Below are 50,566 nucleotides of genomic sequence, written 5' to 3' on the forward strand. Positions count from 1 at the left end.
TTGTGCATCCGTCTTTGCCCGTCAAGTAGCGTTCGGCCACATGAATTTTGAAAGCCTTCGTAAATTTGACCATAAAAACACCCCATAAAAGTTGGATTTTTATGTCCAACTTTTATGGGGCAGTTCAGTTAGGGCTTTTTGTGTGTGTTGTAATAGGCGACGATGTCAGGCAAGTAGTCTTGTAAGTCCGGGCAAACGATGCCGGTCCCGTTTAACGCCCGGAGCGTCTGCGTCGTGTCGAAATGGACTTGATGCTTAAAATAGGCGAGCAGTTCTTTTGGAACCCCATATCGTTCCGATAGCTGCAAAGCGGAAAATCCGGTTTCTGCGGCGAAATGGGGAATCGTTCCGCGAGGCGAGCGACCAAACATCGCTTCATGGATCATACGGTACACTTCCCGAGCCCCATGCGGGAACGGGTCGGTCAAATGGAACGTGCGCTTTAGACCGACTGGGGCGTGGGCGAGATAAGCAGTCGCTTCGACCACGTAGTCATACGGCACGAGGTTCACTTCGATGTTTTGCCGTCCGATATACGGGAGCGGCGCCGCTTGACGCAACTGGTCCATCAACTTCAACACGAAGTAGACGCCATCGAACTTTTTCGTCTCTCCGGTCTTGCTATGACCGATGACGATACCGGGACGGATGATCGTCACGGGTATCGAGCCGAGTTCACGGGAGACGATGGCTTCCGCTTCATACTTCGTAGCCTCGTAATGGTTTTTAAACTGGACCCGATGCCATAGCTCGTTCTCATAGACGGTCCCTTGGCGGCGTCCGGAGACGTAGGCGGTACTAAAGTAGACGTATCGCTTTAAATGTTTTGCCCGTTTGGCGAACGCCGTCATATGCTTCGTCCCGAGCAAGTTGACTCGGTAGCCGACGTCATACGGGATGCTCAAGTCATATGCGGCCGCTAAGTGGAAGATATAATTCACTTCCCGTTCGATGACCGACCGCATGATCGGGTCGAGAATGACTTCCGGGAGTGTGATATCGGCTTCAACAAGCACTAACTGCTCGTCTTGAAGCGAAGTCGTGGCCAATAGGTCTTGTTTCAAAGCGAGAGCTTCTGGTCGTTGTGCCGGCAAATGCAGCGCATAGATCGTGCCGATCTGATCCGGCAATGTCGCGAGATGGGTAATCAGCTTTCCTGCTAAAAATCCTGGGAAACCGGTAAAGGCATATTGATTCATGACGTCTCCTCCGCTACATCTAACGTGAACGTGAACGTCGAGCCAACACCTACGCTCGACTCGACTTCGATGCTGCCGCCGTGCGACTCGATGATCTCCTTACAGATTGACAACCCGAGGCCGGTGCCTCCGATTTGACGCGTATCTGAGTTGTCGACACGGTAGAATTTTTTGAACAGTTCTTCGAACGCGTGCTCGGGAATCCCGATTCCAAAATCTTGGACGGACACGTGGGCTTGCTTGTGCTCTTTCCGGACGCGAACTTCAATCTCATGACTGTGAGGTGAGTACTTGATGGCGTTTGAAAGCAAGTTGATGATGACTTGCTCGATCCGGTCTTTGTCGGCGATGAGGACGAGCAACTCGTCGGCATCATCGAAATGAATCGAGTGGTCAGTCGTCTCGCGGAAGCGTTCGACGACTTCACGGACGAGCTCGTTCAGGACGAAGCGGTCTTGTTTATACTCTTGATTGCCATCTTCCATGCGCTGAATATCAAGGAAATCATTCAACAAGTCCGTCAACCGCTTCGCTTCTTTCGCCATCGTCTTTAAATAGCGCTCGCGCTTGTCCTTCGACAAGTCACGTGTCAGCATCAATTCGATGTATCCCGATAGAGAAGATAATGGCGTTCTCAACTCGTGTGAGACGGTGCTGACCAACTCGTTTTTGATTTGGTCCATCCGCTCTTCTTCGGTCCGGTTGCGGAAGACGAACAAAAAGCCACTATCCATCCCAATCTGCCGTTTTGTGTCCATTCCGGTTCCGTACATCTCATAATACTGTTCGTCGCGATCGTTCGGTTGCGGAATCGAAAAACGGAGCGATACTTCACGAGCCGACCCGTCGAGCAAGAGGTCGATTTTCTTTAGCATTTCAGTGCGATCACGGCCCCGGAATGTCGTCAGGAGCGGGATGCGTTCCTGTATCTTGTTCGGAGCGATGCCGGGCAGGTCGAGTAAGCGCCGGGCATGCACGTTCATGAACAGGACACTACCGTTCGATTCGGTCAAGACGAACGCCTCGTTCGATGCTTGCAGAATCGATTGGATGATGTCGCGCTGACGAGCAATCGCATTTTTCTCTCGTTCAAGCATGCGCTCGACTTTTTTACGGTCACTAATATCGCGCATGACGGCGACACGGAGCGTCTGGCCTTGGAACGTCACTTCTTTCGGATAGACTTCCATCTCTAAAAAGGTACCGTCCTCGCGCCGTCCGATGACTTCGTAAGGGGTTTGAATGTGATTACGGACCCGTCTGAGGACATCGGCCCGGTAGCCTTCCGCGATAAATTCGATCGTTTGGCGTCCGACCATGTCCTCGGCCGGGATACGGAAAATCGTTTCGGCTGCCTTGTTCGCGTCAAGAATCGTTCCCCCTTCGTGAAACAGGACAGCTTCAATCACGGACTCAGCAAACATGCGGTAACGCTGCTCTTTATGGAGCAGTTCGCCTTTGAGCGCGATTTCAGGGCTGACATCAAAGACGAAGAAAAAGAAGCCGATGATTTGATTGTGTTCATAGACCGGCTGCATGAACAGTTTGCCGACAAAATGGGTGCGATCTTTACGCTGAAACTTCCATTCTCTGTCTCCACGATCGAGTGCGACGCGCAGCATCTGTTCGAACGACAACAAGCGCTCCGTCTCGTCCTGATAATGCGTCCGCTTCTCACTCAGTTCTCGCGACTCGAACAAGGCGAACGGTGTCATCTCATAGAGCACTTCGTGAGGTTCATAGCCGAACAGCTCGGTCGCTCCTTTATTGAAGCGATTGATGAGCAGATTGGCATCTGTCATGATCATCGCCATGTCGAGTTCGGTATGCATCATCGCCTCAAAGGCGTTATGTTGGACCGTGACCCGCGTGTCGAGCGGGAGCGGCTCGATGGAGAGAATGTATATATGTTCATATGGGATCGCATGGACGCGAATCGTCGGCATCTCGTATATCCAAGGAAGTCCTTGCTCCATCCGGCGCGACAATTCCATGGTGAGAGGTGACTGGTTGACCATGTGAAAAATATTCGTTTTCGTCTGTAAGTCTTCAGGAAACTGCTCCATGAACGGACGATTCGCCTGAACGATCGTACCGTCCTTCGTAATCAGCGCGACGCCGTAAGGTAAAGCGTGCAGCAGTTCGTTTTGGAGATACATCCTTTTCTCCATTAACGTTTGATCCCTCCTTCTTTATATCAAACGGGTACATTTGGAATACATTCGACAGAAGACCCTTTGTTTTCCTGCATTGATTCGGTAAAGTAAATAAAAGAAACGGTAGGGAGGACGATTGACGTGAAAGGAATGGCGCTTAGCCTATTGATCGCCATCGGATTATGGTGGTTTGAAGCACCGATGTGGAGTGTCGTCACGGTGCTCGCACTCGGGATTGCTTGGCTCATCTGGCGGATGCGCCTGTCGACGATTGATCGGATTGATCGAATGGACGGCCGTGAGTTTGAGCTATTTTTAGAAGAAGTATTCACAGCGCTCGGGTACACCGTGACGGTCACGCCGGCGTCACGTGATTTCGGGGCGGATTTGCTCCTTGAAACGTCGGACGGCTGGTCGATCGCGGTCCAGGCAAAACGCTATGAAAAAGTTGTCGGACTCGAAGCGGTCCAGCAAGTAGCCGCGTCCGTTCCATACTATGGGGCGAACGAAGGATGGGTCGTCACGAACTCGTCCTATACGGATAGTGCGTACGAACTCGCCGAACCAAATCAAGTTCGTCTGATTGCAAGAACAGAGCTCGAGCAGCTGCTCAAACAGGCTGGATTTAAGCGCTAAAGTGGCGCCTGTTCACAGCTTTGACAGACTGGCGGATTGTGTCGAAGAAAAAGGGGTTGTCTTTTTCCTCAAACGGTGCAATAATCATCTTCGTCATATGAAATATGTAGTAGTTGAACAGAGAAACACGACTACTAGAAACTAAATTGGGGTTTCACAGAATGACCAACCGAACAAACACAAAAATCGAGGTTGGAACGTAGTAGGAGGAAAAAGCGGTGCGCAAATTAATTTATGTAAAAGGTTGTGTCTTTACGCAAGGCGAGGCGACCATTTATGACGAAACAAATGATGCAATCGGATCTGTTCACCGCGACACGGAGGGCAGTGTTCAAGTGCACAACTTGTCCGGTCGGCAAATCGCTCACGGGAAGTACATCCCGAACTGTCAAAAGTGGGTCGTCATGAACCACGACGGGCAAGCGATTGGTCAATTGAAAGACAAGTTCTCGTTATTCGGGAAAAAGTGTGAATACAACGTCTATGAACGTGGTCTCTACACGATTCAATACGATGTCGAACGCTACAAGTTCAGTGTTCGCGATAAAGCTGGAAAACTTGTGGCGGAACTTCGCAAACAAGATGACGATTCTTTCTGTTTGACGAAAGAGGCGGATCAGCTCTCGATGTTCGAGTTGTTGTCAGTTTTGAAGACGTTGACAGTCAAATCACGGATGCCGGTCGCCATGTCAGTCTAACCAATATGACGAACACCAGTCACTGCGACTGGTGTTTTTTTTGCGTTCTACAAAAAAAGCTTCATTTGATTGGCTCAAATGAAGCGGCTTAAATAGTGTTTGGCCTCAATCTCGAGTGTCGTCACGCGGTGCGCGTACAAACAAAGCTTCAGGACGTGCATGATGTTTGGATGGGTATGTCCCATCTTCTCGATCGAACGCTTCGCACGAGTGTCTAACATCTCGATCGGGCTCGTCGACTTGGCATACTCCGCGTACAAGCGGTAGAAGTCGATCGGGGAGATGAGGTCGTCTTCGTCGCGGTCGGGATTATTGAAGATGAGTGCGAGTAGCGAGCTCGTCTCTTCGAGCGAAAACAGATGCTTCAAGTCGTCGAGCAAATAAATGATCGCAGCCTGTTGCAGTGAATATTTTTTGCCGACCCGAGGGACACCGATGATTTTGCGAACTTCGCGTTTCGTCCAGTTTTGAATCGTCGTCGCGGACAAATGTTCTCCGGTCAGTGTGTTGGCCAGGGCCACGATTTGATTGATCGACAATCCGTTCTTTTCAATATGAAACAAATGGATTTTACGAAGCTCTTTCGGGAAATGCTCACGCACTTCTTCAGGAAAAAGTGAGATGGCCCGATCGACGTCACCAACCCGCATATAGTGAAGGCAATCAGCCAACGTTTGAATCGAAATTGCATCGCGCATACAGGCATCCTTTCTATAGCCGACTTCGTTCGCGGGCTATACAGTCATTTGACCTCATTCTACCAAATGTTTGAAAAGGAAGCTAGGTTCTGGCCTGATTAAGGTATAATGAATACGTATAAAAATCGCACATAAAGGTGGTCCAAGGATGAATGAATGGGTCAGTTCTATTCTGTCCATCGTCATTGTCCTGGTGTTTCTCGTCGGTCTCGAACAGATTGGCAAGCGCCTCGGCTGGACGGATGAGACAATTCGAAAGAGCGTACATATTGCGGTCGGGCATTGGTCATTGCTCGCCGTCTGGTTGATGGACACATGGTACATCGCCGCCATACCGCTCGTTTTCTTTACGTTCGCAAACGCGTGGCTTCTATATAAGAGCCCGTCTCCGGTCCATCAGACCGAGCGGAAGTCGCTCGGGACCGTCTATTACCCGATCGCACTCCTCGTCATCTTGTTCTTCTTTTTCGAGACGGAACCGCTCGCCTTTTTAGCAGGCTCGCTCGTATTGGCATGGGGAGATGGCTTAGCAGCCCTCATTGGACGCAAATACGGGACGGTGATCTATGACCTGTATGGGCAAAAGCGATCGTTCCAAGGCAGCATGGCCATGTTCTTAAGTTCGTACGCGGTACTCTTTTTATTGTTTTTGTGGAAAGATATTCCGATGTGGCAAGTGGTGACTTATGGGTTTATCATTTCCATCATAGCGACGCTGACAGAGGCGATTTCGTATCGAGATTGGGATAATTTCACAATCCCGATTGTCGTAGCCGTCGCGACATCATTATTGTTATAAACTATTCGCTAGATTGTAAAGAAAACGTTGCTTGTCACTCTCGGTAAACATTTGTATACTGTGTTTCGTACTGAAACCATTCAGCAACGTGTCCGAGGCGAACTTTTTCGCTTGCGGCACTAATAAAATAGACCGTAAAGGATTGAGGCAACGCATGAGCTTTTTAGACCAACTACTCACAATCATCCCGGCCGAGCGCTTCAAGCAAGACGAGCCGCTGTCAGCACACACATATACAAAACTGGGCGGGAAAGCGGATTATTTCGTGGCCCCACACACGTATGAAGAAGTTCAAGCCGTCCTTGAGCTCGCCCATCGCGAGAACGTACCATTCATGATTCTCGGTTTCGGTTCCAACTTGATCGTTCGAGACGGCGGCCTGCGTGGCATCGTCTTGAACTTGAACGAGTTGAACACGATTCGCCGCGACGGCAACCGAATCATCGCCCAAGCAGGAGCGGCCATCATCGACGTGTCGCGCAAGGCGCTCACTGAAGAGCTGTCTGGACTGGAGTTCGCATGCGGTATTCCGGGAACGGTCGGAGGCGCCGTCTATATGAACGCGGGTGCCTACGGCGGCGAGACGAAAGATGTGATCGCGAGTGCGGTCGTTTTGACGCCAGACGGCGGACTACTCACGCTCTCGAAAGATGAGCTTGACCTCGATTATCGAACGAGCCGGGTCTCAAAAGAAGGATTGATCGTCTTAGAGGCGACGTTCGAACTCGATCCGCTCGGTTATGAAGCGATCAAAGACGTGATGGACGATTTGACGCATAAGCGTGAATCGAAACAGCCACTTGAATATCCGTCATGCGGCAGTGTGTTCAAGCGCCCGCCCGGTTACTTCGCCGGTAAACTGATTCAAGATTGCGGACTGCAAGGCAAGCGCATCGGCGGGGCGGAAGTATCACTCAAGCACGCGGGCTTCATCGTCAATATCAATCAGGCGACAGCGACTGAATACATCTCGCTCATTCGTCACGTCCAAGCGACGGTCAAACAGAAGTTTGAGATCGAACTTGAACCTGAAGTGAAAATCATCGGTGAGGATATCACTGTCGAAAACGCATAAAAAAACGCTCGAACGAATCAATCGTTCGAGCGTCTTTCTGTCCGCATATTTCGGATGTGTTCGATTACGCGTGGAGCTGCTTCGTGACCGCTTCAGAAGCCGGCACGAATGTATAGCCGAGGTCGCGGGCGACGGCTTCGTACGTGACCGTACCGTCGATGACGTTCAATCCTTTGAGGAGCGCTGCATTTTCGCGAAGCGCCGGGAAGATTCCTTTTTGAGCGCACTCGACGATATAAGGCATCGTCGCGTTCGTCAAACCGAGCGTCGACGTGCGCGGGACTGCCCCTGGCATGTTGGCGACCGCATAATGCTGCACACCGTAACGTTCGTACGTCGGCGCGTCATGCGTCGTAATATGATCGATCGTCTCACAGATCCCGCCTTGGTCGATGGCGACATCAACGATGACGGACCCCGGTGACATTTGTTGCACCATCTCTTTCGTGACGAGTTTAGGTGCTTTCGCGCCCGGGATGAGGACGGCACCGATGACGAGGTCGCTTTCGGCGACTTGCTTCGCGATATTATAGCGGTTCGAGATGAGCGTGTTGATCGTGTTCCCGAACTGGTCGTCGATTTGGCGGAGACGAGCCGGGCTGATGTCCATGATTGTCACGTTGGCTCCGAGACCAATCGCGATGCGGGCCGCGTTCATCCCGACGACACCGCCCCCGATGACGGTGACGTTCGCACGAGGCACTCCAGGAAGACCTGACAAGAGGATCCCTTTGCCGCCATGCGGTTTTTCTAAAATTTGCGCCCCGATTTGAGCAGCCATCCGTCCTGCGACTTCGCTCATCGGTGTGAGCAGCGGAAGCGTGCGGTCGACTTCGACCGTCTCGTAGGCGATGGCGGTCATGCCTGAATCGACGAGCGCTTTCGTGAGTTCAGGTTCGGCCGCTAAATGTAAATACGTGAAGAGCGTAAGGTCTGAACGGAAATATTGATACTCTGACGGCTGTGGCTCTTTTACTTTCAAGGCGAGTTCAACGTCTCCCCAAACGTCCTGTGCTGAATCGACGATGCTTGCCCCAGCGTCGATGTACTCCATATTCGTGAAGCCGCTCCCGATGCCGGCTCCCGTCTCGACGAGCACCTCGTGTCCGAGTTCCGTCAAGACTGATGCACCCATCGGCGTCAACGCGACGCGGTTTTCGTTATTTTTAATCTCTTTCAATACCCCGATTTTCATGTGTAGTTCCCCTTTCTATCTGCTGACACAATTTGTTCACACCTCTAGTATAGACCCAAGTGAAATCGCTGTCTTTAGCATGGATTCTAAAAGCGACAACCCCCACTTTGTGATTTTTCACAAAGTGGGGGTCAGTCGTCTTGACGATATTGTCCGGCCTTGATCGCTAAATAAATAGCGGCCCGTTCCGGGAGCGAGACTTGGGTGATGCTCGTCAGTTCTTCGATCCGTCGAATCCGATACAAGACCGTGTTTGGATGGATATGGAGGTGGGCGGCGACTCGTTTGACGTTCCCTTCAAAATAGAAATACCATTCAAGCGTCGTCACGAGTTCGGTGCGGTGGACTTGGTCATACGCCTGCAACCGTTCGATCGTCGGGTGCGTCTCGAGGCGCAGGCCGATTCGTCGGGACAAATCGGGGACGAGTTGATAGATGCCAATTTGCTCGAACGCCCGGGCACTAGCGAGCTCGAACGGGAACTTCCGGCGTAGCGATGTGACCCGTCTTGCTTCCTCGGTCGCGGCATAGAGCGTATCGCTTTCGAAGAAACGCCCGCTAATCCCGAGGCGAGGTTCGGCGTCAGTGAACTTGTCTTGAAGTTGGGTCTCAAAGCGATCGGTCCACTGGAGGAGGGCGGCCTCTTCTTCAGACAGCTCGGACTTCATATAATGCCAGACGAGCAGTTGTTGGCCGTCGATAGCGTGGAGGACGACCTCGATCGCTTCTTGTGTCGCAAGCGCATAAAATAACCGCTCAGCAAATTGCGGAGTGATCGGCTGCAAGCAGTCGATGATTGTCAGGCGACTCGCAACGGCGATCGGGGCAAGTTCGTTCAAGCGCTCCCGATGTGCGGAAGCAAGGTATGGCGAAGCGAGCACTTCTAAAAAGAAACGCTCGAGTTCGGCATCGATGCGACGTTCGTGCATGGCGATCGTCATGAGCAGTTTCTTGGCGATACTTGCCCCTTCCTTCAAGACGGTGAGCTCCTGCTCGGAGAAAGGGGTCGTCCGGGCCAGACTCCAAATGTAGCCGAGCACATCTTCTTGCTGCTTGATGACGACGGCGGCGCGCTCGCCTAGACCGATGGCCATCCGGGCTGGGATGACGACAGGCTCGTCTCGGTCGATCAGCTCTTGCAGGATACCGCTTTCCCATAAATCCTCGATGACGGCTTCCGGGACGCGACGGCCGATGATGGTCGCGATTCTAGCCGGGTCGGTCGAGTCGGGATGCGTGCTATAGGCGAGTAGCTGATGGTGGCGATTTTCGATCGTGATCGGTGCGCGGATCGCTTGCCCGATCGCTTCGGCGAGCGTGTCGAGTGATTCATATGATTTCTGTAAAAAAGGCATGTCGATTCCTCCTCTTTATCACTATACCGTCTCTGTTGTGAAAGTTCACAAAAAGATGGACAGTTTTTGAGAGGGGACCGACATGCCTGGACATGTGTATCGTTTACATTGGGAAAAATAGTCCGACGACGAGGCCGAGCAATGCGCCGACGATGACTTGGTACGGTGTATGGCCGACGAGTTCGTTCAAGATTGGCGTGTCGTGCTTGATCCCTTTAAAATAGTCGTTCAATAGACGGGCTTGGAAACCAACGGCTTGACGGACGCCGGTCGCGTCGTACATGACGATCGTCGCGAACGTGAGCGCGAGGGCGAACATGCTTGAGTCGAGGCCTTCAGCCCGGCCGATCGCGGTCGCGAGCGCGACGACGGTCGAGGTATGGGAGCTTGGCATTCCGCCTGAGGCGAACATGATTTCAAGTTCAAAGTCACGTGTTCGAATGAGTTCGGTCACAAGTTTGGCCGCCTGGGCGATAAACCAGGCCAGTATTGCGGCGAGTAACGGTTCGTTAAAGAGCAATTCAGTCACTTCCTGTCTGACAATAGTATCTACACTATACCCGATTCCATGCCGCGCTAGACGTAAAGTTTCTGTCAAAAATAGCGTCGCGGGCAAATGCCCGCGACGCTATTCGGTCGATTTTTGTTACCCGACGACGCCTTCAGTCTCTTGAAGTTGTTCCGCAATATTCTCGATGATATAGCGGTTGCGTGGATGCTCCTGACACTCTTTCGAGCATGAACGCATCTGTTTGGGTTCACACTCTTCACAACAGAAGTGTTGGGCATTGCACTCCGGGTTGGCACAATTAACGTAACGGACCGTCTTCGTTCCACAGTGCATGCACGTTGAAACGACTGACGGATTGACCGTGTTGACTGGGACGTTGATGCGCTCGTCAAAGACGTAAAGCTCGCCGTCCCAGTTTTCCCCTTGTGTTGCTTCGTCTTTGCCGTACATGGCGACGCCGCCTTTTAAGTGGAAAATGTTGTCGTGACCTTGGTCACGCATATATGCGGTAAATTTCTCGCAACGGACGCCTCCGGTACAGTACGTGAGAAGTGTTTTCCCTTCGTAGAGGTCTTTGTTCTCCTCAAGCCAATCTGGCATGTAACGAGAAGCCTCTACGTCGATTTTGATCGCATTTTTGAAATGGCCAAGATCGTACTCGTAGTTGTTACGAACGTCGAGGATGACGACATCGTCGCGATTCATCATCTCTTTCCATTCTGCCGGTTCGAGATACGCACCGTGTTGTTTCGGCACGTCGAACTCACCATCAAAGCGCCACGTCACGAGCTCTTGTTTGTGACGGACAAAAATTTTCTTGAAAGCATGCTCTTCGACTTCATCGATTTTGAACTCGATGTCGCTGAAGTATGGATCGGCTTTCAAATCGTTCATGTACTGTTCGGTTTGTTCCCAAGTGCCCGAGCACGTTCCGTTGATTCCTTCGGAAGAAATCAAGATACGCCCTTTGATCCCGAGGTCTTTACAGTACTTGAGGTGTTGTTGTGTTAGTGTTTCTGGGTCTTCGATGTTGACGTACTTATAGTACAGCAAGACCCGCATTGGTTTTGTTTCCATGTTATTGCTCCCCTGTGTTCAGTTTTTTGCAGGAAAACGAACGTTGGGTTGTGTCGTTCGACGAATGAACTTGCCTGCAACCACAAGTCCATTATTATATGATAGATATCACAGTGAAATTTCGCAAATACTTTTTATTTTTTTTTGAGGAGAGCAGGGAGATGCGTCCTCTTGAACGAATTCGGGTAAAAGGTAGTAACGAAAGCCGAAGGTGGAAACTGAAATGCTCACATCACTCCAACAATATATATTGAACATCATTGAATGGCTCCAAGGACTGCCGGGAGGTCCTTGGGCTGGACTCGGGGCCCCGTTCCTGGAAGCGATTTTCCCGTTTCTCCCGCTCGTCTTGATCATCTCGGCGAACGCGGCCACGTATGGCTTCTGGCTCGGTGTGCTCTTATCGTGGATCGGCAGCTTGGCAGGGACACTCCTCGTGTTCGCCGCCGTCCGTTACGTGTTCCGCAAACCGATGACGCGTTGGCTCGAAAAACATAAACAGGGTGTCTATTGGCTCGATCGCATCAACCATATGAGTCCAATCTCGCTCGGATTCTTATATTCGTTGCCGTTCATCCCGGTCAGTTTGATCACGTACTTACTCGCCTTGATTCAAATGCCGCTCCGGACGTTCGTATTGGCGGCCGGATTCGGGAAACTGCTCGTCGTCATCATCTTCTCGGTCATCGGTGATCAGTGGCAAGAGTTCATCCAAAGCCCGTTCCGCTTGTCGATGCTCGGCTTGCTCTTGCTCGTATTGTGGGCGATTAGCCGGGGTCTCGAAGAACTTCTCAAACGGCGCGCCTTCAAAAAACGGAACGAAGAGCTCAAACGTAAACGTGAAGCGAGAACATAAAAATCCTCGAAGGCGGCCGCCTTCGAGGATTTTTGCTCAGTTGGTTTTTTTGAAACGTGGGAAGTTGAAGACGATCGCCAAACCTCCGCAAATGAACAGGAGGAACGGATAGAACATATACGGGACGAGGGCGGGTGACGCCGTGTTCGTCAACTCGGCGGCGATGAGGAGCTGCGCCCCGTAAGGCAGAAGTCCTTGTACCCCGCACGAGAAGATGTCGAGTACGCTCGCTGACTTTTTCCGTTCGATGTCATACGTATCGGCGATATTCGCGGCAAGCGGGCCTGCTACGAGAATCGAGATCGTATTGTTCGCCGTCGCGACGTTCGTCGCACTGACGAGCCCGGCGATGCTCCATTCCGCACCAGCCCGGCGTTCAATCCGTGACGTGAGTGCGTCTCGTAAATAGGTGAGTCCACCGTTATATGAGATGAGCCCGACGAGTCCGCCCATGAATAACGTCAAGAGCGAAATCTCGGCCATCCCCATCATGCCGTCGGCCATCGCCGTGACGTAAGTCGTGACGGCCAAGCTTCCGTCAATCAGCCCGATGATGCCAGCGAGCGCGATGCCGCCGAGCAAAACGAGGATGACGTTCAGTCCGGTCAAGGCGAGGGCGATGACGGCGAGATACGGAATCAATTTGTACCATTCGAACGCGGCCACTTCAATCGTCGATTCTCCGCTTGAGAGAACGGCTAACAGGACAGTCGTGATGATTGCGGCCGGGAGCACGATCCAAAAGTTGGTCCGGAACTTGTCGCGCATGTTCGTCCGTTGTGTCCTTACGGCAGCGATTGTCGTATCCGAGATGAACGACAAGTTGTCTCCGAACATGGCCCCGCCGACAACGGCCGCGGCCGCGATTGCGATATTGACCCCGCTCTCTTGATGGATGCCGAGCGCGATCGGGGCAAGCGCGGCAATCGTACCGGTCGATGTGCCCATCGCCATCGAGATGAAAGCAGCGATGACGAACAGTCCGCTCAGTAAGAGTGACGGTGGCAGGAACGTCAAGGCCGCATTGACCGTCGCGTCAATCGCACCGATTGCACCGGCGACGCTCGAGAACGCGCCGGCGAGCAGGAAGATGAATATCATGATCAAGATGCCTGGATTACCGGCGCCTTGTGCGATACGCTCGACGGTCTGAGTGACGCTTCCTTTCGTCATCATCGCAGCGACAATTAAAGCGATCAACGCCGCGATCAGTACCGGAAACTTGTAAAAGTCGCCATAATAAATACCTGCTCCGATGAAGAAGACGAGGAAGACGAGCAAAGGCAAGAGTGCCCATTTGTTAGCTGTTGGTTGTTCCAATTGATTCACCTCATTTAATAGAATAGAAAAAAAGAGCCTTCCGAAAAAGGCTCTCTCTGTAAGAGACACCCTTTTCATCTTTCGAGCAGAACGCTCGCTGGATTTGGCACAGGTTACCCGCTGCCGAGACATCTAAGGGCCAGTCCCTCCGTCTCTCTTGATAAAAAGTCGTCATGATGTAGTTGTTAGACACGTTTCCTAACGTACCTGTTTCAAATCGGGTTGTCAACAGAAATTCCCCTGCGCCAGTGGACGCGGGGGGAAGTCATGTCGTCAAAAAGTTGTAATGGGCGACGCGGTTACGACCGGCGTACTTACCGCCGACGTAAAGGGCCCGGTCAGCGTTACGGATCGTATCGTCAAGCCGTTTGTCGCCGAACGCTTGAATCGTATCGACACCGATCGAGGCGGTCACGGGAATATCGACCCCATCGACACGGAACGGCTTATCTTCAATCTTCTGCCGAATCCGTTCGGCGATATCGACGGCTTGGTCGACGTCGCAATGATTGAGCAGCAATATGAACTCCTCGCCCCCGTAACGGGCCGCAAAGTCATCGGTCCGGAGCACTTGCCGAATTCGCCGCCCGAACTCTTGGAGCACGCTGTCTCCGACTTGGTGACCGTGCGTGTCATTAATTTTTTTAAAGAAGTCAATGTCGAGCATCGCGACCGAGATCGGGTACATCGAACCGTCCGAGATTTGTTGAATCCCATACTCGTAGAACGCGCGCGCGTTGGCGAGCAGCGTCAAGCTATCGGTGCGGCTTTCCGTGTATAGGCGGTCGCGTTCGTGGCACCGGCTGATCGTTCGGTTGAATGATTTCAACAATTTTACCATCTCGTTTTGAATGATGGGCGGATAGCCATAGACGTGTTCACCGATCATGACGATGCGTGTGCGGATCCCGTCAATCTCTTCTGACTGGACCGAGATGAAGCTGTGGTAGTCGTCATGAAACGCATCTGACAACGCTGCGTCCCATTCGAAACGCATCTCATAATCGACAGACTTGGCGTGTGGATGGCGCGCATCCATCAAGTCGAAGACGAGCGGACGGTCGATTGGCTGTCGCGTCAACAAATCGAAATAGAGCGTTCGGTCGAACAGGACGAACTCGACAAACCCTTTATCATATTGGTTGAGGCGCTCACATTGACTCAAGAACACTTCAATCGCCTGAGCCTCGCTTTGAGACAGGGAGACTGCCTCTTTCGCTTCATCGTACTGTTCGATCAATGACTTGAACGCGTCCTGGCGCCCTTTTTGAATCATCAACCGCTTAATAAAGAACGTGAGGGCGGCCGCGATGCTACTGACGACGAGCAAGTTCGTCTCACGGAAGAACGACGCGGCAAAGATGAAGACGAAACTGACGATATACGTGTAAAAAGCGATACTCAGAAAATCTCGGACCGGAATATCGACGCGGAACCACCAGCCGACTTGATATTTTTGGACAATCGTGTTCAAGATGATGGCGCTGATCAGACCGAGGAGCGGGACGAACGAATCCTGCGAATAGAAGCCAAGACCGGTCTCACCGCCGAGTGCCAAGTAAACACTTGCCGGGATGGCGATTTCTAAAAATGACGTGATCGCGTTCCACGGATAAGTGAACCGGAAGCGGCGGAGCGCGACGCGCGGTTTTAAGTTGGCGAACTGAAAGACGAGGAGTCCAATTTGGTTGACGAGGAGCGCCGTCTCAAAATCAAAGAATAAAAAGATGATGAGGACGATGCTTTCTGAAAACGTGAAATAGACGCCTTTCCGTTCAATCGAGTCCATTTGGAAAATGATGACGAGCAACGCGATCAAGATGAACGGAAGCGGCTCGATCGCCGGAACATCAAGGACACCGGTTGTAAACAAAGTGATGGTCAGTAAAACGATCAAACTCCAAATGCTCCAACCGAGGACGGACATCTTGCGAAAATGATTCATAGTTCCCTCCTGTGTGGGAAAAGTCTTCTCATATGTATGGTAGGAGATTCGGCACGGTTGCGCCCGAGTCCTGCCTATTCATCATAATGGCTGAATTCTAGCATTGAGTCTACATCAAATATCCTCTATAATGAAGTTGCTTTTCAACCACATAGACGAAAGTCGATGAAAAAGAGAGTAACGATCGTTTAGTCAACAAAGCGACCTAGGGATTGGTGAGAGCCTGGGCTGACAAACATCGCGAAACGCACTTTTGAGATGCTATCCGAAGCGAGTAGGCGTAGCCGGGGGCCCCCCGTTATCACCGTTAAAGTGGTCTGTGTAAAACAGGCAAGAAGAGTGGTACCGCGGGCCAACCCGTCTCTTTGCATCTGTGCAAAGGGCGTTTTTTTTATGACTAGATTTGAAGGAGGAAATTTACATGAGTTATGAACGCAAGTATGCGGAGGCTCTGTCACGTGTCATCGGTGACGAACTCACGCTCGACCAGATTGAGGCATTGATTGAAAAACCAAAACATGAGGCGCACGGGGATCTCGCGTTCCCATGCTTCCAACTCGCCAAGGCGTACCGGAAAGCGCCGGTCATGATTGCGACTGACATCGCCGGTGAATTGAACGACGAACTGTTCACAAAAGTTGAAGCGGCCGGTCCATACGTGAACGTCTTCTTGAGCCGTGGCGTCGTCTCGCAGGAAATCATTAACGTGGTTCTCGACGAGCAAGCGGATTACGCGACGCATGCGACACGCAACGAGACGATTGTCACGGACTTCTCATCACCGAACATCGCCAAACCGTTCTCGATGGGACACTTGCGCTCGACGGTCATCGGTAACGCCATCAACCAGATCGCTCGCAAAAACGGCTACAACGTCGTCGGTGTCAACCACCTCGGTGACTGGGGTACACAATTCGGGAAACTCATGGTCGCTTATAAGAAGTGGGGCGATGAGGAAGCGGTCCGGGCAAATCCGATTGCTGAGCTCTTAAAGCTATACGTTCACTTCCATGAAGAAGTGAAAACTCAGCCTGAGCTTGAAGACGAGGGCCGTGCTTGGTTCAAAAAGCTCGAGGACGGTAACGTTGAAGCGACCGAACTGTGGACATGGTTCCGTGACGAGTCGCTCAAAGAGTTCCAAAAAGTATACGATCTCCTCGGTGTCGAGTTTGACAGCTTCCACGGTGAAGCGTTCTACAACGACAAGATGGACCGGATCGTCGCCATGCTCGAAGAGAAGAACCTGCTCGTCGAGAGTGAAGGGGCGATGGTCGTCTCGCTTGAAGACGAGAACTTACCACCTTGCCTGATCACAAAGAAAGACGGCGCGACGCTTTACGCGACACGTGACTTGGCTGCGGCCGTCTATCGTCATGAGACGTACAACTTCGTCCAAGCGAACTACGTCGTCGGTGGCGAGCAGGCGCTCCACTTCAAACAGTTGTTCTCGGTACTACGCAAGCTCGGTTACGACTTCGTCGACGGCATGCACCACGTACCGTTCGGCTTGATCTTGCAAGAAGGGAAGAAGATGTCGACACGTAAAGGCCGCATCGTCCTGCTTGAAGAAGTATTGAAAGAAGCGATCGAGAAAGCGCAAGCTAACATCGAACAGAAGAACCCTGAGCTTCCAAACGCAGAGAACGTGGCTCGTATGGTCGGCGTCGGCGCCGTCATCTTCCACGATTTGAAGAATGAGCGCATCAACAACATCGAGTTCGACCTCGACAGCATGCTCAAGTTCGAAGGGGAGACGGGACCTTACGTGCAGTACACGAACGCACGGGCGAACTCGCTCCTCCGTAAAGGCAACTACGACGGTTCGACGTTCGCAGGTGCGGACGATGACCACACGTGGGGCGTCGTGACGATGCTCAACGCGTTCCCACACGTCATCACGCGTGCCCATGAGCGCCGTGAGCCGTCGATCATCAGCCGTTACGTCCTCGACTTGGCGCAATCGTTCAACAAGTATTACGGCCACGTCCGTGTGCTTGAAGAAGATGCGGGCAAACAATCGCGTCTCGCGCTCGTCAAAGCCGTGACGATCGTCTTGACGGAAGGACTCCGTTTGATCGGTGTCCAAGCTCCAGAAGAAATGTAAACACGACAAAAGGGACCTGCGAAAGGTCCCTTTTGTTGTGTCACGCCTTCATCCGCGTGACTGTTCGCGTCTTCGTATCATACAAACACCATTCCCGGTCGAAGATGACTGCGCCGACGTTGATGACGTAGCGCTTCTTCTTCAACTTGAACGGTGTTCCGATTTCCCATGGAATCGAGCGTCCTTTCCGGTAAATACCGGGAATATGACTATGCCCGATGAAGACGAGCGGATACTTGCCTTTCTCGATGACCGGCTCCCAGTCGGCGCTCCAATCGATTTGGTGACCATGTAAGAACAGCGCCTCATCGAGCGTCGTCTGTTCAGGCAATAATGAGATGCGGGTCTTGACAGGGTGCGACACGATGAGCACTTCGTCAATCCGTTCTTCTTGATTGCCGCGCAGGCTCGGGAACGTCAAGAGCGCCTCATACTGCTCGTCAAACGTCATGACGTCGGAGACGTCATGAAACCGTTCGTTGCGCCGTTTTTTGCCGATATGGCACTCGTACAAGTCGCCGAGGCAGAGGATGTGCTCGGTCTCGCGCCTGACCGCCTTGAGAACGGCTTTCAAATCATCAAACGAACCGTGCGGGTCACTGATGATGGCGAGTTTCATCGGTAGTTCGTGAACTGGGCATCGACCGATAACTCGAGCTCACGGACGAGTTGCATGACCGCTTGTAGGTCATCCCGTGACTTGGCCGTCACACGAATTTGATCGTCTTGAATTTGTGATTTCACTTTCAACTTCGACTCTTTGATGGCGTTGTTGATTTTCTTGGCATCGTCTTTATCGATTCCGCTCTTCAACTTGACACGTTGACGGACGGTACCGCCGAGTGCGCGTTCGATTTTTTGGTAGTCGAGGTTTTTCGTCGGCACGCCGCGCTTGATCAACTTCGAAATCATGACGTCTTTTAACTGTTCGAGTTTGTAATCGTCATCTGAGATGAGGACGAGGTCACCGTTATCGAGTGACATCTCACTCTTCGACCCTTTAAAGTCGTAACGGTTCAAAATTTCTTTTTCGGCGATTTGGATCGCGTTTTTCACTTCTTCTAGATTCATTTCTGACACGATATCAAAAGAATTGTCTTTTGCCATGTTTCATCCATCCTTTGTATGGGTTTTGTTATAATGATAGCAGATTTGAAGCAGTGAAGGAGTGAAACGATGGAACATACAATCGATAGACAGACAAATGTAGACTTGGATCACGTTGCGTATCATGGAAAAGACCTTGGGGTGACGTTTAAAAGTGAACTCATCCGTCTGCGGGTGTGGTCGCCGGTAGCCGAGCAAATGACAGTGAAGCTTTATCGTACGGCGCGGGCGCGTAAGTTTGACCGCATCGAGCTCGAACGGGCTGAAAAAGGGACATGGATGGTCGAGCTTGACCGGGCGCAATTCGAAGGTCAGTTTTATGTGTTCGAGGCAATCGTTGATGGTAAGCGCATCGAATCCCTCGATCCGTATGCGAAAGTCGTCGGCGTCAACGGGAAGCGGGGCTGCCTGCTCGACCCGTCTTCAATCAACCCGGACCATTGGGTCAAAGAACGTCCGCTCTTCCACTCTTCGCAAGAAGCGGTCATTTATGAAGCACATGTGAGAGATTTGACGAGCCATCCGGACAGCGGTGTCATGCACCGAGGTAAATTCCTCGGGATGACCGAGGCCGGCACGAAGACGAAAAACGGATACCCGACAGCGCTCGACTATATCACAGCGCTCGGCGTGACCCACCTTCAACTCATGCCGTTCTTTGACTACGGTTCGGTCAACGAGTCGCGGGAAAGCGAGTCGAACTATAACTGGGGCTATGACCCGGTCCATTATTTCGCGGTCGAAGGTTCGTACGCCTCGACAGCGGATGACCCGGCCGCCCGGATCCTCGAGTTGAAGGCGATGATCCAAGCGCTCCATGACCGCGGCATCCGCGTCATCATGGACGTCGTGTTCAACCATACGTATGACGCCTTGACGACACCGCTCGGCCAGTTTGTGCCGGACTACTATTATCGATTGAACGAGGACGGGACGCTTGCCGACGGCTCGGCGTGCGGCAACGATACAGCGTCGGAGCGGTTGATGATGCGCAAACTGATCGTCGAATGTGTCTCGTATTGGGCCAAAGAGTTCATGATCGACGGCTTCCGCTTTGATTTGATGGGGCTGCATGACGTCAAGACGATGAACCAGGTCCGCAAAGCACTCGATCGGATTGATCCATCGATCCTCATCACCGGAGAAGGCTGGGATCTCGATACACCACTGGCAGTTCGTAAGAAGGCAAACCAACACAACGCCCGTAAAATGCCACGTATCGCTCAGTTCAACGATGCGATCCGGGACGGAATCCGTGGTGACGTATTCATCGAAGACTTGCCGGGCTGGATCAGCGGCAACGCCGAGCTGACGGCTGACGTGAAGCGCGGGATCGCCGGTGCGGTCACGAGTCAAAGTTTCGCCGATGAGCCGAACCAAGTCGTCAACTACGTCGAATGCCATGACAACTTGACGCTTTGGGACAAACTTGCCGCCGCTAGTCCTGACGACGATGAGACGACGCGCCGCCGCCGTCATCGTCTTGCGACGACGATCGTCCTGCTCAGCCAAGGCATTCCGTTCCTTCATAGCGGGCAAGAGTTTTTCCGCACGAAAGACGGGGATGAGAACAGTTTCAAATCGGGCGAGGTCATCAACCGATTGGACTGGACCCGGGCCGAGCAAGAGACGCCGAGCGTCGAATATGTGAAAGGCTTGATCAACTTACGCAAACAGTATCCGTTGTTCCGTCTCGAGAACACCGAACAGATTCGAAAGCACTTACGTTTCTTTGACGAAGAAGAAGGGATAATCGCCTACGAACTTCATCGTCACGTCGAAGGTTATGTCGAGCGTCATCTCGTCTACCATAACGGACTCGAAGTACCGGTCGACGTGAAGCTGCCAGCAGGCAAGTTCGAAGTTCATGTCGAGGACCATACCGTCAACTTGACGGCGCCACGCCTCGTCGAAGACCGGCACCTCACCGTCGCGCCGCTGTCGACGCTCGTCGTGACAGAACGCCGTCCGGATTACAGCAAGTACGCCGTCGCCGGTGGAGCTGCGCTTGCCATCCTTGGACTTTGGTACGTCGCGAAAAAGCGGAAGAATAAACAAGGGTAACAAAAAAAGGAGACGTCATTCCGTCTCCTTTTCTTCATTCGGTTCGGTCTTGGATGCTTCAAGCTCCATCATCTTCCGAACGAGGATATGTTTTGGCATATGCATGAGTTCTTCAAGCGGTACGTTCAACTTTTTGGCAAGCTCGACCGCCGTCTCGGGAGACAGTTGTAGTGGGCGCATGTGGTTTCTCCTTTCTAAATTCAGGTTTGCTACAGCCAGTATACAGCAAAAACGGACCGAGCGAGAATGTGTCGTGTGAACACATTCAAAATCGATAAACCGTTCGGTCGTTGCTAAGCTGAAACTAGGAAGTGATCAAATGTACAAACAAGTAGCAGACTATCAGTTTCATCAGACGGTTGAATGGTTAGAGCGCGTCGGTGGAGGATGGATGTTGTATTTGGCGCAAACTGGATTTGTCTTTTTCGACGAAACGTTCCAAATCAGATGGGAACTCGAGTGGAAATGGGCACCGTGCGCACTATATATTGAACCACATGGAAAAAAAGCCGTCGCGCTGTTCCGAGACATGCAAACGTATGGAGTCATTGATTTAAAGCAAGGCATGATGGAGTGTCACCCAATCCCAAAAACGTTTCATGACGATTGGTTCAGCAATTTATGTCATTGGCGAGGAGACGATTTATTTCTCTACTCGGCGGAATCTGACATCGTGGCGTTAAACATGACCGACCACACGTTCCGCTATAGCCGCTATGAGGAGACGCCGGAGTTTGGCGCCATCATCGAGTTAGCCTATCATCCGATTTATGATTTTGAGCGGTTCACGGCCCCAGGCCTCGTCACGCTTTACGATGAATTGAATCAGCAATTCATGGTCGAGCAGGTCGAAGCGGGTGAACGATGGACGATTCCTTACGGCGGCGACCGTGATACGGTCATCGTCGACCAGATCGGTGCGACGACAGCAATCACGTCGACGACGTCGTTCCAACTGTTCAATCGTGACCGTCAACTGTTTGCTTCTGAAGTATGTGCCGAAAGTGAATTATTGAAAGTGATGTTGCTTGATGAGTCGGGAGACCGCCTCGTCGTATTATCGACGCCTCAACGATTTTGCCATAGTTGGCTACAAGTGTTCGAGCGTTGACGTTCCTGGACCGGACTCACGGTTCAGGATTTTTTTTGCGAAGACTTGATGAAACTCGTGCGAAACGGGAACAGTCTTCTTAGATGGAGAGGGGTGGACTTGGATGGAACGGTTAGGTAAAAATTTGGTGCGGTGGCGCTTTTGGGTGGTCGCCGTGTGGACTGTGTTATTAGCGGTCTCGATTTACTTCGGATTGCAGTTGCCTGGGGAATTGCGAGGAAACGGGTTTGCGGTTCAAGATGGCCGCTTCGCGCAAGTGGAGGACACGTTGAACGATCGGTTCGACCGGGCCGGCGCTTCGATGATCGTCTTGCTTGAAGGCGGTGACTTAGAGACGGTCATGGCCGAACAAAAAACACGACTCGAATCTGTGACGGGCGTCGACGGCGTCATCACGCCAGCAGAGAACCCGGACGCGCGCTCGGGTGACGCCGCGTACTTCGTGCTCGAGTTCGAGGACCAGGAAGCGGCCGAGTCGGCAATCGCCGACGTTCGCGCTGAATTGATTCGAGATACGGACACGGAAGTCCGTTTGACCGGGGAGCCGGTCTTTGCCCAAGATTTGAACGAGGCATCGAAAAATGACTTGATCCGGGCCGAATTGATCGGGATCCCGGTCGCGCTCGTCGTCCTCCTGCTCGTCTTCGGGACACCGCTTGCCGCTTTCATGCCCTTATTCGTTGGACTGATCACGTTCATCGTCGCGGCGGGATCGCTCTTCTTCTTCACGCAGACGATGGAGCTATCGATTTTCGTATTGAACGCCGTCGCGATGATTGCGATTGCGCTCGGAATCGACTTCTCGCTCCTGCTCGTCAACCGTTACCGTGAAGAGCTCGCCAAAGGACTGTCACGAGAAGCGGCCATCGTCCGGACGGTCGCGACGGCTGGTCGCTCGATCCTGTTCTCAGGACTGTGCGTCTTCGTCGGGCTCGCCGGACTGTTGTTCATTCAAGTCGATGTGTTTCAAGCGATCGCGCTCGGTGCCTTGATTGCAGTCGCGGGTGCCGTCTTGTCGGCGCTCACGCTCTTGCCGTCGGCGCTCTATATCGTCGGCGATGCCATCAATAAAGGACGTCTCATCAGAACGAACGAGACGCGCTCTGAAGTGCGCTGGCAAAAGTTGGCCCGGTTCGTCATGAAGCGTCCGGTCGTGATGACGCTCGTCGCGTTGCTCCTTTTGTTGCCGAGCCTTTGGTTCGTCCGCGACTTAGAACTGAACATCCCGGACGCCGATGCGCTCCCGACGTCGTACGAATCACGGGCCGCCCTCGAGCGGTGGGACGATGTGTTCGGCGAGACGTCGACCGATGCGGTGCTGTTGTTTGAGACGAACGATTTGACCGACTCGATGATTCTTGACGAGTTGACAACCCTCACGGACGAGTTGAATGAAGACCCGATCGTCGACAACGTCACGACGTTCTTGACCGCATCAAATCTGACAGCTGCGGAATTCCAACAGCTCGTTCAAGTCGCCCCGGAACAGCTCGAGGCGTTTGAACGTCTCGTCACGCTCGAAGGGAATACCGACCTCGCGCTCGTCAACGTCAGCTTCGACGTGCCGCCGAGCGATAAAGCGGCGCAGGCGTTCGTCCGCGATTGGCGCGACCAAGGTTTCGACGTCGGCGGGCCGGCCGCCTTCAACGAAGAAATCTATGAAGAGATTTACGACAGCATCCCCTATGCGGTCGTGACCGTGATTTTAGCGACGATGGTCATCCTCATGTGGGCGTTCCGCTCGATCTTGATTCCAATCAAGGCGATCATCATGAACGTGCTCGGACTCGGGGCGACGTTTGGGTTGTTGGTCATCATCTTTGAGTCGGGCTACGTCTACGACGCCGAGACGATCAGTATTTTGACGCCGGTGTTCATCTTCTCGCTCGTATTCGGTTTGTCGATGGACTACGAGGTGTTCCTCGTCTCACGGATCGAGGAGTATTACCGCGAGACCGGGGATAACGACTATGCGACCGAGATGGGGCTTGCGAAGACGAGCAAGATTATCACGTCGGCCGCGGTTATCATGATCGTCGTCACGGGCGCGTTCGCTTTCACCGGTGTCAGCCCGATCAAACAGCTCGGGGTCGGTATCGCGCTCGCAATCTTCATCGATGCGACGATCATCCGGATGTTGCTCGTCCCGTCCTTGATGAAACTGTTCGGCGACTGGAACTGGTGGTGGTTCGGGAAGAAGGATTTACCGAAACGTAATCTACACTAAATGTACATTTAATGAAATAGTCGCGAGAGTATGTTAAAATAGTCTCATGATTACGCGCAATTTGGGAAAGGAAGGTCTTTATGGACACCGAGAGGACATGGCCTCTGTTTCAATTGCCGGACTTCTAGCGTTGAGTTTTTACAGACGAACATCGATGTAAAAAATCAACAAACGGAAGATCGGAGATGGAACAGATGGAACCGCGGCTACGACTGAGGATCCTCCTCTCCGTTGAAAACGGGGAGGACAATCGGAATGAAACGAGTTGCTACCATAGTGCTCGGAACGCTGATCATGGCGTTCGGTTATTATTATTTGAATGAACAGTTTGGTTTGGCAGAAGGGGGCTTTGTCGGGTTAGCATTACTCGGCCGCTATTTATTTGATATCGATCCGGCGATCTCGATGATCGTACTCGACATCCCCTTCTTTTTAATCGCTCTTTGGTGGAAAGGCTGGCGCTTCGTCGGACAAGCCGTGCTTGCCGCGGCGTCACTTTCGCTCAGCTATGCGATGTGGGATCGACTCGACCTGTTGACGTTTGACATCCAGGTCTGGCCGGCGACACTGTTCGCTGCGATTGCGAGCGGGATTGTGACCGGCTACGGTCTCGGTCTCGTCTTGAAGTCAGGTGGAGCGACCGGAGGTGACGATTTATTCGCACTCGGTCTGTCAAAGTGGTCCGGCGTATCGGTCGGAACGATTCTCATCGCCTTCGATGTGGTTGTTCTTGCGATCTCGCTCATCTACTTGCCGCTCTCGAACGCGCTCTACACGCTCATCGCGGTCTCGATCGCTGGTCGTGTCGTCACGAAGATGTTGACGGAAGACGCTGTCGAAGTAGCCATACCAAGTGTGACCAAACTAACACCAAAAAACGATCTCGCCTGAGATCGTTTTTTGTTTTGTAAAATTTGTCACAGTTTTCCCCACGCCGTTCTTCTAAACTGATTATAGAAGGAGTGAGTCACATGAAATGGATGATTCCAAAACAGCACGGCGCCTGGTCGATGCTTATTTTACCGTTCTTACTCGGCGGCATCGTCGGAGGATGGACGCTCGTTCATGTCCCGTTCGCTATCGCCTGGTTGTTCGTCTACATGGGCACGTTTTTCTTGTTCCAATACGTGAAGCTACGGAAGAAGTCGGCTGAGCTGTTGCGGACGGTCGTGACGTATCTTGTGATTGCGACAGTCGCTGCCATTCCTGTGTTCATCGCCGAATGGCGGCTCGTCTGGTTCGTCCTCGCGATGATCCCGTTCGGTCTCGTCAACGCCTATTTCGCCAAAATTAAAGACGAGCGCAACGTCTGGAACGACGTCAGTGCCGTCACGTCATTTTGTATCGGTGGGATGGCGAGTTATTATCTGGGTGCGCAGACGTTGGGCGCGACGATTGTTTGGCTGTTCATCTTGCCGTACTTGTATTTCCTCGGCAGTATCTTTTACGTCAAGACGATGATTCGGGAGAAGAAGAGCGCGTTGTACCGGAACATCTCGTGGGGGTATCACCTCATGCTCGTCGTATTGTTCATCGCGTTCGGCTATCCGCTGCTCGCGCTCGCATACGCGCCGAGCCTCGTCCGGGCGATCGTTTTCTACGGCAAAAAGATCCCAATTATGAAAATCGGGATCTTTGAGATTATGAACTCGGTGTTCGTTTTAATCTGTTTGAGCATATACCTTTACACGTAGAAGGGGCAACCCTTCTTTTTTTAGTCGCTTGACGAGGTGCTCGCGATGATGGCGACGCTTGCTGCCGCCGAGGCCGCTTGTTGCATCGCCAGCAAATGAGCGAACGTCCCGTTCAGTAGCAGGTCGCTCGCATCTTCGGTTATATGTTCCGCGGCGACGAGTTGGATGGCGACGTTTAGTCCGTGCGTGTTGAACCAGCGCTGCTGCTCTTTTTCAGCGTTCGTGATATCGAGGATCGCTTGTTCGTCTTGGTCGTTTGGTGCCGAGACGATTGAGAGCAAGGCGAGCGATGGCAGCTGCTCACTCTTGACGGCAAGCTGTTGGTTTTCAAGGCGGGTGCGCCAGTCTAAGAAGCGAGCGAAGGCGTCATCTCGGCCCAACTTGCTGAACATGAGCAAATGCGATACGAGTTGCAGTTCGTTCGAGCGTGGTAAGTGGACTTTCAACGCCTCGTAATACGATTCGATGCGCTCGTTCAGTTCAGTGTGGTCGTCGAACGCTTGCACGAGGACGAGTGCCGACAGCAGATCCTCTTCACTCGTGAGCCACGGATGCTGGCGTTTAAATGCTTGATAGAGGGCGCTTGCCTCATCGAGCCTGCGTTCCGGCTCGTCGACGTTGATCAACTGGCTCGCGAGGAATGGCCGCAGCGCACTGAAACGGAAATGTTTTCGGTCGAGCAGCGTGTCGAGACGAAGTGCTTCGTCAATCGCGGGGCCGACGTCTTCATACTTGGCGTCGAGAAACGATAACCAGACGAGGTTGTTGCTACCGCGAAATTTGGAGAACAAACCGGTCTTCTGTTTGACGGCCGCCTGCGCCTGTTCAAACCGATTTGGGTCGAACGTGGTGTCATGGATGGCGTAGTTGACGGCCATCAAACGCCGGAAGTCGTCAGTGAGTGCCCACTTGGTCGCCGTTTTGATGGCTTCGAGCGAATCTAGGTAAAGCGTATAACGAGTCAACATAAAAATCCCTCCTTTTTCTATTCGTACGGAAAAATCGGGCTAAACGTTTCATAAAAGTGATATCGTTTCTGTTCTTAAATTAGGACGGCGTTTAATTAGTAAACAAAAGGGAATCGAAATATGTCCGAAAACTTTGTTATTAATTTGGAGGTGCCGAAACATGGAAGGTAGTCCGTATGCATACGCGTTCCGTAACCTTGGTTCGGGATTTCTGTTCGGATTGGGCCTGATTGCATTTGTGGATGAGACGGTATTTCATCAATTGTTGGCGTGGCATCATTTCTACGATAAATCGACGTCTGCCGTCGGCTTATTCTCAGACGGGTTATTTCATGCGTTCAGTTGGTTTGCGACCGTAGCTTCCTTGTTCCTCCTGGCAGACCTACGGAGAAGAAAGTCATTTTGGATGAAGCGATGGATCAGTGGCGTCCTGATTGGCGTTGGTTTTTTTCAACTCTACGATGGGATTATTCATCACAAGCTACTGAAAATTCATCAGATTCGTTATGGCGTTGAGATTCTTCCATATGACCTCGTTTGGAATGTTACGGCCCTTGTCATCCTCATAGGTGGTTTAGTGCTCTTTAACCAAACGCAGAAACGGAAGCTACTTGTGAAAGAAGGAGGATAAATGAGGATGCATTCCCATGTCCAGACCATAAGTGGCGGTTATGAGGCGGTGGTCGTGATTTTGTTGTTTATGGCTCTCCTTGCTTATTCGTTCGCCGGAATTTTTACGAGTCGCGCTTATAAACCGTGGCCGCCATATCGCTACGGGTTATGGATGATAGGTATTGTTTGTGTAGGCCTTACTTTGGTTGGACCGTTAGCGACTTTTGCCCACACCAATTTTGTGGGGCATATGATTAGTCATCTGTTTCTAGGTATGTTGGCGCCGTTGTGTCTCGCCTTGTCCGCCCCGATGACGTTACTGTTACGGACGCTTGATGTACACATCGCGAGAAGAGTGACACGCGTATTAAAAAGTCGGCCGCTCCAATTCTTCACGAATCCGGTCACGGCTTCCGTTCTCAACATTGGAGGGCTATATCTGCTCTACATGACGGATTTGTATTCACTGATGCATCAATCAATTCTTTTATATGTGTTAATTCATCTGCATGTATTTTTAGCAGGGTATTTGTTTACCATTTCTTTGATTTATGTGGACGTCACGTCACACCGATACAGCTACATATACCGATCACTTGTATTGATTGCAGCATTGGCCGGACATAAGATATTGGCAAAAATAATTTATGTGAGCCCACCAAATGGGGTGCCAACAGGAGAGGCAGAGGCAGGAGCCATGTGGATGTATTACGGTGGGGATTTGGTTGATCTTCTATTAATCATCATTCTTTGTTACCAGTGGTATATTGCAACTTCTCCCCGTGCCCTAGCTATGAGAGATGACGTATGAGTACACAAGAAAAGACGATCGTCCCGATGCGTACGGGATGATCGTCTTTTCTGTCTGGCGGTCTACAATTATTGAACTTGCGTGTACAGTTTTTGCATGTACTCGTTCACTTCGTCGGCTGCTTGGAACATCATGAACGAATGTTGCAAGATGATTTCCGGTGAGAAGCCGAGATCGAGGTCGAGCGTTGAAGCGAGCGTGACGTCACGGTCGCTGTCGAGCACGCAACGGAAGTACTTGAACTCTTGGTTGAACTCGTTCAATGCGTTGAGGATCGGTAGGTCTTCGACGTAGTCCGGCACGTGCGTCACTGTCGCGGCGTATAGCTCGGCGTCAGTCGTCTTTTTGTTGAAGGCGATAATCATAACGGGCTGGGCCCCAGATTTAGTCGTTTCACGCGTTAAAAACGTGACGTGCGTTTCAGTCTCGCTCTCTTTGAACGTCATGTTGCGTTCTGCGACGAGCGCTTTGAATGATTCTACTTTTTCTTCAAAGTTCACAAAGAAATCCCCCTTAAAAGTCGTTACTCTAACTTTCTCCCATTTGAGAGGGGAAAGCAAGGAGAACTAGCGTTTCATCAACATTTTGATGGCTTCTTCGACCGTTTCTGACGTATCTTCGCCATCTTGTTGCGCCGTGATAATGCACTGCTCCAAGTTCTTGGCGACGATGATCGTCGAGGCGCGGTCAAGTGCCGATCGAGCCGCGCTCAGTTGTGTCACGACGTCGCGACACTCCTTGCCTTCTTCCATCATGCGGATGATGGCCCGGATCTGGCCTTCGACCCGTTTCATCCGGTTCAACACTTTCGTGTCGTATTGATACTGTTCCATAAGTTTCACCTCTATATTCAAATCGTTCAGTAACCCAACTAGTATTGTGTAGTCTCATCTTAATACGTGGGGGAGTATGTGTCGAGCAACAACGTTTAAGCCGGAAAAAATCGACTGTTTGCCGATTCGTCAAACTTTTCCCTTGCAATCACATACCATAGGGGGTATATTAATGACGTGAAAGCGAATTGTTCAATGAATCACAAAGTTTATCGGACGCCCGCTACCAAGCTGATCATGAATACGTGAAATGACTATAGATAAAAAGGATGGGTAAACAAAGATGAAAGCATCGGCTTTAAAACGTCAAATGGACTTTGAAGTCCCTGTAAACATCGTCGACGTGCGCGAACGCGACGAGTTTCAAGAAGCACACATCGCGGGGGCGGCGAATTACCCGCTCTCTGAAATAACGGAGTGGATTGATAAGCTCGACACAGATCAAGAGTACATCGTGCTCTGTCGTTCGGGCGCTCGCAGCACGCAAGCTACTTGGCAAATGGAAGCAAAAGGTTATAAAGTGGTCAATATAGAAGACGGCTTGATGAGCTGGCCTGGTGAAGTCGTCAAAGGAGGAAACGAGCAATGAGTAAAAAAATCGTAATTGTCGGTGGGGTAGCAGGTGGTGCTTCGGCAGCCGCACGTCTCCGTCGTTTAAATGAAGAAAATCAAATCGTCATGTTCGACCGTGGCGAATATATCTCATTTGCCAACTGTGGTCTCCCATACTACATCGGTGACGTGATTCAAGACCGTCAAAAACTGCTCGTCCAAACAGTCGAGGGCATGCATCAACGGTTCCAACTCGATATCCGCAATTTGACAGAAGTGACAAAAATCAACCGCGCCGAGAAGACAGTGACGGTGAAACACGTCCAAACGGGTGAAACGTACGATGAGTCATACGACGTCCTCGTCTTGTCGCCTGGAGCGAAACCGATTCGTCCGAACATTCCTGGGATCGAAGAAGCGGAAGATATCTTCACGCTCCGAAATATTCCAGATACAGATAAAATCCGTAGCTACGTCGATGACAAGGCACCGAAACACGCGACGGTCATCGGAGGCGGCTTCATAGGAATCGAGATGGCTGAAAACTTACGTGAACGCGGCGTTGACGTGACGCTCGTCGAAATGGCGGATCAAGTCATGACACCGCTCGACCGTGAGATGGTCGCACCAATCCATGAACATATGCGTCTCCATGGCGTGGACCTCCAATTGTCAGACGGCGTGTCGTCGTTCTCTGAACAAGGGAAGAAGATTCATTTGACGAGCGGCCGTGTCATTGAAACGGACATGGTTGTCATGTCGATCGGGGTCATTCCTGAATCGACAATCGCCCGAGAAGCCGGTCTTGAGACAGGAACACGTGGCGCTATCCGTGTCAACGAGAAGATGCTCACGTCGGATCCGAACATCTATGCGATCGGGGACGCGGTCGAAGTGCTCGACTATATCTTCAAAGAGCCAACGGTCGTTCCGCTCGCATGGCCAGCCAACCGTCAAGGACGCCTCGTTGCCGACATCATTAACGGCCGCGACGTGAAGTACAACGGGACGATGGGTACCGGGATCGCAAAAGTGTTCGACATGACTGTCGCTTCGACAGGATGGAACGAGAAACGTTTGAAAGCAGCCGGCAAAGAGTTTGAAGCCGTCCACGTGCACCCAGGTTCACACGCAGGCTACTATCCAGGATCGACTCCGGTTTCACTCAAACTGTTGTTCCATCCGACAACGGGTGAAATCTACGGTGCTCAAGGTGTCGGGATGAACGGTGTCGATAAACGGATCGACGTCATCGCGACAGCAATCAAAGGTGGTTTGACGGTCCTCGACCTGCCAGACCTCGAACTTAGCTACGCACCGCCGTTCAGCTCGGCGAAAGATCCGGTCAACATGATCGGTTACGTCGCCTCGAACGTCATCCTCGGTGACAACGAAGTCGTGCATTGGGACGAGATTGACGCATTGGTCGAGAACGGTGCGACACTGCTTGACGTCCGTGACGAGTCTGAGCATGAGCTCGGGAAAATTCCTGGATCGATCAACATCCCGCTCAACTCGCTCCGTGACAACTTGGACAGCTATAGTAAAGACGAGACGATCTACGTGACGTGTCAAGTCGGCCTTCGTGGCTACCTGGCTTCACGCATCTTGCGCCAAAATGGCTTCAAAGTGAAAAACTTGAGCGGTGGCTACAAGACGTGGTCACAAGTACGACGTGATTTTGACGCGCTCGAGACAGTTAAAACGGCAGATGAAACTGCTGCGACAGCAACGAAGGAGGCACCACCCGCAATGACGAATGAACCAGTCGGAGAACCGATTTTCCTTGATACATGTGGTCTGCAATGCCCGGGCCCAATCTTAGAAGTAAATAAAAAAGTAGCAGAGCTCGGCGAAGGCGAGACGCTCCGCGTCCTCGCAAGCGATCCTGGTTTCTTCGCAGACATCGAAGCATGGGCGAAAAAGACGGGCAATAAACTCGTCTCGAAACAGTTCGTGAACGGTCGCGTCGAAGCGATCCTTCAAAAAGGCAACGGCCCTACGGCCGCTCAAGCAGGAGCACCAGCCGGCGACGGCGCTTCAATGGTCGTCTTCAGCGGAGACCTCGACCGTGCCCTCGCCTCGTTCATCATCGCTCAAGGCGCAGCGGCAATGGGCAAAGAAGTGACAATGTTCTTCACATTCTGGGGATTGAACGTCATTCGTAAACCAGACGCACCTGACGTGAAGAAGCAAGGTCTCGAGAAGATGTTCGGCATGATGATGCCTTCGCATGCTGGAGAACTTCCGCTCTCGAACATGAACTTCGGTGGGGTTGGCCAGAAAATGATGAAAAAAGTGATGAGCGACAAGAACGTGCCTTCACTTGACCAAATGATTAAATCGGCACAAGAAGCAGGCGTCAAGATGGTCGCTTGTACGATGTCGATGGATGTCATGGGAATCAAAGAAGAAGAGTTGATCGACGGCATCAATCTCGGCGGTGTGGCAGCATACCTCGGGGCAGCTGAAGGCGGCAACTTGAACCTGTTCATCTAAGTGAATCAAATAGTCAGAGCGACCGGCCATGTGCCGGTCGCTTTTTCTATTGTTTGGGTGTGAAACTTGAAAATTACTGAAAAAGATTGCATTCTCCACACACTTTTCCTATAATTCTAATCATGTTAAGAAAGTTGACATAACTTTTACTTATAACTAAACATACATTTTGGAGGATTGAAGATGGAGAATATGATCGAAAAGTTTGTTGGACAAGCGAATGACCTGCTCTGGTCGTCGGTGCTCATCGTCGTTCTTGTCGCGTTAGGCCTTTATTTCACGATTCGCATGGGGTTCGTTCAGTTCCGTATGCTTCCTGAAATGTTCCGCCTCTTGTTCAAAGACGGCATGAAGCGTGAAAAAGGACAAGTGTCTTCGTTCCAAGCGTTCGCCATTGGGACGGCAGCACGTGTCGGAACAGGAAACATCGCCGGTGTCGCGACAGCGATCGCGCTCGGTGGTCCGGGAGCTGTCTTCTGGATGTGGATCATCGCTTTAGTCGGTTCCGCCTCGGCGTTCGTCGAGAGCACGCTCGCTCAAGTGTATAAAGTCCGTGACGGACGTACGTGGCGCGGGGGGCCGGCCTACTATATGGAGCGCGCCCTCGGGCAACGGTGGCTCGGCATTTTGTTTGCCATCCTCATCACGTTCTCGTTCGGTTTTGCCTTTAACTCGGTCCAATCGAACACAATTTCAATTTCGATGAGCAACCAGTTCGGGGTCAGCCCGACAACGGTCGGTCTCGTGTTGGCTGCCATCACAGGAATTGTCATCTTCGGCGGCATCCAGTCGATTGCGATGTTATCAAGTATCATCGTTCCAATCATGGCCGGCGGTTACATCTTGCTCGCTTTATGGATCATGATTTCAAACGCTTCGCTATTGCCGAGCGTGTTCGGTCTCATCTTCTCTGAAGGTGTGCTCGGGCTCGAGCAAATGTTCGGCGGGGCAATCGGGGCGATGGTCCTTCAAGGGATCCGCCGCGGTCTGTTCTCGAACGAAGCAGGTATGGGGTCGGCTCCGAACGCGGCGGCGACTGCTGAAGTATCACACCCGGTCAAACAAGGCTTGATCCAATCGTTCAGCGTCTTCGTCGATACACTTCTCATCTGTACGTCGACAGCGATGATCATCTTGTTGTCAGGCGTGGCTGGTTCGGAAGCGTTCGCAGGTGTCGAATTGACACAAGCGGCACTCACGGCTGAGATCGGTCCGATGGCGACGTCGTTCCTGACGATCGCGATCTTCTTGTTCGCGTTCAGCTCGATTCTAGGAAACTACTACTACGGTGAGACGAACATTCAGTTCATCTCGAATAAAAAGATTTATGTCACGCTCTACCGCATCGGTGTCGTCGGGATGGTCCTCTTCGGAGCTGTCCGTTCGGCCGGTCTCGTCTGGTCGATCGCCGACGTGTTCATGGGACTCATGGCGCTCGTCAACTTGTATGCGATTTTCCGTCTCGCGAAAGTCGCACGGCTCGTACTCGACGATTATTTAGAGCAACGCCGTCAAGGAGACGATCCGGTATTTTATGCCGACTCGATCGAAGACCTGCCTGGTCGTGAATATTTAGAGGCTTGGGATAACGAGGAAGAAGAAGTCAAAACGGGTACGTTCCGTTCATAAGCAACAAACCGTCTACGAATATACGTAGGCGGTTTTTTTGCGTCTGAAAGAAGGGTAAAGTGAAGAAAAGGGGGGCGTTCAATCATGGAGACGACACATTATATACGCATTTCCCCGGAAGTATGGGTCTCGTTCGGTCAAGACCCGGAGATGATTCTAGACTGGTTGCTTCACGTGCATGAGCAACACCGTGACACGTACGAGACGTTGACGCTTCCAAATATTGAGCGGTTTCAACAAATACTTGGTCAAATCGAGGTATATATCGACGGGAATGACACGTATAACTTGGAGATGGCCGTCATCGGGGAAGAGTTGGTCGTCAATGAGAAGCAGGCGGTCGTCGTCGGGATTTTGACGCCGCAGCTGCTTCATATCGTCAAAGACGCGATGAACGCCTTCAAAAAAGAAGATGTCGGAGAGATGGCGCTAGTGAATCGTGACAGTCTCGATGACATTTGGCTCAAATGGACGCTGTTGAAGCACTTCTGTGACGAGGCGAGTGAGCGGGATGAGCTTGTGTTGATTTATTATGAATGATACCTTTCGAATGGTATAATATTGAAAAAACTAGGCGGTGGATGTTGGTGAATGGTTTTTTCGCAAGTGCGGCACTTGTTTTTTGCATACTTAGTCCGGTGTTTGCCTATCGAGCGGGTCTCGAACGAATCGGACGTCTCAATCTAGTTACGGTGCTGCTATTCTTACTGTTTTGGGGATATGTACTTTTGACTGGGGCTTCGTATAATAGTCTGGCTTCGATCGCTTTCTACGCTTTGTTTTATATCAATTTATGTTTCGCTGCAATTAATAGTGCTCTACTCATGAAGACTCGGCGTCCACGAGCATCCCTTCTTAAACTGCTTGCAGTCGGAACTTTGTTGATTGGAGTTTGTGTGTTTTTCGTTGAGTATTTACATCCGACAAACGTAATCTCAGACACTTTGTTGCAAGCGACGATGACGGCTGTTCCGATTTTCGTAACTAGTATCATTTGGGCAAGGTTGAGGCAAATCGACCGAGAACCGGAATTATAAAAAGCTCGACGCCGCGGCGCCGAGCTTTTGTTCTGTCTTATTTCAATGCGATTTCAAGCGCTTTGACGTTCTCGCGCATCAAGTCGAAATAGCTTTGGTCCATCTGTTCTTTCGTGACCGATTCAAGGTTGTAAATCGTCACTGCTTCGGCACCGATTTCATTTTTGACGACTTCGGCCACTTTCGGTGTCACCGTGTCCTCGAACGCGATGTACTTCAAGTCATGGAGCTCTGCCTCTTCGATGACCCGCTTGAGCGCTTGCTGTGACGGTTCTTCAGACGGCGTGAGACCAGTGATCGGAAGCTGGTCGAAACCGTATCGTTCCGCCAAGTAGCCATAAGCCGCGTGCGTCACGAGGAGCTCTGACTTCGAACCGGCGTCGACAGCCGCTTGCAGCTCGGCATCGAGCGTGTCGGCTTCTTCTTTGAATGCGCTCAATCGATCTGCGAATTCGTCTTTATAGTCAGGCGCTTGCTCGACGAACGACGCCTCAACCGCTTCTGCCATCGAGACGGCGTTCATCGGATCGAGCCAGACGTGCGGGTCGTATTGGCCGTGATCGTGACCGTCGTCCTCGCTGTGGCCTGCTTCTTCTTCCGTATGCCCATCTTCCTCGTGGCCGTGCTCATCCTCACCGTGAACGTGGACGGTATCGTCAGCCGAGAGCAGAGCGATGTCTTCCGCGGTCTTCACGAACGTGACGTCCTCGCTCGCGAGACTCTGTTCCATCGACTCGACGTACGGCTCAAGGTCATGACCGATCGTGAGGAATAGATCAGCTTCCGCGATCTGTGTCATCTGTTTTGAAGTCGGCTCGTATGTGTGGGGGTCGGCACCGGGTGGGATCACCATTTCAACACGGACACGGTCGCCCCCGATTTCTTCGGCAATCGATTTTAAGGCGAATGTCGACGCGTATACCGTCAACTGATCGCTCGATTCGTCTGTAGCATTTGTAGCATTGCTCTCTTCGTTGTTGGCGCAACCACCGAGTAAAAGTGTCCCGGCCGCGGCGACGCTCATTAATTTCTTGTTCATGTATTATTCCGCCTCTCAATTCTCTAAATCAATTATTAAACCGTAACGGTTACGTTCTGTGACTGCGTCTAATATTATAGGGGGCAGTCGAGCGCACGTCAAGTCCGACTTCCGATGGATGGTTTTTAAAGAAAAAGGGAATATGATTAAAAAAAGAGCGAGGAGTGGATTTGTATGAGAAAGGAGACCGCCTGGTTTGTCGGGGGCGCTGCGTTAGCGGCGGCGACCGCAGCCGGGGCGAGCGTTTGGAATCAGTACGGTTCGCTCGTTAGATGGCAAGAACCAGAGATGACGGTTCGCCCGTCTATACGCAAACGACGAACCCACACGTACAAGGTCGTCAACGACCAACCGCTCCAATTCGATATATACTATCCGCCGGGCGATGGACCGTTCCCGGTCGCCGTCTACGCGCACGGTGGCGCGTTCGTCCGCGGAGGCCGAGGCATGGTGACGTTGTTCCATCCCCTTCTCGATCATTTCTTGGGGAAAGGGTTCGCCATCGTCAGCATCGACTATCGACTGTTCGAGGACGGGGTCTACTTCCCGGACAACATCATCGACGTGTCTGACGCGCTCTGTTATTTGAAACAACATGGCGGGCTTCTCAATCTCGACATCGATCAATTGATCGGCTGGGGCGACTCGGCGGGTGCGGCGCTCGTCCTCGCGACGGCGCTCGACCGGGATAAACAGTTTACAGGTGAACTCGGTGACGACGTGCCGTCGATGAAAGGTGTCATCGCGCTGTATCCGCCGACGAATTTCCTCTTGTTCAAGTTCATCCAGACATGGCTCGCGCACTTGAAGTTTTACGAGGGCAGTCGCGAGGCGTGGCGTGAATTGATGGTGAAATGTTCACCGGTCACACATCTGTATGACGACGCGCCGCCGATCCTCATCTTGCACGGTAAAAAAGACCCGATCGTCCCATTCGGGCAAGCGCTCCATTTCGTCGAGCACGCCAGTGAGGTCGGGGCGAACGTCCAGCTCATCTCGTTCCCAAACGGTACCCACTCGCTTGCAAGTTTTCTCCAATCTGATAATCCGATTAAAGAAACACAGCTCATGGCCCGCATCGATCGTTTCATCGACGATGCCTTGACGTGACGTTGCGATTTTTTAGAAAGATGTTACGATTGGAAAAGATTTAACGATTACGAAGGAGTGAAGAGTGTGACGGAACTTTGTTTAGTCCGACATGGTCAGACAGATTGGAATTTTCAAGAAATCATTCAAGGACGGGAAGATATCCCCCTCAATGCGCTTGGGCATCGCCAAGCCGAAGAGAGCGCGGCTTTTTTAAGTCAAGAGAACTGGGACGTGATCGTCTCGAGTCCGCTCACGCGAGCGGTTGACACGGCCCATTACATCGCGGAGGCGTGCGGCATCGGTCCGGGCGAGATTATTCAAGACGAGCGGTTCATCGAGCGTGAGTTCGGCTATGCGTCAGGCAAACCGGTGCCGGGCATTTACGAGGCCGTTCAAGCGGACGATCAGGAACAGGTTCCGGGTCTTGAGTCGGAAGACGAGATGCGGGCCCGGGTGCTTGAAGGGATGGAACATCTCGTCGAGGCGCATAAAGGGAAGCGAATCATCGTCGTCTGCCATTCGCATGCGATCAAAGCTGCCCTATCGGCGATTGATGACACGTACACGTTCCGCCACGCCATGCGGAACGCCTGCTCGAACTATATCGAACATCGTGAAGATCAGTTCGTCGTAAAGGCCGTGAACGTTGCCGATCATATTACGAACGAGATTGTCACGAAGTGAGGAGAAGCTCATGACGACATTGCTCTGGATTTTCATCATCGCATCATTTGTTGTCGCGTTCGCGGGTTTGATCTATCCGGTCATCCCGAGCGTGCTGTTCTTATTCATCGGTTATGTGATTTACGGATTCGGATTCTCATTTGAACCGCTCACATGGACGTTTTGGCTCTGGCAAATCCTGTTCTTGATTTTCTTGTTTGCGGTCGACTACATCGTCACACGGGCGACAGTCGACAAGCGCGGCGGCTCGGAACGGGCGAAGTGGGGTGCGACCATCGGTTTGATCGCCGGACCGTTCATCTTCCCGCTCGTCGGTGTACTCATCTTCCCGTTCATCTTTGCGTTTTTAGCGGAGCTCACGCTCGGGAAAACGACGCGCGAGGCGTGGAGTATCGGCGTCGGGACGGTGCTCGCATTCCTTGGTAGCACCGTGCTCAAAGTCATCGGGATGACGATGATGGTCATCTTGTTTTTCATGTATATCTAAAGGCGGAGAAACTTCTTCGCCTTTTTTGGTTGAGCCGTTTCCAAAAACGGGGAAAGAAAAACAAGACCGTTCGCTTATTCGAACGATCCTGTCTTGACGAGCTGGGTGAAGGCGGAGCGGCTGAACGACTGTTGCTGCTCGACTTGTTTTTCGAAGAACGATGGTTTGAGATTGGCGTCGGCCACCCCTTCTGAGATCAAGGAGTCGAGAACTTGTTTCGTCGGATCTTGTTTTGGCAGGAGCATCAACCCTTCAGCGACGAACGTGTGATGGTTCGACAGCGAACGCTCGCTCGTGAACGTCATCGCGATGGCCGCGGGACGGTTGTTGGCCGAGGTGATGACCGCCTCTGCTAAAAGAAGGATCCGTTTATTCAAATAGTGGTGGAGCATGACGGCAAATTCGGTCGGGACGAGCATTTCAAGGAGCCATTCATTATCGTGTTCTTTCGAGATGATCAACCCGTCGAGCAGCTCGATCGGGAGGTTCAACTCGTTGCCGTACTCGTCTTGGACGAGGCGGACTTGGACCAGACGGAACGTTTTCATCGTATCGATCCCTTCCACGTTTTCTTTAACTCATCTTAACATAGTCTGAATCGAAGATTGTGTTACGATAACGGGGAAGCGATGTGAATATTAGAGGATAAGGAGGCATCACCATGAGTTGGATTGTTGGCATAATCGGATATATCACGATCCTAGCAATCGGTTATTACGGTGTCCTTTTCTTCAAAGTAAAGCAAGAACGGAGTCGAGCCGGGTATCGCATCTTTCTTTTACTCGCGGGACTGTTCTTCGTGAGTGGGAGTGACTATATCATCGCCTTGTTCCAGGGGGACACGGAGGCGACGTTTTGGCAGCGGACCATCTATTTCATCTTGATTTTGATTTCCCTTTCGATCGCACTTTACTTTCGGAGAAAAGAAGATAAACTCCATGCGCACGAAATGACGACCGCATAAAGAAAAGGTTACGGGGATGTCCCCGTAACCTTTTCTTTATTTTGGAATCCGTGTTTGACGGATCATTTCGAGCTTCAAATCCCACAGCGGCTTGCTGAACGTGACCGCATACACTTCTGGCAATCGGAGTCGCTTGTACTCTTCCCATAGTCCGTTCATCTGCTCATGGTGATACTGGCGGATGTCTGTCGCACTCGGCAAGTCGTACACGCGCTTCCCATCTAGGAAGATCGGTTCGAGCAAACGTTTGACGGTGAAATTGCGTGTCTTGATCCGGAACGCCGGGTCACGCACGTCGATCAAGTCGATCTCCGTATACGTCTCGACCGGTTCGTCGGCGAGCGCGATATAATCCCCTTTGAACTTGCCCGTCTCGTTATCAATAATCCGGTAAAGTTCTTTCTTGTGCGGGGTCGTCGTCTTCACTTTTGAGGACGACACTTTGATGACCGGTTTCAACTCGCCGTCAGCTCCTTCACGGGCGACGAGCTTGTACACCATCCCGAGGGCCGGCTGTTCGTAAGCCGTGATCCCGCGCGTCCCGACGAGGAACGTGTCGGCTTCAGCGCCTTGCATCCGCAAGTCTTGGATGACGTACTCGTCGAGGTCACCTGAGACAACGATTTTGACGTAGTCGAGACCGGCCGCGTTCAATGCTTTCCGGGCCCGTTTTGACAAGTAGGCAAGGTCGCCCGAATCGAGACGGACCGATTTCAAGCGGTATCCTTTCGCCTCGAGCTCTTTTGCGACCGTGATGGCGTTCGGGAGCCCCGATTTGAGCGTGTCGTACGTGTCGATCAACAGGCTCGTGTTATCCGGGTACATCTCGGCAAACGAACGGAACGCCTCGAGCTCGTCATCATGGAACTGGATGTCGGCGTGCTCCATCGTCCCTCCGGTCGGGACATTGAAATCACGTCCTGCCGAAACGAGGCTCGTCACGTCGAAGCCGGCGATGTAAGCGGCACGCGTCCCGTAGTAGGCAGCGTCGACGCCTTGGGCACGGCGAGCTCCGCCTTCAAGCAACGTCTCGTTCGGCGCGGCTTGACGGATTCGGGCGTACTTCGAGGCAATGAGTGACTCATGGTTGGCGATGTTGAGGAGCGCCGTTTGGAACAGCTTCGCCTCGAAGATCGTCGACTCGATCCGGACGACTTGTTCGTGCGGGAAGATGATTTCACCTTCGCGCACACTATAGAGAGAACCGGTGAACTTGAAGTTGCGGAGGACGTCACCAAACTCGTCCTCGAACCCGAGCTGTTCTTTTAAATAAGCGATATCGGCTTCCGTGAACGAGACGTTCTCTAAATAGTGCACGATATTTTGCAAGCCGGCGAAGACGACGTAACCGCCGCTGAACGGGTTCGAGCGGTAGTAAAGGTCGAAGACGACTTTTTCGTTATGACGGCCTTGTTTCCAATAAATATACATCCAGCGTGGGAGATAAAGGTCGGTATGAAGCGCTAAGTTGCGATGTAACATTGTAGTTTCCTTTCTGTTTGGCGTCACTTCCCGGTCACAGTTGCTCCGAGGGTCGTGACAAAATGTTCGAGCGCCCAGTCGTGTCCGACCGGGTTAAAGCTTTGAACCGCATCCGCATGGACGACGATCTTGTATCCGAGGTTGTACGCATCGACGGCCGTATGGAGCACACAGATGTCGGTGCATACACCGACGAGATGGACTTCATGGATGCCGCGCTCACGTAGGCGAAGGTCAAGGTCTGTGCCTGCGAAGGCGCTGTAACGCGTCTTGTCGATCCAATGATCGGCGCGTTCGGCGGCGGTTTTGACGGCGCCGTACAACTCGCGACCTTCCGTGCCCCGAATGTTGTGGGGTGGGAACAACGTCGTTTCAGGGTGATACGTGTCGCCGGCGTCATGGACGTCGTTCGCGACGACGACGTAGTCCTCTGTTGAAAATTCCTCGATCAACTGGACGATTCGTTCTTCTATGTCTTGCCCGGGTTTCCCGCAAGTCAAACGACCCGTGTCTGCGATAAAATCAAACGTATAATCAATGACGATCAATGCCCGCATGGGAAGTCTCCTCTCTCTTGTGAAGAATGATTTGGCTATCTTTCTTATTCTAAATCATTTTGCGGCATGCGAAAAAGATTATTTTCGCGCTTGGTCGGGTAGTAAGTGTAAGAGGAACTGCAATCGAAAGGGGAATCAGCTGATGATTTTGTCATCGACCGAACTGTCTGAACAGTTGTCACGATTACCGGGCTGGGAAGTCGTCGAAGGGGAGTTACAAAAAACGTATCGCCTCGAGACGTTTCCGGAGGCGATCCAATTCGTTCATCTCGTCGCCGATATGGCCGAGACGCTCAACCATCATCCGAACATATTGATCGAGTATCGCAACGTCACGCTCACCGTGTCGACACACGACGAAGGAGGCATCACAGAGAAGGACATCATGCTCGCGAAAGGCTGTGAGGAACTTGTCTAAACTGTTTATGACGTTCGCCTCCGGCAGTGTCGCCGACCGGTTGCGCAAGGAACCGGGCGTCATCGTCGCGAGCGGCAACGAGACAATCTTGCTTGCCGAAGGGGACAAGTCCCCGTTCCAGAGTGGAAAGACGTTCCAAATCGAAGAAGCGGCAGGACAATTCGCGGCGACAGGGAATATCATCTATGCGAACATCCCGGTCGACTCGAACGCCCGGTCGCTTTTGTTCCACCGATTGCTGAAAGAAAAGTCCCGTCTCGGGTCTGGGCACAACGGATTTGCCGCGTATCGGCTCGGCGTTGACCCGGATGACAACCACGGGATTGTCATCATTCAATTCACTGAAGAAGGAAATCGGTTCCGTGATTCGACTGACTACTTATTGTTTCAAGAACGATTGAAAGAAGCCATCGAACAAAAAGGGGCCGGTCCGATCATAAAACACTATGTCGTCAGTGAACCGGATAACTTATAATAAACATAACGTCACGTTAGGGGAGGATTTTTTTATGAACAAGAACTACTTCTGGATGGGTTTGGCGGCAGGTGCCATTATCGGTGCCAGCGCATCGCTGCTCCACAAAGAGACACGCGATCAGCAGATCAGACAGCTCAAAGGGATGAAGTCACGACTCAAGTCGACGGACACATCGACGCAATCACATTCGGTCGGGCTCCAAGCCTCATCGAAAAGCAGCTTGAAAGATCGCGTCATGGACTTGAAGGCGTTGTACGAAGAAAATCAAGACACGATCCAAAACCTCGTCGAAGACGTCAAAGACTTGGTCGACGCGCTCCAAGACGCACGTCATAAAAATCAGATCTAATTCAAATGGCCAAGCGCTGAGCGCTTGGCCATTTTTTCATAAGAACTGTGCGAACAAGCCGAAAACGGCGAGCCCGATAATGACGTAGAAAATCCATTTGCTGTCGCTCGAGTGGACGACAGGCGGAGCGTACTTCCGCGGCTTGTACTTCCCGTAACGGAGCGGACGCGAGTAAGGCACCGTGAAACGAGACAGCGGGATCGCGAGCAAGAACCCGGCCAAGAAGCCGTAGACATGTCCCCACAGCGACACGTTCGCCCCGATGAGCGTGAAGACGGCGCTGATCGCAACGAAGATGAAGACGAGTCGCGCATCTTGACTGTTGATGAGCGTACGACGGAAACGGCCGATGAACACGTAGAAGCCGAGAATCGCTAAAATCGCACCCGAAGCACCAGCTTGCAAATAGAACAGTTCGCTCACCGTGAAGAACGTCAACAAGTTGGCGAGTGCCCCAGCTAAAATGTAAAACACGGCGAACTTCACATGACCGACCATGCGTTCCATGGCGGGGCCGAAAATGATCAACGCGAACGAGTTAAACAGCAAATGACCAAGATCTAAATGAATGAAGTTTGCTGTCACGAGACGGTACCATTCGCCTTGGGCGAGCGCGAGATGGAACGAGCCTCCGAGCGCGACGATGCGGAGGTCGGGCACCAAAGAACCGATGACAAACACGAGCAGTTGGATTACAATGAACAGCGTTACGAGCGGATATGCCCGTACGAACGTTTGAACATTCTCAGTACGACTAAACATAGCATCACCTCTTTTCTTAATTGTATAAGGAAACGAGTGAAAAAGGAAAGGAGCGAGTGTCCTATGATTGCGGGAATCGGAATCGATATCGTCGAGCTAGAACGAATCGCTCGCTCGATCGAACAACCTCGCTTTATGAACCGGTTGCTGACGGAGGCAGAGCGCGGGCTCGCCCTCACGTATTCAGACGAACGTCGAATCGAGTTCGTCGCCGGGCGGTTCGCGGCGAAAGAAGCCTACGCCAAAGCGGCCGGGACAGGCATCGCCCGCGGTTTGTCGTGGCAGCAGATCGAAGTACTGCCGGACGAGACGGGACGCCCGCATATGATGGCGCCTCACCAGGGCCGGATTCATGTCAGTATCAGCCATAGCGAACGGTACGCCGTCGCACAAGTCATCATTGAAGAGGGGGATCACCATGTTTCGTCCAAGTTGGATTGAAATCGACCGGGCGGCGATCGCCCACAACATCATCGAAATCAAAAAACGTATCCCGCAAGCGCTCATGGCAGTCGTGAAAGCGAACGCCTACGGGCACGGGGCCGTCGAGGTCGCGAACATCGCGCTCGCGAACGGGGCGACGATGCTCGGAGTCGCCTTGCTTGAAGAAGCGATCGAGCTTCGAGACGCCGGTATCACCGCCCCGATCCTCGTCATGGAAGCACAGTTCCCAGAATACGCTGGAGTCGCGGCCGAGCATGATGTGACGCTCTCCGTGTTCTCGGCCGACTGGTTACGTGAGGCGAAAGCGTATGTGACCGAGCGGCCGCTCACCGTCCACGTCAAAGTCGACACGGGCATGGGGCGTCTCGGCTTGCGGACGCGGGCCGAACTTGACGCACTTCTCGACGCAGCCGACGACCACTTTGATGTCGAAGGGATTTATACACACTTCGCGACGGCCGACGAACCGGACAGTCCGCTCTATTACGAGCAACAAAAGCGGTTCAGTCAGTTGATCGACGGACTCATCCCGCGCTTCCGCTACATTCATACATCGAACTCGGCCGGGGCGATCCGGATGGCCGGAGAAGATGTTCCCTATAACCTTGTCCGTGTCGGCATCGCGCTGTACGGGTTATACCCATCGAGCGAGATGGCGTCGGCGTATGCGTTCTTGAAACCGGCGTTCACATTGAAGAGCCGACTCATGCAAGTGAAGACGCTTGAAGCCGGGCAGACGGTCAGCTACGGTGCGACGTACACGACGACGGCCGATGAATGGATCGGGACGGTACCGGTCGGTTATGCCGACGGCTGGATCCGCAAGGCGAGCGGCTTCGAAGTCGACGTCGAGGGCGAGCGTTGCCCGATCGTCGGACGGGTGTGCATGGACCGCTTCATGATCCGCCTCCCGCACGAGTTTCCGGTCGGCACCGTCGTCACGTTGATCGGCGGGCCGGTCGCTATCGATGAACTCGCGTCACACCTCGGGACCATCAATTACGAGGTCGTTTGTCAATTGACGAGTCGATTGCCACGGCGCTACGTGTAAATCATAAACGTGTGAAATTATCTGAATTCTTTCGTGAATCCTCTATATTTTCCCATTCTTGCGTGTTATATTGATAAAGAACGCGGGAAAAATTCCGCCAATCACCGAAACGATTCTGGAGGTGCAAGATGTTGAAACAGCGAACTGCGGGTACTCTAGTGTCCGTTCCAGATCGGTTCTCGCAGCATGTGAGTCCGATTTCGATGAAAGATCGTGAATCACTGTCATTGAACGATGTAGTGACGTACTTGTCTAAGGAAATTGCTGATCGACAACAAGCACTGCGTGAAGAATTGGCGAAAGGCTATCAAGAGATGGCCGCGTTTAATTTGAATATGGCAGAAGAGATGCTGATGATTGAGACGGAAGCCGAACATGCTCTCTTACGTCAAGTAAGCGGGGTGTGAGCGGAGTGATCGTAAAGCGTGGTGACGTGTTTTATGCGAATCTGTCGCCCGTAGTCGGTTCAGAGCAAGGTGGAGTTCGTCCGGTTCTCGTCATTCAAAACGATATCGGCAATCGCTTTAGCCCGACCGTCATTGTCGCTGCGATTACGGCTCAGATCCAGAAAGCAAAACTGCCGACTCATGTGGAAGTATATCAAGTCAAACACGGCCTCGAACGAGACTCCGTGATTTTGCTTGAACAGATTCGAACGATTGATAAGCGTCGTCTGACGGATAAAGTCACTCATCTCGATGATGAGACGATGCACAAAGTTGACCGAGCGCTAGAGATCAGTATGGGATTAATCCCGCTCTAGCTTACATATAACTAAACCGGTACATGGGTATCGGTTTTTTTTCAAAAAGATTGATAAAAGTGGTTTCAAATCCTGAAACAAGGGAAATATGATTAATCGTACTCAATTTTTCTATGCGTAACATTAGGAGGGAATATACAATGGATTTAGCGATTCGCGAGCAAGTCATTGGAGAACAATTACACCTTTACGTTTCTGGAGAGGTAGACACATATACGGCACCAAAATTGAAAGAGGTCTTGCACCCGGCGATTACGGAACAAGATGTCATCGTTCATTTAGACGAAGTCGACTATATGGACTCAACAGGTCTCGGCGTCTTCGTCGGCGCACTTAAAATTGCCAAACGTAACGAGAAAGAGTTGTCGCTCGTCGGCGTTACCGATCGCGTCAACCGTCTCTTTGAATTGACAGGCTTAGACAAGTTATTGTCGATCAATACAAACGTAAGAGGTGGCACGAAATGAGTAACATCGAACAGACGGTGATGACGTTCCCGGCCAAACCGGAATATGTCGGCGTGGTCCGTTTAGTCGTCTCAGGAATCGCTAACCGTATGGGATATACGTACGACGAGATCGAGGATATTAAAATCGCGGTCTCGGAAGCGTGTGGCAACGCTGTTCAGCACGCTTATGAAGACCAAGAGGGCGAAGTGAAGCTCACTTGCGGCGTCCACGACGACCGCCTCGAGATGACGATCGAAGACTCGGGCAAGACGTTCGCGGACGACGTGAAACGCCAAGCGGCTCCGGTCGAGGAGACGGCGGAAATCGAATCGCTTCACGAAGGGGGACTCGGTCTTTTCCTCATTGAAGCGTTAATGGATAACGTCTCGATCAACAAGGACAACGGTGTCAAAGTGACGATGACGAAACTCCTTAACAGGGACGAGGTGGATCAGAGTGCCAGCAAAATCTCAACAACGCCATCACAGTGATGATGAAGTATTAGAGTGGATTGAGCGCTATCAACAGGACGATCAAAACGAAGAAGTCCAGATGCTCCTCATCAACCGATACTCAGACCTTGTTGAAGCGCTCGCTCGAAAATTCTCGCGTGGCCGGGCCATCCATGATGACCTCGTGCAAGTCGGGATGATCGGGTTGCTCGCCGCACTTCGCCGTTTCGACCCGGAGTTCGGACGCAGCTTCGAATCATTCGCTGTTCCAACGATCATCGGTGAAATCAAGCGTTTCATCCGTGACAAGACGTGGAGCGTTCACGTACCGCGTCGGATCAAGGAGCTTGGACCGAAAATCAAGAAGACGGTCGAAGAGCTGACGACAGAACTGCAACGGTCACCGCGCATCGATGAGATCGCCGACTACCTTGGCGTTTCCGATGAAGAAATTCTCGAAACGCTCGAGATGGGCAAGAGCTATCAAGCGCTCTCGGTCGACAGTTCAATCGAAGCGGACAATGAAGGCAGCACGGTCACACTGCTCGACCTCGTCGGCAGCCAAGAGCGTGGGTATGAGTCAGTCGACCAGCGCCTCATTCTAGAAAAGGCGTTCAGCGTCTTGAACGAGCGGGAACAAGCGATTTTAGAATGTGCTTACTATAAAAACATGAGTCAAAAAGAGACGGGCGAACTCCTCGGTATTTCCCAGATGCACGTGTCACGTCTACAGCGACGCGCGCTCGAGAAATTGCGTGAGGCCATCAAAGTCCCACTCAACGAAGTATTCTCAAACGATGACTAAACGGTCATCGTTTTTTTGTCGTCTACTACAGAGTTTGCTACACTTCAATAGAGAAGAGAAAAGGAAGTGATTCGATTGATTACGAAGATTGCGAACGAATTGAAGCTGAAGACGAGTCAAATCGAGACGGTACAACAACTTGCGTCGGACGGAGCGACGATCCCGTTCATGGCCCGCTATCGAAAAGAGATGACGGGGAATTTGGACGAAGTCGAGATCAAAGCGATCCTCGACTCGCTCCAATACGAAGAGAGTCTCCAAAAACGGAAAACAGACGTCCTCGCAAAACTCGAAGAACTCGAGAAGGCGACGCCGGAGCTGACACGGGCCATCGAGGTCGCGACGAGTCTCCAACAAGTCGAGGACATCTACTTGCCGTATCGTCCGAAGCGCCGGACGAAAGCCGAGCAAGGACGAGAGAAGGGGTTGCAGCCGCTCGCCGACTGGTTCCGGGAAGCATCTGCTTATTCGGTGCAACAAGCGGAGGGACTCACGGGTGAACTGGCGCTAGAAGAGGCGCTTCCGTTCGTACAAGCAATTATCGGGGAAGAGTGGGGGGAAGAGGCAGCGCTCCGCCAGACGCTGCGGACGAAAGTGCGGAACGAGGCGCTCCTCCGGTCCCAAAAGAAAAAGGCGGCAGAAGATGAGAAAGAAGTGTTCGCCCAGTATTACGACTACGAGGAGAAAGTGGTCGGTATCGTGCCGCACCGCATCCTCGCGTTGAACCGGGGTGAGCGGACCGACGTGCTCCAAGTGAAGCTCGTCTTTGACGAGACGTTGTTCTTGAAACGAGCACTCAGTAAGTTCGATCGTCTTCCGACCGAGAAACGAGATGTCGTGACGCTCGCTATAAAGGACGCGTTCAAGAAATCGGTCTTCCCGGCCATCGAACGTGAAATCCGTAGTTCGTTGACCGAGACGGCTGAAGAACAAGCGATCGACGTCTTCTCTAAGAACTTGAAGCAGCTCTATATGCAGCCACCGCTCCGTGAAGTTGTCGTGCTCGGCATCGACCCGGCCTACCGGACCGGCTGTAAGTGGGCCGTCGTCAACGAGACCGGGAAAGTCGAAGAAGTCGGCGTGTTCTATCCGACGGCGCCGAAGCATGACGTGACCGGTTCAGAAAAAGTGCTCTCATCTCTCGTGAAACGCTATCCGATCTCCGTCATCGTCATTGGCAACGGGACCGCTTCGCGTGAGACCGAGCAATTTGTCTCGAACTGGCTGAAGACGGCCGAGCGTGAGATCGCGTACGCGATCGTCAATGAAGCCGGTGCCAGCGTGTACTCGGCTTCCGAGATTGCGCGATCTGAGTTCCCGGAGTTGAAAGTCGAAGAACGTTCGGCTGTATCGATCGCCCGTCGGATCCAAGATGCGATGGCCGAGCTTGTGAAAGTCGACCCGCAATCGGTCGGGGTCGGACAGTACCAGCATGATGTCAGTCAAAAAAAATTGAAAGGCTCACTCGAGTTCGTCGTCGAGAGCGTCGTCAACATGGTCGGTGTCGATGTGAACCGAGCTTCCGAGTCGTTGCTCACGTACGTATCGGGCCTCAATAAGACGACGGCAAAAAACATCGTCGCGTATCGTGATGAGTTCGGGCGCTTCAATACCCGCAAAGAAATCAAGAAAGTGCCACGTCTTGGGGTGAAGGCGTATGAGCAGGCAGCTGGCTTCCTTCGCATCACGAACGGGAGCGACGTGCTCGACCAAACCGAGATCCACCCAGAGAGTTACAAGTTGACGTTATCTCTATTGAAGGAACTCGGTGTCTCGAAAGCAGCGGTCGGCACGGCCGAGTTGCGAGATCGGTTGAAGTCGGTCGATGCCCGAGTGCTCAGCGAAACGCTTGAGGCGGGATTGCCGACGGTCGAAGACATCTTGAAGTCGCTCGCCAAACCGGGCCGTGATCCACGTGAGGATATTCAAAAGCCGCTTTTACGGACGGATGTCATGAACTTAGAAGACTTGCAGGTCGGGATGGAGTTCCAAGGGACGGTCCGCAACGTCATCGACTTCGGGGCATTCGTCGACATCGGGGTCAAACAGGACGGGCTCGTCCACATCTCGAAGTTGTCGAACCGTTACGTCAAACATCCGCTCGACGTCGTCGCGGTCGGGGACATCGTCACCGTCTGGATCGAGCAAGTCGATGCCAACCGGGGTCGGATCAGCCTGACGATGCTAGAGCCTAAAAAACAATAAATCGATATTTAGTAAGAAGAAAGTCGGAGTTGAGCAAAGTGGTTTCATTTTGCTCAACTTTTTTATTAAAAAGTGTTGACGGTCGTTTTTGACCGTGATATCTTATAGAGGTCGCCAAGAGCGCGGCATGAAAAATTAAAACTTTTCTAAAAAAGTGATTGACACGTTTCGGGTTTGCGGTTACAATTTAAATCGTTACTTTGAAAAATTCAAGCAACGTTCCGCAATAGCTCAGTGGTAGAGCAACCGGCTGTTAACCGGTAGGTCGTAGGTTCAAATCCTACTTGCGGAGCCATTTTATTTTGGAGACGTACCCAAGCGGCTATAAGGGGCTCCCCTGCTAAGGGAGTAGGCTGGGAAACCGGTGCGAGGGTTCGAATCCCTCCGTCTCCGCCACTTACTTTTTAGAAAACATCAATCAAACAAATGGCCCGTTGGTCAAGCGGTTAAGACACCGCCCTTTCACGGCGGTAACACGGGTTCGATTCCCGTACGGGTCACCATTTCGGAGGATTAGCTCAGCTGGGAGAGCACCTGCCTTACAAGCAGGGGGTCGGCGGTTCGATCCCGTCATCCTCCACCATTTCAAATTTAAGCGCGTATACTGGTCTTGTGGTGTAGGGGTTAACATGCCTGCCTGTCACGCAGGAGATCGCGGGTTCAAATCCCGTCAAGACCGCCATTTACGTTGGGCTGTAGCCAAGTGGTAAGGCATTGGATTTTGATTCCAACATGCGAAGGTTCGATCCCTTCCAGCCCAGCTTATATTTGAGCCATTAGCTCAGTTGGTAGAGCATCTGACTTTTAATCAGAGGGTCGCAGGTTCGAGCCCTGCATGGCTCACCATTTTTATTCCTCGTAACATTTAATTACGCTGCGGTCGTGGCGGAATCGGTAGACGCGCTAGGTTGAGGGCCTAGTGGTGGTTAACACCGTGGAGGTTCAAGTCCTCTCGACCGCACCATGCACCCTTAGCTCAGCTGGATAGAGCGTTAGACTACGAATCTAAAGGCCGGGAGTTCGAATCTCTCAGGGTGCACCATTTTTATTATGGGCCTATAGCTCAGCCGGTTAGAGCGCACGCCTGATAAGCGTGAGGTCGGTGGTTCGAGTCCACTTAGGCCCACCATCTTAACTGACGAACTTTGAAAACTGAACGATGAGGCAAAAAAAGTTTTACAAGTTTTGATTGAAGCGCAAGCTTCGTCATTTTCAAGAGCTATATCAAATTCTTTGGAGAGTTTGATCCTGGCTCAGGACGAACGCTGGCGGCGTGCCTAATACATGCAAGTCGAGCGCAGGAAATCGGCGGAACCC

The 50,566-nt window shown here is 52.1% G+C and carries 52 protein-coding genes, 10 tRNA genes, 1 rRNA gene, 1 riboswitch and 1 other annotated feature; of the genes, 43 read left to right on the forward strand and 20 right to left on the reverse strand.

Translation table 11 applies throughout. The features are described from left to right. Positions 1–128: 128 nt before the first annotated feature. Entirely contained in the window at positions 129–1,199 is a 1,071-nt protein-coding gene (locus tag EVJ22_RS12955; RefSeq protein WP_131444059.1) for an SDR family oxidoreductase, read from the reverse strand. Continuing rightward, positions 1,196–3,358, reverse strand: coding sequence for a PAS domain-containing sensor histidine kinase (locus EVJ22_RS12960; RefSeq protein WP_158625533.1), 2,163 nt, complete (start codon positions 3,356–3,358; stop codon positions 1,196–1,198). The genes EVJ22_RS12955 and EVJ22_RS12960 overlap by 4 nt, the downstream gene beginning before the upstream one ends. A 147-nt stretch (positions 3,359–3,505) precedes the next feature. Between EVJ22_RS12960 and EVJ22_RS12965 the strand changes: the two genes are divergently transcribed. Further along, entirely contained in the window at positions 3,506–3,991 is a 486-nt protein-coding gene (locus EVJ22_RS12965; protein WP_233589717.1) for a restriction endonuclease, read from the forward strand. Positions 3,992–4,209: 218 nt separating this feature from the next. Then, positions 4,210–4,689: an LURP-one-related family protein gene (locus EVJ22_RS12970; RefSeq protein ID WP_070329187.1), complete on the forward strand. Its 480-nt coding sequence runs from the start codon at positions 4,210–4,212 to the stop codon at positions 4,687–4,689. Between the two features lie 74 nt (positions 4,690–4,763). Here the strand turns inward: EVJ22_RS12970 and EVJ22_RS12975 are convergent, their stop codons facing one another. After that, positions 4,764–5,387, reverse strand: coding sequence for a DUF1836 domain-containing protein (locus EVJ22_RS12975; protein ID WP_071398882.1), 624 nt, complete (start codon positions 5,385–5,387; stop codon positions 4,764–4,766). A gap of 148 nt (positions 5,388–5,535) precedes the next feature. Between EVJ22_RS12975 and EVJ22_RS12980 the strand changes: the two genes are divergently transcribed. Together EVJ22_RS12980 and murB are read left to right on the forward strand one after the other, a co-directional pair. Beyond that, positions 5,536–6,186, forward strand: a complete 651-nt coding sequence (locus tag EVJ22_RS12980; protein ID WP_070329189.1) for a diacylglycerol/polyprenol kinase family protein — start codon at positions 5,536–5,538, stop codon at positions 6,184–6,186. 154 nt (positions 6,187–6,340) lie between these two features. After that, positions 6,341–7,261 carry a UDP-N-acetylmuramate dehydrogenase gene (gene murB / locus EVJ22_RS12985; RefSeq protein ID WP_131444060.1) on the forward strand — a complete coding sequence of 307 codons (921 nt, stop codon included), beginning with the start codon at positions 6,341–6,343 and terminating at the stop codon, positions 7,259–7,261. A 64-nt stretch (positions 7,262–7,325) separates the two neighbouring features. Here murB and ald read toward each other — a convergent pair whose 3' ends face one another. From ald to trhO, 4 genes are all read right to left on the reverse strand, one after another. After that, positions 7,326–8,456, reverse strand: coding sequence for an alanine dehydrogenase (gene ald / locus EVJ22_RS12990; protein WP_071398884.1), 1,131 nt, complete (start codon positions 8,454–8,456; stop codon positions 7,326–7,328). Positions 8,457–8,587: 131 nt separating this feature from the next. Further along, positions 8,588–9,811: a PucR family transcriptional regulator gene (locus EVJ22_RS12995; protein ID WP_131444061.1), complete on the reverse strand. Its 1,224-nt coding sequence runs from the start codon at positions 9,809–9,811 to the stop codon at positions 8,588–8,590. A gap of 103 nt (positions 9,812–9,914) precedes the next feature. After that, positions 9,915–10,340 (reverse strand): divergent PAP2 family protein, encoded by a 426-nt coding sequence (locus EVJ22_RS13000; RefSeq protein WP_070329193.1) that lies wholly within the window; start codon positions 10,338–10,340, stop codon positions 9,915–9,917. A 117-nt stretch (positions 10,341–10,457) separates the two neighbouring features. Beyond that, the gene (trhO, locus tag EVJ22_RS13005) at positions 10,458–11,399 is read right to left on the reverse strand and encodes an oxygen-dependent tRNA uridine(34) hydroxylase TrhO (protein ID WP_071398886.1); all 942 of its coding nucleotides are present in this window, start codon (positions 11,397–11,399) and stop codon (positions 10,458–10,460) included. A 223-nt stretch (positions 11,400–11,622) separates the two neighbouring features. Here trhO and EVJ22_RS13010 point away from each other — a divergent pair, with 223 nt between their 5' ends. Further along, positions 11,623–12,255, forward strand: a complete 633-nt coding sequence (locus tag EVJ22_RS13010; protein ID WP_070329195.1) for a TVP38/TMEM64 family protein — start codon at positions 11,623–11,625, stop codon at positions 12,253–12,255. A 36-nt stretch (positions 12,256–12,291) separates the two neighbouring features. On the opposite strand, the gene EVJ22_RS13015 is transcribed toward EVJ22_RS13010, so the two are convergent. Next, positions 12,292–13,575, reverse strand: a complete 1,284-nt coding sequence (locus EVJ22_RS13015) for a Na+/H+ antiporter NhaC family protein (RefSeq protein WP_071398887.1) — start codon at positions 13,573–13,575, stop codon at positions 12,292–12,294. Positions 13,576–13,646: 71 nt separating this feature from the next. Continuing rightward, positions 13,647–13,742, reverse strand: a riboswitch (SAM riboswitch). A gap of 98 nt (positions 13,743–13,840) precedes the next feature. Continuing rightward, positions 13,841–15,520, reverse strand: a complete 1,680-nt coding sequence (locus EVJ22_RS13020; RefSeq protein ID WP_233589713.1) for a GGDEF domain-containing protein — start codon at positions 15,518–15,520, stop codon at positions 13,841–13,843. A 156-nt stretch (positions 15,521–15,676) separates the two neighbouring features. Then, positions 15,677–15,888: a binding site (T-box leader), on the forward strand. A gap of 53 nt (positions 15,889–15,941) precedes the next feature. Between EVJ22_RS13020 and argS the strand changes: the two genes are divergently transcribed. Beyond that, positions 15,942–17,624 carry an arginine--tRNA ligase gene (gene argS / locus EVJ22_RS13025; protein WP_131444062.1) on the forward strand — a complete coding sequence of 561 codons (1,683 nt, stop codon included), beginning with the start codon at positions 15,942–15,944 and terminating at the stop codon, positions 17,622–17,624. Between the two features lie 40 nt (positions 17,625–17,664). Here argS and EVJ22_RS13030 read toward each other — a convergent pair whose 3' ends face one another. Beyond that, complete coding sequence (locus tag EVJ22_RS13030) at positions 17,665–18,243, reverse strand: metallophosphoesterase family protein (RefSeq protein ID WP_071398890.1); 579 nt, start codon at positions 18,241–18,243, stop codon at positions 17,665–17,667. Continuing rightward, positions 18,240–18,731 carry a YajQ family cyclic di-GMP-binding protein gene (locus EVJ22_RS13035; RefSeq protein ID WP_016509687.1) on the reverse strand — a complete coding sequence of 164 codons (492 nt, stop codon included), beginning with the start codon at positions 18,729–18,731 and terminating at the stop codon, positions 18,240–18,242. Before EVJ22_RS13035 ends, EVJ22_RS13030 begins: the two co-directional genes overlap by 4 nt. Before the next feature lie 69 nt (positions 18,732–18,800). Between EVJ22_RS13035 and pulA the strand changes: the two genes are divergently transcribed. Further along, positions 18,801–20,795: a type I pullulanase gene (gene pulA / locus EVJ22_RS13040; protein WP_071398891.1), complete on the forward strand. Its 1,995-nt coding sequence runs from the start codon at positions 18,801–18,803 to the stop codon at positions 20,793–20,795. Between the two features lie 15 nt (positions 20,796–20,810). Here pulA and EVJ22_RS13045 read toward each other — a convergent pair whose 3' ends face one another. After that, a complete protein-coding gene (locus EVJ22_RS13045) occupies positions 20,811–20,975 on the reverse strand; it encodes a YycC family protein (RefSeq protein ID WP_016509685.1) in 165 nt (54 codons plus the stop codon). A gap of 139 nt (positions 20,976–21,114) precedes the next feature. On the opposite strand from EVJ22_RS13045, the gene EVJ22_RS13050 reads away from it, so the two are divergent. The 4 genes from EVJ22_RS13050 (at position 21,115) to EVJ22_RS13065 (ending at position 25,827) form a co-directional block, all read left to right on the forward strand. Then, a complete protein-coding gene (locus tag EVJ22_RS13050; protein WP_131444063.1) occupies positions 21,115–21,906 on the forward strand; it encodes a hypothetical protein in 792 nt (263 codons plus the stop codon). Between the two features lie 103 nt (positions 21,907–22,009). Then, positions 22,010–24,133 carry an MMPL family transporter gene (locus tag EVJ22_RS13055; protein WP_071398893.1) on the forward strand — a complete coding sequence of 708 codons (2,124 nt, stop codon included), beginning with the start codon at positions 22,010–22,012 and terminating at the stop codon, positions 24,131–24,133. 255 nt (positions 24,134–24,388) lie between these two features. After that, positions 24,389–25,024 (forward strand): YitT family protein, encoded by a 636-nt coding sequence (locus EVJ22_RS13060; RefSeq protein ID WP_070329202.1) that lies wholly within the window; start codon positions 24,389–24,391, stop codon positions 25,022–25,024. Positions 25,025–25,104: 80 nt separating this feature from the next. After that, positions 25,105–25,827 (forward strand): YwiC-like family protein, encoded by a 723-nt coding sequence (locus EVJ22_RS13065; protein WP_071398894.1) that lies wholly within the window; start codon positions 25,105–25,107, stop codon positions 25,825–25,827. A 20-nt stretch (positions 25,828–25,847) separates the two neighbouring features. Here EVJ22_RS13065 and EVJ22_RS13070 read toward each other — a convergent pair whose 3' ends face one another. Then, a complete protein-coding gene (locus tag EVJ22_RS13070; protein ID WP_233589714.1) occupies positions 25,848–26,795 on the reverse strand; it encodes a DUF4003 family protein in 948 nt (315 codons plus the stop codon). A 160-nt stretch (positions 26,796–26,955) separates the two neighbouring features. Between EVJ22_RS13070 and EVJ22_RS13075 the strand changes: the two genes are divergently transcribed. Continuing rightward, a complete protein-coding gene (locus tag EVJ22_RS13075) occupies positions 26,956–27,426 on the forward strand; it encodes a DUF2243 domain-containing protein (protein ID WP_131444065.1) in 471 nt (156 codons plus the stop codon). Between the two features lie 6 nt (positions 27,427–27,432). After that, positions 27,433–28,218, forward strand: coding sequence for a cytochrome c oxidase assembly protein (locus EVJ22_RS13080; RefSeq protein WP_131444066.1), 786 nt, complete (start codon positions 27,433–27,435; stop codon positions 28,216–28,218). Positions 28,219–28,286: 68 nt separating this feature from the next. Here EVJ22_RS13080 and EVJ22_RS13085 read toward each other — a convergent pair whose 3' ends face one another. Both EVJ22_RS13085 and EVJ22_RS13090 read right to left on the reverse strand, forming a co-directional pair. Next, positions 28,287–28,718 carry a type III secretion system chaperone family protein gene (locus tag EVJ22_RS13085; RefSeq protein ID WP_016509669.1) on the reverse strand — a complete coding sequence of 144 codons (432 nt, stop codon included), beginning with the start codon at positions 28,716–28,718 and terminating at the stop codon, positions 28,287–28,289. A gap of 66 nt (positions 28,719–28,784) precedes the next feature. Continuing rightward, positions 28,785–29,051 carry a metal-sensitive transcriptional regulator gene (locus EVJ22_RS13090; protein WP_016509666.1) on the reverse strand — a complete coding sequence of 89 codons (267 nt, stop codon included), beginning with the start codon at positions 29,049–29,051 and terminating at the stop codon, positions 28,785–28,787. Positions 29,052–29,334: 283 nt separating this feature from the next. Between EVJ22_RS13090 and EVJ22_RS13095 the strand changes: the two genes are divergently transcribed. The 4 genes from EVJ22_RS13095 (at position 29,335) to EVJ22_RS13110 (ending at position 34,271) form a co-directional block, all read left to right on the forward strand. Then, a complete protein-coding gene (locus tag EVJ22_RS13095; RefSeq protein ID WP_071398896.1) occupies positions 29,335–29,640 on the forward strand; it encodes a rhodanese-like domain-containing protein in 306 nt (101 codons plus the stop codon). Then, complete coding sequence (locus EVJ22_RS13100; RefSeq protein ID WP_131444067.1) at positions 29,637–32,102, forward strand: CoA-disulfide reductase; 2,466 nt, start codon at positions 29,637–29,639, stop codon at positions 32,100–32,102. Before EVJ22_RS13095 ends, EVJ22_RS13100 begins: the two co-directional genes overlap by 4 nt. 183 nt (positions 32,103–32,285) lie before the next feature. Next, a complete protein-coding gene (locus tag EVJ22_RS13105) occupies positions 32,286–33,731 on the forward strand; it encodes an alanine/glycine:cation symporter family protein (RefSeq protein WP_071398900.1) in 1,446 nt (481 codons plus the stop codon). Positions 33,732–33,815: 84 nt separating this feature from the next. Continuing rightward, positions 33,816–34,271: a hypothetical protein gene (locus tag EVJ22_RS13110; RefSeq protein ID WP_071398901.1), complete on the forward strand. Its 456-nt coding sequence runs from the start codon at positions 33,816–33,818 to the stop codon at positions 34,269–34,271. A 534-nt stretch (positions 34,272–34,805) separates the two neighbouring features. Here the strand turns inward: EVJ22_RS13110 and EVJ22_RS13115 are convergent. Next, a complete protein-coding gene (locus tag EVJ22_RS13115) occupies positions 34,806–35,807 on the reverse strand; it encodes a metal ABC transporter solute-binding protein, Zn/Mn family (protein ID WP_071398903.1) in 1,002 nt (333 codons plus the stop codon). 174 nt (positions 35,808–35,981) lie between these two features. On the opposite strand from EVJ22_RS13115, the gene EVJ22_RS13120 reads away from it, so the two are divergent. From EVJ22_RS13120 to EVJ22_RS13130, 3 genes are all read left to right on the forward strand, one after another. Further along, entirely contained in the window at positions 35,982–36,917 is a 936-nt protein-coding gene (locus EVJ22_RS13120) for an alpha/beta hydrolase (protein WP_071398904.1), read from the forward strand. Between the two features lie 66 nt (positions 36,918–36,983). Beyond that, the gene (locus tag EVJ22_RS13125) at positions 36,984–37,583 is read left to right on the forward strand and encodes a histidine phosphatase family protein (protein WP_071398905.1); all 600 of its coding nucleotides are present in this window, start codon (positions 36,984–36,986) and stop codon (positions 37,581–37,583) included. 10 nt (positions 37,584–37,593) lie between these two features. Beyond that, complete coding sequence (locus tag EVJ22_RS13130) at positions 37,594–38,070, forward strand: DUF456 domain-containing protein (protein ID WP_070329213.1); 477 nt, start codon at positions 37,594–37,596, stop codon at positions 38,068–38,070. Between the two features lie 74 nt (positions 38,071–38,144). Here EVJ22_RS13130 and EVJ22_RS13135 read toward each other — a convergent pair whose 3' ends face one another. Beyond that, the gene (locus EVJ22_RS13135) at positions 38,145–38,618 is read right to left on the reverse strand and encodes a YwpF family protein (RefSeq protein WP_070329230.1); all 474 of its coding nucleotides are present in this window, start codon (positions 38,616–38,618) and stop codon (positions 38,145–38,147) included. A gap of 113 nt (positions 38,619–38,731) precedes the next feature. On the opposite strand from EVJ22_RS13135, the gene EVJ22_RS13140 reads away from it, so the two are divergent. Further along, the gene (locus EVJ22_RS13140; protein ID WP_071398906.1) at positions 38,732–39,034 is read left to right on the forward strand and encodes a hypothetical protein; all 303 of its coding nucleotides are present in this window, start codon (positions 38,732–38,734) and stop codon (positions 39,032–39,034) included. A gap of 36 nt (positions 39,035–39,070) precedes the next feature. Here EVJ22_RS13140 and EVJ22_RS13145 read toward each other — a convergent pair whose 3' ends face one another. Then, the gene (locus EVJ22_RS13145; RefSeq protein WP_070329215.1) at positions 39,071–40,516 is read right to left on the reverse strand and encodes a nicotinate phosphoribosyltransferase; all 1,446 of its coding nucleotides are present in this window, start codon (positions 40,514–40,516) and stop codon (positions 39,071–39,073) included. A 23-nt stretch (positions 40,517–40,539) separates the two neighbouring features. After that, on the reverse strand, positions 40,540–41,073 hold the full coding sequence (locus EVJ22_RS13150; RefSeq protein ID WP_071398908.1) for a cysteine hydrolase family protein: 534 nt from the start codon (positions 41,071–41,073) through the stop codon (positions 40,540–40,542). A 142-nt stretch (positions 41,074–41,215) separates the two neighbouring features. Here EVJ22_RS13150 and EVJ22_RS13155 point away from each other — a divergent pair, with 142 nt between their 5' ends. The 3 genes from EVJ22_RS13155 to EVJ22_RS13165 are packed head-to-tail and all read left to right on the forward strand — an operon-like array spanning position 41,216 to position 42,318. Continuing rightward, positions 41,216–41,491 (forward strand): 4a-hydroxytetrahydrobiopterin dehydratase, encoded by a 276-nt coding sequence (locus tag EVJ22_RS13155; RefSeq protein WP_070329217.1) that lies wholly within the window; start codon positions 41,216–41,218, stop codon positions 41,489–41,491. Then, complete coding sequence (locus EVJ22_RS13160; RefSeq protein ID WP_233589715.1) at positions 41,484–41,966, forward strand: hypothetical protein; 483 nt, start codon at positions 41,484–41,486, stop codon at positions 41,964–41,966. Before EVJ22_RS13155 ends, EVJ22_RS13160 begins: the two co-directional genes overlap by 8 nt. A gap of 34 nt (positions 41,967–42,000) precedes the next feature. Next, positions 42,001–42,318 (forward strand): hypothetical protein, encoded by a 318-nt coding sequence (locus EVJ22_RS13165; RefSeq protein ID WP_070329219.1) that lies wholly within the window; start codon positions 42,001–42,003, stop codon positions 42,316–42,318. Between the two features lie 36 nt (positions 42,319–42,354). On the opposite strand, the gene EVJ22_RS13170 is transcribed toward EVJ22_RS13165, so the two are convergent. Next, the gene (locus tag EVJ22_RS13170; RefSeq protein ID WP_071398910.1) at positions 42,355–43,080 is read right to left on the reverse strand and encodes a rhomboid family intramembrane serine protease; all 726 of its coding nucleotides are present in this window, start codon (positions 43,078–43,080) and stop codon (positions 42,355–42,357) included. 63 nt (positions 43,081–43,143) lie between these two features. Between EVJ22_RS13170 and acpS the strand changes: the two genes are divergently transcribed. The 19 genes from acpS to EVJ22_RS13265 form a co-directional block, all read left to right on the forward strand. Further along, on the forward strand, positions 43,144–43,521 hold the full coding sequence (gene acpS / locus EVJ22_RS13175; protein WP_131444068.1) for a holo-ACP synthase: 378 nt from the start codon (positions 43,144–43,146) through the stop codon (positions 43,519–43,521). Beyond that, the gene (gene alr, locus EVJ22_RS13180; protein ID WP_131444069.1) at positions 43,499–44,575 is read left to right on the forward strand and encodes an alanine racemase; all 1,077 of its coding nucleotides are present in this window, start codon (positions 43,499–43,501) and stop codon (positions 44,573–44,575) included. Before acpS ends, alr begins: the two co-directional genes overlap by 23 nt. A gap of 128 nt (positions 44,576–44,703) precedes the next feature. Continuing rightward, positions 44,704–44,982 (forward strand): hypothetical protein, encoded by a 279-nt coding sequence (locus EVJ22_RS13185; RefSeq protein ID WP_131444070.1) that lies wholly within the window; start codon positions 44,704–44,706, stop codon positions 44,980–44,982. A gap of 5 nt (positions 44,983–44,987) precedes the next feature. Next, positions 44,988–45,338, forward strand: a complete 351-nt coding sequence (locus tag EVJ22_RS13190) for a type II toxin-antitoxin system PemK/MazF family toxin (RefSeq protein ID WP_016510516.1) — start codon at positions 44,988–44,990, stop codon at positions 45,336–45,338. 140 nt (positions 45,339–45,478) lie between these two features. Next, positions 45,479–45,805, forward strand: a complete 327-nt coding sequence (locus EVJ22_RS13195; RefSeq protein WP_016510528.1) for an STAS domain-containing protein — start codon at positions 45,479–45,481, stop codon at positions 45,803–45,805. Then, positions 45,802–46,278: an anti-sigma B factor RsbW gene (gene rsbW, locus EVJ22_RS13200; RefSeq protein WP_070329224.1), complete on the forward strand. Its 477-nt coding sequence runs from the start codon at positions 45,802–45,804 to the stop codon at positions 46,276–46,278. The genes EVJ22_RS13195 and rsbW overlap by 4 nt, the downstream gene beginning before the upstream one ends. Beyond that, entirely contained in the window at positions 46,244–47,044 is an 801-nt protein-coding gene (gene sigB, locus EVJ22_RS13205) for an RNA polymerase sigma factor SigB (protein WP_016510526.1), read from the forward strand. The genes rsbW and sigB overlap by 35 nt, the downstream gene beginning before the upstream one ends. Positions 47,045–47,110: 66 nt before the next feature. After that, positions 47,111–49,249, forward strand: coding sequence for a Tex family protein (locus EVJ22_RS13210; RefSeq protein WP_233589716.1), 2,139 nt, complete (start codon positions 47,111–47,113; stop codon positions 49,247–49,249). Positions 49,250–49,469: 220 nt separating this feature from the next. Further along, positions 49,470–49,544, forward strand: a tRNA-Asn gene (locus tag EVJ22_RS13215). 9 nt (positions 49,545–49,553) lie between these two features. Next, positions 49,554–49,645 (forward strand) — tRNA-Ser (locus EVJ22_RS13220). A gap of 32 nt (positions 49,646–49,677) precedes the next feature. Continuing rightward, positions 49,678–49,752: transfer RNA gene (locus tag EVJ22_RS13225), tRNA-Glu, on the forward strand. Between the two features lie 4 nt (positions 49,753–49,756). Beyond that, a tRNA-Val gene (locus EVJ22_RS13230) sits at positions 49,757–49,832 on the forward strand. Between the two features lie 23 nt (positions 49,833–49,855). Then, positions 49,856–49,931: transfer RNA gene (locus EVJ22_RS13235), tRNA-Asp, on the forward strand. A 7-nt stretch (positions 49,932–49,938) separates the two neighbouring features. Then, positions 49,939–50,010 (forward strand) — tRNA-Gln (locus EVJ22_RS13240). Positions 50,011–50,019: 9 nt separating this feature from the next. Continuing rightward, positions 50,020–50,095: transfer RNA gene (locus tag EVJ22_RS13245), tRNA-Lys, on the forward strand. A 30-nt stretch (positions 50,096–50,125) separates the two neighbouring features. Next, a tRNA-Leu gene (locus EVJ22_RS13250) sits at positions 50,126–50,213 on the forward strand. A gap of 1 nt (position 50,214) precedes the next feature. Further along, positions 50,215–50,291: transfer RNA gene (locus EVJ22_RS13255), tRNA-Arg, on the forward strand. A 10-nt stretch (positions 50,292–50,301) separates the two neighbouring features. Beyond that, positions 50,302–50,378 (forward strand) — tRNA-Ile (locus tag EVJ22_RS13260). Positions 50,379–50,479: 101 nt separating this feature from the next. Continuing rightward, positions 50,480–50,566, forward strand: a 16S ribosomal RNA gene (locus EVJ22_RS13265); the annotation flags it as partial.

It is taken from the genome of Exiguobacterium sp. SH0S7 (assembly GCF_004337195.1).
GTDB classification, from domain to species: Bacteria; Bacillota; Bacilli; order Exiguobacteriales; family Exiguobacteriaceae; genus Exiguobacterium; species Exiguobacterium aurantiacum_A.

Coding starts and splice junctions, on each gene's coding strand:
- EVJ22_RS13185 (WP_131444070.1), top strand. CDS start 44,704: ATGTTGAAACAGCGAACTGCGGGTACTCTAGTGTCCGTTCCAGATCGG.
- EVJ22_RS13060 (WP_070329202.1), top strand. CDS start 24,389: ATGAAACGAGTTGCTACCATAGTGCTCGGAACGCTGATCATGGCGTTC.
- EVJ22_RS13030 (WP_071398890.1), bottom strand. CDS start 18,243: ATGAAACTCGCCATCATCAGTGACCCGCACGGTTCGTTTGATGATTTG.
- EVJ22_RS13145 (WP_070329215.1), bottom strand. CDS start 40,516: ATGTTACATCGCAACTTAGCGCTTCATACCGACCTTTATCTCCCACGC.
- EVJ22_RS12955 (WP_131444059.1), bottom strand. CDS start 1,199: ATGAATCAATATGCCTTTACCGGTTTCCCAGGATTTTTAGCAGGAAAG.
- EVJ22_RS13035 (WP_016509687.1), bottom strand. CDS start 18,731: ATGGCAAAAGACAATTCTTTTGATATCGTGTCAGAAATGAATCTAGAA.
- EVJ22_RS13195 (WP_016510528.1), top strand. CDS start 45,479: ATGGATTTAGCGATTCGCGAGCAAGTCATTGGAGAACAATTACACCTT.
- EVJ22_RS12980 (WP_070329189.1), top strand. CDS start 5,536: ATGAATGAATGGGTCAGTTCTATTCTGTCCATCGTCATTGTCCTGGTG.
- EVJ22_RS13115 (WP_071398903.1), bottom strand. CDS start 35,807: ATGAACAAGAAATTAATGAGCGTCGCCGCGGCCGGGACACTTTTACTC.
- EVJ22_RS13165 (WP_070329219.1), top strand. CDS start 42,001: ATGAACAAGAACTACTTCTGGATGGGTTTGGCGGCAGGTGCCATTATC.
- EVJ22_RS12975 (WP_071398882.1), bottom strand. CDS start 5,387: ATGCGCGATGCAATTTCGATTCAAACGTTGGCTGATTGCCTTCACTAT.
- EVJ22_RS13055 (WP_071398893.1), top strand. CDS start 22,010: ATGGAACGGTTAGGTAAAAATTTGGTGCGGTGGCGCTTTTGGGTGGTC.
- ald (WP_071398884.1), bottom strand. CDS start 8,456: ATGAAAATCGGGGTATTGAAAGAGATTAAAAATAACGAAAACCGCGTC.
- EVJ22_RS13100 (WP_131444067.1), top strand. CDS start 29,637: ATGAGTAAAAAAATCGTAATTGTCGGTGGGGTAGCAGGTGGTGCTTCG.
- acpS (WP_131444068.1), top strand. CDS start 43,144: ATGATTGCGGGAATCGGAATCGATATCGTCGAGCTAGAACGAATCGCT.
- EVJ22_RS13120 (WP_071398904.1), top strand. CDS start 35,982: ATGAGAAAGGAGACCGCCTGGTTTGTCGGGGGCGCTGCGTTAGCGGCG.
- EVJ22_RS12995 (WP_131444061.1), bottom strand. CDS start 9,811: ATGCCTTTTTTACAGAAATCATATGAATCACTCGACACGCTCGCCGAA.
- rsbW (WP_070329224.1), top strand. CDS start 45,802: ATGAGTAACATCGAACAGACGGTGATGACGTTCCCGGCCAAACCGGAA.
- EVJ22_RS12965 (WP_233589717.1), top strand. CDS start 3,506: ATGGCGCTTAGCCTATTGATCGCCATCGGATTATGGTGGTTTGAAGCA.
- EVJ22_RS13080 (WP_131444066.1), top strand. CDS start 27,433: ATGCATTCCCATGTCCAGACCATAAGTGGCGGTTATGAGGCGGTGGTC.
- EVJ22_RS13095 (WP_071398896.1), top strand. CDS start 29,335: ATGAAAGCATCGGCTTTAAAACGTCAAATGGACTTTGAAGTCCCTGTA.
- EVJ22_RS13155 (WP_070329217.1), top strand. CDS start 41,216: ATGATTTTGTCATCGACCGAACTGTCTGAACAGTTGTCACGATTACCG.
- trhO (WP_071398886.1), bottom strand. CDS start 11,399: ATGGAAACAAAACCAATGCGGGTCTTGCTGTACTATAAGTACGTCAAC.
- pulA (WP_071398891.1), top strand. CDS start 18,801: ATGGAACATACAATCGATAGACAGACAAATGTAGACTTGGATCACGTT.
- EVJ22_RS13170 (WP_071398910.1), bottom strand. CDS start 43,080: ATGTTTAGTCGTACTGAGAATGTTCAAACGTTCGTACGGGCATATCCG.
- EVJ22_RS13090 (WP_016509666.1), bottom strand. CDS start 29,051: ATGGAACAGTATCAATACGACACGAAAGTGTTGAACCGGATGAAACGG.
- EVJ22_RS13020 (WP_233589713.1), bottom strand. CDS start 15,520: ATGAATCATTTTCGCAAGATGTCCGTCCTCGGTTGGAGCATTTGGAGT.
- EVJ22_RS13135 (WP_070329230.1), bottom strand. CDS start 38,618: ATGAAAACGTTCCGTCTGGTCCAAGTCCGCCTCGTCCAAGACGAGTAC.
- EVJ22_RS13050 (WP_131444063.1), top strand. CDS start 21,115: ATGTACAAACAAGTAGCAGACTATCAGTTTCATCAGACGGTTGAATGG.
- alr (WP_131444069.1), top strand. CDS start 43,499: ATGTTTCGTCCAAGTTGGATTGAAATCGACCGGGCGGCGATCGCCCAC.
- EVJ22_RS13075 (WP_131444065.1), top strand. CDS start 26,956: ATGGAAGGTAGTCCGTATGCATACGCGTTCCGTAACCTTGGTTCGGGA.
- EVJ22_RS13150 (WP_071398908.1), bottom strand. CDS start 41,073: ATGCGGGCATTGATCGTCATTGATTATACGTTTGATTTTATCGCAGAC.
- EVJ22_RS13105 (WP_071398900.1), top strand. CDS start 32,286: ATGGAGAATATGATCGAAAAGTTTGTTGGACAAGCGAATGACCTGCTC.
- EVJ22_RS13010 (WP_070329195.1), top strand. CDS start 11,623: ATGCTCACATCACTCCAACAATATATATTGAACATCATTGAATGGCTC.
- EVJ22_RS13140 (WP_071398906.1), top strand. CDS start 38,732: ATGAGTTGGATTGTTGGCATAATCGGATATATCACGATCCTAGCAATC.
- EVJ22_RS13065 (WP_071398894.1), top strand. CDS start 25,105: ATGAAATGGATGATTCCAAAACAGCACGGCGCCTGGTCGATGCTTATT.
- EVJ22_RS13070 (WP_233589714.1), bottom strand. CDS start 26,795: ATGTTGACTCGTTATACGCTTTACCTAGATTCGCTCGAAGCCATCAAA.
- murB (WP_131444060.1), top strand. CDS start 6,341: ATGAGCTTTTTAGACCAACTACTCACAATCATCCCGGCCGAGCGCTTC.
- EVJ22_RS12960 (WP_158625533.1), bottom strand. CDS start 3,358: ATGTATCTCCAAAACGAACTGCTGCACGCTTTACCTTACGGCGTCGCG.
- EVJ22_RS13130 (WP_070329213.1), top strand. CDS start 37,594: ATGACGACATTGCTCTGGATTTTCATCATCGCATCATTTGTTGTCGCG.
- EVJ22_RS13110 (WP_071398901.1), top strand. CDS start 33,816: ATGGAGACGACACATTATATACGCATTTCCCCGGAAGTATGGGTCTCG.
- EVJ22_RS13045 (WP_016509685.1), bottom strand. CDS start 20,975: ATGCGCCCACTACAACTGTCTCCCGAGACGGCGGTCGAGCTTGCCAAA.
- argS (WP_131444062.1), top strand. CDS start 15,942: ATGAGTTATGAACGCAAGTATGCGGAGGCTCTGTCACGTGTCATCGGT.